This window comes from Superficieibacter sp., assembly GCF_032071645.1.
Lineage (GTDB): Bacteria > Pseudomonadota > Gammaproteobacteria > Enterobacterales > Enterobacteriaceae > Superficieibacter.
On the sequence record NZ_DAMAPU010000004.1, the window covers coordinates 173,015 to 230,207 of the forward strand.

General features: G+C 57.1%; 55 protein-coding genes and 1 tRNA gene (2 of these 56 cut by a window edge). 26 read left to right on the forward strand and 30 right to left on the reverse strand.

Annotated features, from left to right (window positions below; translation table 11 throughout):
- Nucleotides 1-475, reverse strand: partial view of an aspartate aminotransferase family protein gene (locus RT197_RS09910; RefSeq protein WP_312949845.1) — the 5' portion only. It extends 863 nt beyond the left edge of the window; 475 of the gene's 1,338 nt are visible here — the first part of the coding sequence; it begins with the start codon at nt 473-475; its stop codon lies beyond the left edge, outside the window.
- 183 nt (nt 476-658) lie between these two features.
- Here RT197_RS09910 and RT197_RS09915 point away from each other — a divergent pair, with 183 nt between their 5' ends.
- Nucleotides 659-1,423, forward strand: a complete 765-nt coding sequence (locus RT197_RS09915) for an SDR family NAD(P)-dependent oxidoreductase (RefSeq protein WP_312949848.1) — start codon at nt 659-661, stop codon at nt 1,421-1,423.
- Nucleotides 1,424-2,191: 768 nt separating this feature from the next.
- Here the strand turns inward: RT197_RS09915 and RT197_RS09920 are convergent.
- The 4 genes from RT197_RS09920 to RT197_RS09935 are packed head-to-tail and all read right to left on the reverse strand — an operon-like array spanning nt 2,192 to nt 5,160.
- Nucleotides 2,192-2,953 carry an amino acid ABC transporter ATP-binding protein gene (locus RT197_RS09920; RefSeq protein WP_312949851.1) on the reverse strand — a complete coding sequence of 254 codons (762 nt, stop codon included), beginning with the start codon at nt 2,951-2,953 and terminating at the stop codon, nt 2,192-2,194.
- Nucleotides 2,946-3,611, reverse strand: coding sequence for an ABC transporter permease subunit (locus RT197_RS09925; RefSeq protein ID WP_312949853.1), 666 nt, complete (start codon nt 3,609-3,611; stop codon nt 2,946-2,948). Before RT197_RS09925 ends, RT197_RS09920 begins: the two co-directional genes overlap by 8 nt.
- Before the next feature lie 14 nt (nt 3,612-3,625).
- Entirely contained in the window at nt 3,626-4,267 is a 642-nt protein-coding gene (locus tag RT197_RS09930; RefSeq protein ID WP_312949856.1) for an amino acid ABC transporter permease, read from the reverse strand.
- Between the two features lie 41 nt (nt 4,268-4,308).
- The gene (locus RT197_RS09935; RefSeq protein WP_312949858.1) at nt 4,309-5,160 is read right to left on the reverse strand and encodes a transporter substrate-binding domain-containing protein; all 852 of its coding nucleotides are present in this window, start codon (nt 5,158-5,160) and stop codon (nt 4,309-4,311) included.
- Between the two features lie 243 nt (nt 5,161-5,403).
- Between RT197_RS09935 and RT197_RS09940 the strand changes: the two genes are divergently transcribed.
- The gene (locus RT197_RS09940) at nt 5,404-6,867 is read left to right on the forward strand and encodes a PLP-dependent aminotransferase family protein (RefSeq protein WP_312949861.1); all 1,464 of its coding nucleotides are present in this window, start codon (nt 5,404-5,406) and stop codon (nt 6,865-6,867) included.
- A 67-nt stretch (nt 6,868-6,934) separates the two neighbouring features.
- On the opposite strand, the gene RT197_RS09945 is transcribed toward RT197_RS09940, so the two are convergent.
- From RT197_RS09945 to RT197_RS09975, 7 genes are read right to left on the reverse strand one after another with little or no spacing between them, the layout of a single operon-like run.
- Entirely contained in the window at nt 6,935-8,200 is a 1,266-nt protein-coding gene (locus RT197_RS09945) for a Zn-dependent hydrolase (RefSeq protein ID WP_312949862.1), read from the reverse strand.
- Entirely contained in the window at nt 8,197-9,363 is a 1,167-nt protein-coding gene (locus RT197_RS09950; protein ID WP_312949864.1) for an amidase, read from the reverse strand. Before RT197_RS09950 ends, RT197_RS09945 begins: the two co-directional genes overlap by 4 nt.
- 17 nt (nt 9,364-9,380) lie before the next feature.
- A complete protein-coding gene (locus tag RT197_RS09955) occupies nt 9,381-10,391 on the reverse strand; it encodes an ABC transporter ATP-binding protein (protein ID WP_312949867.1) in 1,011 nt (336 codons plus the stop codon).
- The gene (locus RT197_RS09960) at nt 10,381-11,424 is read right to left on the reverse strand and encodes an oligopeptide/dipeptide ABC transporter ATP-binding protein (RefSeq protein WP_312949870.1); all 1,044 of its coding nucleotides are present in this window, start codon (nt 11,422-11,424) and stop codon (nt 10,381-10,383) included. The genes RT197_RS09955 and RT197_RS09960 overlap by 11 nt, the downstream gene beginning before the upstream one ends.
- 3 nt (nt 11,425-11,427) lie before the next feature.
- Nucleotides 11,428-12,321 carry an ABC transporter permease gene (locus tag RT197_RS09965; RefSeq protein ID WP_312949873.1) on the reverse strand — a complete coding sequence of 298 codons (894 nt, stop codon included), beginning with the start codon at nt 12,319-12,321 and terminating at the stop codon, nt 11,428-11,430.
- A gap of 2 nt (nt 12,322-12,323) precedes the next feature.
- On the reverse strand, nt 12,324-13,277 hold the full coding sequence (locus RT197_RS09970) for an ABC transporter permease (RefSeq protein ID WP_312949874.1): 954 nt from the start codon (nt 13,275-13,277) through the stop codon (nt 12,324-12,326).
- A gap of 18 nt (nt 13,278-13,295) precedes the next feature.
- A complete protein-coding gene (locus RT197_RS09975) occupies nt 13,296-14,945 on the reverse strand; it encodes an ABC transporter substrate-binding protein (RefSeq protein WP_312950457.1) in 1,650 nt (549 codons plus the stop codon).
- A gap of 82 nt (nt 14,946-15,027) precedes the next feature.
- Here RT197_RS09975 and RT197_RS09980 point away from each other — a divergent pair, with 82 nt between their 5' ends.
- From RT197_RS09980 to RT197_RS09990, 3 genes are all read left to right on the forward strand, one after another.
- Nucleotides 15,028-15,261 (forward strand): hypothetical protein, encoded by a 234-nt coding sequence (locus tag RT197_RS09980; RefSeq protein WP_312949876.1) that lies wholly within the window; start codon nt 15,028-15,030, stop codon nt 15,259-15,261.
- 260 nt (nt 15,262-15,521) lie between these two features.
- A complete protein-coding gene (locus RT197_RS09985) occupies nt 15,522-16,637 on the forward strand; it encodes a YbdK family carboxylate-amine ligase (RefSeq protein WP_312949879.1) in 1,116 nt (371 codons plus the stop codon).
- Nucleotides 16,638-16,701: 64 nt separating this feature from the next.
- Nucleotides 16,702-16,950 (forward strand): DUF1158 domain-containing protein, encoded by a 249-nt coding sequence (locus RT197_RS09990; protein WP_312949882.1) that lies wholly within the window; start codon nt 16,702-16,704, stop codon nt 16,948-16,950.
- Here the strand turns inward: RT197_RS09990 and RT197_RS09995 are convergent.
- A complete protein-coding gene (locus RT197_RS09995) occupies nt 16,849-18,504 on the reverse strand; it encodes an alpha/beta hydrolase-fold protein (protein ID WP_312949885.1) in 1,656 nt (551 codons plus the stop codon). The two genes, RT197_RS09990 and RT197_RS09995, sit on opposite strands and share 102 nt — an antisense overlap.
- 156 nt (nt 18,505-18,660) lie before the next feature.
- Between RT197_RS09995 and RT197_RS10000 the strand changes: the two genes are divergently transcribed.
- On the forward strand, nt 18,661-20,808 hold the full coding sequence (locus RT197_RS10000; RefSeq protein WP_312949887.1) for a TonB-dependent siderophore receptor: 2,148 nt from the start codon (nt 18,661-18,663) through the stop codon (nt 20,806-20,808).
- An 18-nt stretch (nt 20,809-20,826) separates the two neighbouring features.
- Here the strand turns inward: RT197_RS10000 and RT197_RS10005 are convergent, their stop codons facing one another.
- Together RT197_RS10005 and RT197_RS10010 are read right to left on the reverse strand one after the other, a co-directional pair.
- A complete protein-coding gene (locus RT197_RS10005) occupies nt 20,827-21,168 on the reverse strand; it encodes a RamA family antibiotic efflux transcriptional regulator (protein ID WP_312949889.1) in 342 nt (113 codons plus the stop codon).
- 32 nt (nt 21,169-21,200) lie between these two features.
- A complete protein-coding gene (locus tag RT197_RS10010) occupies nt 21,201-22,301 on the reverse strand; it encodes an MBL fold metallo-hydrolase (protein WP_312949892.1) in 1,101 nt (366 codons plus the stop codon).
- A 186-nt stretch (nt 22,302-22,487) separates the two neighbouring features.
- On the opposite strand from RT197_RS10010, the gene RT197_RS10015 reads away from it, so the two are divergent.
- Both RT197_RS10015 and nfsB read left to right on the forward strand, forming a co-directional pair.
- Nucleotides 22,488-23,069 (forward strand): TetR/AcrR family transcriptional regulator, encoded by a 582-nt coding sequence (locus RT197_RS10015; RefSeq protein ID WP_312949894.1) that lies wholly within the window; start codon nt 22,488-22,490, stop codon nt 23,067-23,069.
- Nucleotides 23,070-23,198: 129 nt separating this feature from the next.
- The gene (nfsB, locus tag RT197_RS10020) at nt 23,199-23,852 is read left to right on the forward strand and encodes an oxygen-insensitive NAD(P)H nitroreductase (protein ID WP_312949897.1); all 654 of its coding nucleotides are present in this window, start codon (nt 23,199-23,201) and stop codon (nt 23,850-23,852) included.
- Here the strand turns inward: nfsB and RT197_RS10025 are convergent, their stop codons facing one another.
- Nucleotides 23,853-24,725 carry a helix-turn-helix transcriptional regulator gene (locus tag RT197_RS10025; protein ID WP_312949900.1) on the reverse strand — a complete coding sequence of 291 codons (873 nt, stop codon included), beginning with the start codon at nt 24,723-24,725 and terminating at the stop codon, nt 23,853-23,855.
- A gap of 119 nt (nt 24,726-24,844) precedes the next feature.
- On the opposite strand from RT197_RS10025, the gene RT197_RS10030 reads away from it, so the two are divergent.
- The 5 genes from RT197_RS10030 (at nt 24,845) to RT197_RS10050 (ending at nt 29,620) form a co-directional block, all read left to right on the forward strand.
- Nucleotides 24,845-26,272, forward strand: a complete 1,428-nt coding sequence (locus tag RT197_RS10030; RefSeq protein ID WP_312949903.1) for an MFS transporter — start codon at nt 24,845-24,847, stop codon at nt 26,270-26,272.
- Between the two features lie 100 nt (nt 26,273-26,372).
- Nucleotides 26,373-26,705 carry a type II toxin-antitoxin system MqsR family toxin gene (locus RT197_RS10035; protein ID WP_312949904.1) on the forward strand — a complete coding sequence of 111 codons (333 nt, stop codon included), beginning with the start codon at nt 26,373-26,375 and terminating at the stop codon, nt 26,703-26,705.
- The gene (locus RT197_RS10040; protein ID WP_312949906.1) at nt 26,705-27,133 is read left to right on the forward strand and encodes a type II TA system antitoxin MqsA family protein; all 429 of its coding nucleotides are present in this window, start codon (nt 26,705-26,707) and stop codon (nt 27,131-27,133) included. Before RT197_RS10035 ends, RT197_RS10040 begins: the two co-directional genes overlap by 1 nt.
- Nucleotides 27,134-27,421: 288 nt before the next feature.
- Complete coding sequence (locus tag RT197_RS10045; RefSeq protein ID WP_312949907.1) at nt 27,422-28,156, forward strand: Slam-dependent surface lipoprotein; 735 nt, start codon at nt 27,422-27,424, stop codon at nt 28,154-28,156.
- A 36-nt stretch (nt 28,157-28,192) separates the two neighbouring features.
- Nucleotides 28,193-29,620, forward strand: coding sequence for a porin family protein (locus RT197_RS10050; RefSeq protein WP_312949908.1), 1,428 nt, complete (start codon nt 28,193-28,195; stop codon nt 29,618-29,620).
- On the opposite strand, the gene RT197_RS10055 is transcribed toward RT197_RS10050, so the two are convergent.
- The 9 genes from RT197_RS10055 to RT197_RS10095 all read right to left on the reverse strand — a co-directional run bounded on the left by RT197_RS10055 (nt 29,617) and on the right by RT197_RS10095 (nt 40,176).
- On the reverse strand, nt 29,617-30,597 hold the full coding sequence (locus RT197_RS10055) for a LacI family DNA-binding transcriptional regulator (RefSeq protein WP_312949911.1): 981 nt from the start codon (nt 30,595-30,597) through the stop codon (nt 29,617-29,619). The two genes, RT197_RS10050 and RT197_RS10055, sit on opposite strands and share 4 nt — an antisense overlap.
- Nucleotides 30,598-30,675: 78 nt before the next feature.
- Complete coding sequence (locus tag RT197_RS10060) at nt 30,676-31,776, reverse strand: Gfo/Idh/MocA family oxidoreductase (RefSeq protein ID WP_312949914.1); 1,101 nt, start codon at nt 31,774-31,776, stop codon at nt 30,676-30,678.
- Entirely contained in the window at nt 31,773-32,801 is a 1,029-nt protein-coding gene (locus RT197_RS10065; RefSeq protein ID WP_312949916.1) for a sugar phosphate isomerase/epimerase, read from the reverse strand. Before RT197_RS10065 ends, RT197_RS10060 begins: the two co-directional genes overlap by 4 nt.
- The gene (locus RT197_RS10070) at nt 32,798-34,045 is read right to left on the reverse strand and encodes an MFS transporter (protein ID WP_312949917.1); all 1,248 of its coding nucleotides are present in this window, start codon (nt 34,043-34,045) and stop codon (nt 32,798-32,800) included. The genes RT197_RS10065 and RT197_RS10070 overlap by 4 nt, the downstream gene beginning before the upstream one ends.
- 162 nt (nt 34,046-34,207) lie before the next feature.
- Nucleotides 34,208-35,599: a phenylalanine transporter gene (gene pheP / locus RT197_RS10075; RefSeq protein WP_312949920.1), complete on the reverse strand. Its 1,392-nt coding sequence runs from the start codon at nt 35,597-35,599 to the stop codon at nt 34,208-34,210.
- A 105-nt stretch (nt 35,600-35,704) separates the two neighbouring features.
- Nucleotides 35,705-37,906 carry a TonB-dependent siderophore receptor gene (locus RT197_RS10080; protein ID WP_312949922.1) on the reverse strand — a complete coding sequence of 734 codons (2,202 nt, stop codon included), beginning with the start codon at nt 37,904-37,906 and terminating at the stop codon, nt 35,705-35,707.
- Between the two features lie 52 nt (nt 37,907-37,958).
- Complete coding sequence (locus tag RT197_RS10085) at nt 37,959-39,047, reverse strand: YncE family protein (RefSeq protein WP_312949925.1); 1,089 nt, start codon at nt 39,045-39,047, stop codon at nt 37,959-37,961.
- Between the two features lie 312 nt (nt 39,048-39,359).
- Nucleotides 39,360-39,839, reverse strand: a complete 480-nt coding sequence (locus tag RT197_RS10090) for a ferritin-like domain-containing protein (protein WP_312949927.1) — start codon at nt 39,837-39,839, stop codon at nt 39,360-39,362.
- A 157-nt stretch (nt 39,840-39,996) separates the two neighbouring features.
- Entirely contained in the window at nt 39,997-40,176 is a 180-nt protein-coding gene (locus RT197_RS10095; protein WP_312949930.1) for a general stress protein, read from the reverse strand.
- Nucleotides 40,177-40,563: 387 nt separating this feature from the next.
- On the opposite strand from RT197_RS10095, the gene RT197_RS10100 reads away from it, so the two are divergent.
- Nucleotides 40,564-41,682 carry an AI-2E family transporter gene (locus RT197_RS10100; RefSeq protein WP_312949933.1) on the forward strand — a complete coding sequence of 373 codons (1,119 nt, stop codon included), beginning with the start codon at nt 40,564-40,566 and terminating at the stop codon, nt 41,680-41,682.
- A 53-nt stretch (nt 41,683-41,735) separates the two neighbouring features.
- Here the strand turns inward: RT197_RS10100 and RT197_RS10105 are convergent, their stop codons facing one another.
- The 4 genes from RT197_RS10105 to RT197_RS10120 form a co-directional block, all read right to left on the reverse strand.
- Entirely contained in the window at nt 41,736-42,161 is a 426-nt protein-coding gene (locus RT197_RS10105) for an ASCH domain-containing protein (protein ID WP_312949935.1), read from the reverse strand.
- 420 nt (nt 42,162-42,581) lie between these two features.
- The gene (locus RT197_RS10110) at nt 42,582-43,835 is read right to left on the reverse strand and encodes a pyridoxal phosphate-dependent aminotransferase (RefSeq protein ID WP_312949937.1); all 1,254 of its coding nucleotides are present in this window, start codon (nt 43,833-43,835) and stop codon (nt 42,582-42,584) included.
- 62 nt (nt 43,836-43,897) lie between these two features.
- Complete coding sequence (locus RT197_RS10115) at nt 43,898-44,821, reverse strand: dihydrodipicolinate synthase family protein (protein WP_312949939.1); 924 nt, start codon at nt 44,819-44,821, stop codon at nt 43,898-43,900.
- 133 nt (nt 44,822-44,954) lie between these two features.
- On the reverse strand, nt 44,955-45,731 hold the full coding sequence (locus tag RT197_RS10120) for a 5-oxoprolinase subunit PxpA (protein WP_312949942.1): 777 nt from the start codon (nt 45,729-45,731) through the stop codon (nt 44,955-44,957).
- A gap of 125 nt (nt 45,732-45,856) precedes the next feature.
- Here RT197_RS10120 and RT197_RS10125 point away from each other — a divergent pair, with 125 nt between their 5' ends.
- The 9 genes from RT197_RS10125 (at nt 45,857) to RT197_RS10165 (ending at nt 55,228) form a co-directional block, all read left to right on the forward strand.
- Nucleotides 45,857-46,906 carry an ABC transporter substrate-binding protein gene (locus RT197_RS10125; RefSeq protein ID WP_312949944.1) on the forward strand — a complete coding sequence of 350 codons (1,050 nt, stop codon included), beginning with the start codon at nt 45,857-45,859 and terminating at the stop codon, nt 46,904-46,906.
- An 85-nt stretch (nt 46,907-46,991) separates the two neighbouring features.
- A complete protein-coding gene (locus tag RT197_RS10130) occupies nt 46,992-48,701 on the forward strand; it encodes an ABC transporter permease subunit (protein WP_312949946.1) in 1,710 nt (569 codons plus the stop codon).
- Nucleotides 48,682-49,683 (forward strand): ABC transporter ATP-binding protein, encoded by a 1,002-nt coding sequence (locus tag RT197_RS10135; RefSeq protein ID WP_312949949.1) that lies wholly within the window; start codon nt 48,682-48,684, stop codon nt 49,681-49,683. Before RT197_RS10130 ends, RT197_RS10135 begins: the two co-directional genes overlap by 20 nt.
- The gene (gene pxpB / locus RT197_RS10140) at nt 49,680-50,396 is read left to right on the forward strand and encodes a 5-oxoprolinase subunit PxpB (RefSeq protein WP_312949952.1); all 717 of its coding nucleotides are present in this window, start codon (nt 49,680-49,682) and stop codon (nt 50,394-50,396) included. The genes RT197_RS10135 and pxpB overlap by 4 nt, the downstream gene beginning before the upstream one ends.
- On the forward strand, nt 50,396-51,355 hold the full coding sequence (locus RT197_RS10145) for a biotin-dependent carboxyltransferase family protein (RefSeq protein WP_312950460.1): 960 nt from the start codon (nt 50,396-50,398) through the stop codon (nt 51,353-51,355). Before pxpB ends, RT197_RS10145 begins: the two co-directional genes overlap by 1 nt.
- Entirely contained in the window at nt 51,352-52,029 is a 678-nt protein-coding gene (locus RT197_RS10150; protein WP_312949954.1) for a GntR family transcriptional regulator, read from the forward strand. The genes RT197_RS10145 and RT197_RS10150 overlap by 4 nt, the downstream gene beginning before the upstream one ends.
- 16 nt (nt 52,030-52,045) lie before the next feature.
- Nucleotides 52,046-52,984, forward strand: a complete 939-nt coding sequence (locus tag RT197_RS10155) for a dihydrodipicolinate synthase family protein (RefSeq protein ID WP_312949955.1) — start codon at nt 52,046-52,048, stop codon at nt 52,982-52,984.
- Nucleotides 52,984-53,769 (forward strand): SDR family oxidoreductase, encoded by a 786-nt coding sequence (locus RT197_RS10160; protein WP_312949957.1) that lies wholly within the window; start codon nt 52,984-52,986, stop codon nt 53,767-53,769. Before RT197_RS10155 ends, RT197_RS10160 begins: the two co-directional genes overlap by 1 nt.
- 13 nt (nt 53,770-53,782) lie before the next feature.
- Complete coding sequence (locus tag RT197_RS10165; RefSeq protein WP_312949959.1) at nt 53,783-55,228, forward strand: D-aminoacylase; 1,446 nt, start codon at nt 53,783-53,785, stop codon at nt 55,226-55,228.
- Between the two features lie 166 nt (nt 55,229-55,394).
- On the opposite strand, the gene RT197_RS10170 is transcribed toward RT197_RS10165, so the two are convergent.
- Nucleotides 55,395-55,471 (reverse strand) — tRNA-Arg (locus RT197_RS10170).
- A 209-nt stretch (nt 55,472-55,680) separates the two neighbouring features.
- Between RT197_RS10170 and folD the strand changes: the two genes are divergently transcribed.
- The 3 genes from folD to RT197_RS10185 form a co-directional block, all read left to right on the forward strand.
- Nucleotides 55,681-56,547 carry a bifunctional methylenetetrahydrofolate dehydrogenase/methenyltetrahydrofolate cyclohydrolase FolD gene (folD, locus tag RT197_RS10175; protein WP_312949961.1) on the forward strand — a complete coding sequence of 289 codons (867 nt, stop codon included), beginning with the start codon at nt 55,681-55,683 and terminating at the stop codon, nt 56,545-56,547.
- A 1-nt stretch (nt 56,548) separates the two neighbouring features.
- On the forward strand, nt 56,549-56,761 hold the full coding sequence (ybcJ, locus tag RT197_RS10180; RefSeq protein ID WP_312949963.1) for a ribosome-associated protein YbcJ: 213 nt from the start codon (nt 56,549-56,551) through the stop codon (nt 56,759-56,761).
- A gap of 201 nt (nt 56,762-56,962) precedes the next feature.
- On the forward strand, nt 56,963-57,193 hold the beginning of the coding sequence (locus RT197_RS10185) for a PTS transporter subunit EIIC (protein ID WP_312949966.1). 1,269 nt of this gene lie beyond the right edge of the window; the window shows 231 of its 1,500 coding nt (coding positions 1-231); it begins with the start codon at nt 56,963-56,965; its stop codon lies beyond the right edge, outside the window.

Here is a 57,193-nt window from a genome sequence, read left to right on the forward strand (position 1 = left end):
TGGCGGCAATCGCGCTGCCGGTGTTGCCATGATAAGAGCGGTAAGCGGAAAGAATTTTATCGCGCCCGGTATACATCCGCGCCATGCGGATGGCGTTCTCGTTGGCATCGGCCCCGGCGTTGGTGAAAAACACTTTGCTGAACCCTTCCGGGGCCAGTTCCACAATCCGCTTCGCCGCTTCGCCGCGCGCCAGGTTAGCGGTGGCGGGTGCAATCGTCACCAGTTCATCAAGCTGCGCCTTCATCGCCGCCAGTACGCGCGGATGCTGATAGCCAATGTTAACGTTGACCAGCTGGCTGCTGAAATCCAGCCAGCTATTGCCTTCATAATCCCACAGTTCGCAGCCCTGCGCCCCGGCGATGACCAGCGGGTTAAGGTTGCCCTGCATGGACCATGAATGAAAAACATAAGCGCGATCCAACTGACGGACATCGTCGTTGGTGATACCCGTTTCGTCCTGAAGTGCCAGTTTCATGCTCTGCCCCTCTGTCTGGTGTGATTGATGTTTTCATCATCACTGCTCGCTCTGGCACGAGGTAGAGCCAGTCCGGTTAAAAAGTTGTGACACAAGTGTCACAACATAATCTGACGACTGGCTCTGTTGTCGGTCCGGCGGGGTTTTTATAGTGGCGGTTATCCCTCGGCACTGGAGAAGAGCATGGCTGTAAATAAGGTTGTTTTTATTACTGGCGCAACGTCCGGTTTTGGCGAGGCGGCGGCGCAGACGTTTGCCGCAGCGGGCTGGTCGTTGATTCTGAGCGGTCGTCGCCTGGCGCGGCTGGAAGCGCTCAAGGAGCGGCTGGCGCAGCAGGTTCCGGTCCATATTATTGAACTGGACGTGCGCGACAGCGCGGCGGTGCAGGCGGCGGTAGCGTCTCTGCCCGCCGCGTTTGCCGATATCACCACGCTGATTAACAACGCGGGTCTGGCGCTGGCTCCCCAACCCGCCCAGCGGGTGGCGCTGGAGGACTGGCAAACGATGATCGACACCAATATCACCGGGCTGGTCAACGTCGCGCACGCCGTCCTGCCCGCGCTTATCCGCCACGGTACGGGTGCCACGATGATCAACGTTGGCTCCATCGCCGGGCAATGGCCCTACCCTGGCAGTCATGTCTACGGTGCCAGTAAAGCTTTTGTGAAGCAGTTCAGCTATAACCTGCGCTGCGATTTATTAGGCACCGGCGTGCGGGTAACGGATCTCGCGCCGGGGATCGCGGAAACGGAATTCACGCTGGTACGCACCAAAGGCGACCAGGCCGCTTCGGATAAACTGTATCAGGGAACCACGCCGCTAAGCGCCGCCGACATTGCCGATCAAATGTTTTATATCGCGACGCTGCCGGATCATATGAATATCAACCGCGTGGAAGTGATGCCCGTGCGCCAGGCGTGGCAGCCATTTGCCATCGATCGCGACTGAAAACCAGCATCTTTTCTGACGAAATCCCCCCGCTATCGCACCATAAAAAAGCCTGAAAAAAATTTCAGGCTATATACGCGGTGCGCGGGTTTTATCCGATTGGAAGTCGCAAAAACATTGCTGGCTATCGCCCCATTTTCAACTAATCCCCCACCTCCAGCGCCAGACACATCCCAAAAAAACACATCCACTCCCAGCGCAGACTTTTCCGGCTGAAAGTCACAAAGCCATTGCTGGCTATGACCCCACTTCCAGCGCCAGACACATCCCAAAAAAACACACCCACTCCCAGCGCAGACTTTTCCGGCTGAAAGTCGCAAAGACATTGCTGGCTATGGCCCCATTTTCAACTAATCCCTCACTTCCAGCGCCAGACACATCCAAAAAAAACACACTCACTCCCAGCGCGGACATGTCCGGCTGTCAATCGCCGAGTCGTTTCCTGGAGGCCGGGGCGACGCGCATGGACGCGCGTCGAGGGCGTGTGCTTTACAGGATGTAAAGCTCGCGCCCGACCCGAAGCCGGAGGGAATAAGACGAGGGAACCGCGCAGCGGCGATTTACGTGCCGGGAGCCGGGGTCGCCAGGGCGGCGGCGACTGAGCCGCCCTGGCACGTTCACCGACGCGGCAACCCCGTCGATCCCAGGAAAGCAAAGTGAACGGAATTACCGCCCACGCCACATGTATCCCCCCACCCGTTAAGGTGAACGGAATTACCGCCCTCCCCACCTGTATCCCCCCCCCGTCAAGGCAAACGACATCCCCCTTCACCGACAATTCTGCAAAAACCGCCTCACCCGCTCTGAATCCGGCTGACTAAAAAACTTCTCCGGCGGCGCTTTCTCAATCAGCAGCCCCTTCTCCAGAAAAACCACCTCGTCCGACACCTGGCGGGCAAACTCCATCTCGTGCGTCACCACCACCATCGTATACCCCTCGGCGGCAAGCCCTTTCATCACCCCCAGCACCTCATTCACCAGTTCAGGATCGAGCGCTGACGTCGGCTCATCAAACAGGATCACTTCCGGCGACATCGCCAGCGAGCGGGCAATTGCCACCCGCTGTTTTTGCCCGCCGGAAAGGGTAATTGGCCAGGCGTCGGCCTTATGCGCCATGCCGACTTTTTCCAGCTGGCGCAGGGCGATTTCATTCGCCTCGGCGCGCTTCATGCCTTTCACATGCAGCAGCGCTTCGCTGACGTTTTGCTGCACCGTCAGATGCGGCCAGAGATTAAAGCTCTGAAACACCATCCCTACCCGTGCGCGGATGTGCGACAGTTCACGATGCGACATACTTTTCCCCGATGCCTCGTCCACGCCGATACGCTGCCCGCTAATGCGGATCTCGCCGCGATCCGGCTGCTCCAGCCAGTTCATACAGCGCAGCAGCGTTGACTTCCCGGAACCGGATGAGCCGAGGATGCTGACCACCGTTCCCTTCTCCACCGTCAGATTGATATCGCGCAGTACCTCAATATTATCGAACTGCTTGGAGACGTTTTTTACGCTTACCGCCGTGGTTTCAGGCATGGGTGACTCCTCTTTTCGCGCCATATAAACTCAGCCGCTTGATCAGCAGCTCCAGCAGAATGCTAATGCCCCAGTACAGCGCAATGGCGACAATAAAAGCATTAAACGGAATAAACCAGGTGGCCTGCACGCTATTTGCCGCCGCGGTGATCTCCTGCACCGTGATAATGCACAAGAAGGCAGTGTCTTTCAGGCAGATAATCAGTTGATTACCCAACAGCGGCAGCGCGGAAGAAAAAATATTGGGCAGAATAATCCGCCGGAAAACGTTGTAGCGGGAAAATCCCTGGGCTACAGCCGCTTCAACATACCCCGCAGAAAATATCCGCCGCTGGCTGCGTAAAATCTCAAAGAAATACGCCCCGTGATAAATAATCAGCGCCAGCATTCCCGCCGTCCAGGCTTCCATGCTGATGCCAACCTGCGGCAATCCGTAATAAAGGAGATAGGCAAGAATTAAAAATGGCACCGCGCGCATCAGGCTGACAAAAGCAATAATCAGACGGTTAACGACCTTGTATTGGTATTCCTGGATATAGGTCAACAGTACGCCAATCAGCAACCCTGCCAGCGCCGCGACAATAAAAAGCTCCAGCGTTGCCAGCAGGCCGTTGATAAAACTCTCGCGTGCTGACCAGATAATCGCCCATTGATTCATAATTCCTCCCGAAATTATCGCGCCAGACGTTTGGCTTTACGCTCTGCCATTCCCTGAAGCTTCAGCAGCAGGCCAATAATGATGATATACAGCAGCGCCGCCGCCAGGATCGGTGACAGCGGCTCATAGGTAACGGAGGAAATACGATTGGTGACGCGGGTTAAATCCACCACGCCAATCACCGCAATCGCCGGGCTGCCTTTAATCAAAAACGACATCTCGTTTACCAGCGCGGGCAGGCTTTCGATCCACATTTGCGGCAGCATAATGTAGCGGAATCTGGCCCACGGGCGCATCCCGACCGACTCCGCCGCCTCGCGCTGCCCACGCGGAAAATTACGAAATGCGTTGCGCCAGATTTCAGCATTAAAGGCCGAGGTATTGAGGGTTAGCGCCACGATTGCCGCCACGGTTTTATCCAGATTGATGCCAACCGTTGGCAGCGAAAGAAACAGAAAAAGCACCAGCGTAACCAGCGGCGTGGCGCGCGCCAGGCTGATATACACTACCAGCAACTGATCGATAACCGGCAGCTTCATCATGCGGATAAAGGCAATGACCAGGCCAATAACCACGCCAGACGCGATAGCCACACAGGAGATCCAGAGGGTCGTCCATGCGCCTTCAATTAATAACTGCCATGCCATTGAATCCATGTTGCCCTCCTTTTTATTGCGTTTTTATTGCGTTGCGGGTATTACAGACCGGCGAATTTGTGGAACTGTTCCGCATTGGTGATCGGCTCTGTCGGCAGATCGTCATAGGTTTCGCCAAACCATTTTTTCTGTAGCTCCGCCAGCTTGCCGGTTTCACGCAGGTGATTAATAAATTTCGTCATATACGCCAGCAGCTCCGGCGAATTTTTGGGGATCGGCCAGGCCATATATCCGGCCCCGGAAACCGGCAGACCTTTGGCGAAGACTTTTGGTTTCGCTTTCACCAGGTCGTTTACCGAAATCACCACGTTAATCACGTAATCGACGCGTTTATTCGCCAGGTCCGCATACGCTTCGGGATACGACGGATATTCCACTACCGGCCCCAGCTTGCCACCGGTTTTCTCCAGCATCGCCTTCAGTTCCGGCAGACGCGCCAGCAGCGCGCTACCCGCCTGAACGCCAACTTTTTTCCCGCTAAGTGCGGCAATGGTATTTAACGAGTCATCGCCAGCGCGCTTCACAAAATAATGCTGGGCGGAAGCCCACGGCGGGGTGAAATTAAATACGTTAAGGCGTTCATCAGTAATGACTGCGCCGGTCAGCGCCATATCATATTGCCCGGTAGAAACCGAGGCTAATAATCCGGTCCACGGCAGAATGCTCTGATCGACATTAAATTTGGCGTATTTGCGTAACTCCTCCAGCATATCCTTGTTAAAGCCGTCGGTTTTGCCGTTAGTCATAAAATTGAACGGCGCGTAATCATCCTCGGTCGCCACTTTCAGGGTGCCGGATTTTTCAATCGCCGGTAAATCTGCTGCCATCGCGTGACAGGAAAACGCCATCGTCACCGCGGCTGCCAGATAATATGCGCCAACTAATTTTCTCATTTTGCCACCCTCACGTGTTGTACCTGGATTATTCATTCCGGGAACGCTGAAGCCACCGCAAAATATCTCTGCAAGATATATGCCGACTTAAAGCGTCATCCGTAAACGTTGAAGTCGTTTTTACTGTAGGGAGCGTTTTGCGCATTTGAATAGAGCCAGTTTGCCCGCCTCGCTGTGTCAGTCTGTGCGGGGATGGTATGAATATTGCTGCATGACTACAGGCAGATTTCAGAGGAGAGCAGCATGATCCGACACCTGATGCATGTGGATTTCGACCCACAGCGCGGTCTGCAGGAGCAGGTCCGGGAATCGCTGATTAGCGCGATATTAAGCGGCCTGTTTCCTGCCAATACCCCGCTTCCCTCCTGCCGCCAGCTGGCAGGCCAGCTTCACGTCTCACGTAATACCACGGCCCTGGTGTTTGAAAGCCTGGTCAGTGAAGGGTATCTGGTCAGCCGTCCGCGCAGCGGCTATTACCTCAACCCGGATTACCATCCCTCCTGTCAGACGGTGGTGCCAGGCGCACCGCAGAGTGATGAGAATGCACCATGCTGGAGCACGCGGATGAAAATTGCGCCCAGCCAGCAGGAGTCGATCCTCAAACCCGCTGGCTGGATGCACTACCGCTACCCGTTTATTTACGGTCAGCCCGATACGCGCCAGTTTCCGCTGGCGACCTGGCGCTCCGCCTCCCGCTGGCTGTATGGCGGCGTGCGCGAGCCGGACTGGGTGGTGGATCATATCGATCAGGATGTGCCGATGCTGATTGAGCAGATCCGCACGCGGGTGTTGCCGAAGCGGGGGATTGCCGCCGCGCCGGATGAAATTCTCATCACCCTTGGTTCGCAGAATGCGCTTTACCTGCTGACCCGCCTGCTGATGAATCGCGAGACCCGCGTGGCGGTGGAAGATCCGGGTTTCCGCGAGGCGATTAATACCTTTCTGCTGAGCGAAACGGCGGTGATACCGCATCCGGTTGACGGCGAAGGCATCGTGCTCGACGACAGCGTTTGTGATTATTACTACGTGACGCCCGGCCACCAGGTGCCGACCGGGGTCACGATGAGCCGCGCGCGCCGTCAGCAGTTACTGACCCACGCTGCGCGCCATGATGCGGTGATTATCGAAGATGATTACGATTCCGAAAGCAATTTTATGCTTAATCCGCAGCCTGCGCTGAAGGCCAGCGATCGCAGCGGGCGGGTGGTTTATATCAGCAGCCTGTCAAAAGCGCTGTCGCCAGGGCTGCGGCTGGGTTTTATGGTCGCCGATCCCGATCTGATTGATGAAGCCCGCGCGCTGCGCCGTCTGATGTATCGTCATCCGCCAACGAATATTCAGTATCAGATGGCGCATTTTCTCGCCCAGGGACATTACGAAACCCATTTACGCCGCTATCACGACGATTCGGCCCGCCGCTGGGATCGTCTGCACGACGCCCTGCGCAGCGCGTTACCGGAATGCCATATGATGCCAGGGAGCGAGCACGCCAACGCCTTCTGGCTGCGCACGCCGGAGCATATCAGCACCCGGCAACTGACGTGGCGCGCGGCACATGCGGGGGTGCTGATTGAGCCGGGAGCGCGTCACTTTCTCGGCGACACGCCGCCGGATCACTTCTTCAGGATGGGGTTTCACGCGATTGACCCACAGGCGATTGCGCCCGGCGTCGAGGTGCTGAAAGGGCAGTTGATGCGAATGGGGTAGCGGGTTTTCCTGGGTGGGGGAATGTCTGTCCCACGCCCCCACCGACGTTCACCGGACGCGCCTCCCGCTACACTACCCGCGCATACTCCAGAATCACCTGCAACAGCACGTTTGCGCCTGCGGTAACGTGTTCCGGCGAAGCGTATTCGATCTCGTTATGACTAATCCCATCTTTACAGGGAATAAAAATCATCCCGGTCGGGGCGAGGTAGCTGACGTATACCGCATCGTGCCCGGCCCCGGAAACAATCGGGCGCGAGGGGTAGCCAAGCTGCGCCGCCGCCCGGCTGATTGCCGCCTGGCAGTCGGGATGAAACGGCGCGGCGGGATAATGACTGACCTCTTCCAGCGCAATGGACATTCCCGTTTTCCGGCTGACGCTGTCAATATACGCCCGCAGCGCAACGTCCATCTCCGTGACCGCTTCATCGCTGATGTTGCGCATATCCACCGAGAATTTGACCTCGCCAGGCACCACGTTGCGGCTGTTAGGATGCACCTGAACCATCCCCACCGTGCCGCGCCCCTGCTCGCTGCGCTGCGCAATGGCCACCACTTCCTGCATAATCCGCGCGGCGACCTGCATGGCATCCTGGCGCAGATGCATCGGCGTTGGCCCGGCGTGCGACTCCTGCCCGGTGACGATACAGTCATACCAGCGGATGCCCAGCACGCCCTGCACCACGCCGATGATTTTGTCCTCATCTTCCAGAATCGGCCCCTGTTCAATATGCGCCTCAAAATACGCGCCAATGGGATGATCGCCCGGCGTCTGGCTGCCGATATAGCCGATCTTCTCCAGCTCCTCATGCACCGTTTTGCCGTCGGCATCGGTGGCGGCGTAGATAGTTTCCAGCGGAAAGACGCCCGCAAAGACGCCGGACCCCATCATCACCGGGACAAAGCGCGATCCTTCTTCATTGGTCCAGAACACCACTTCGACCGGCGCTTCGGTTTCAATGTTGAGATCGTTAAGGGTGCGGATCACTTCCAGACCCGCCAGCACGCCGTAGTTGCCGTCGAATTTTCCGCCGGTGGGCTGGGTATCAATATGACTGCCGGTGACGATCGGCGGCAGTGACGGGTTACGTCCTTCGCGGCGCATAAAGACGTTGCCGATTTTATCGACGGTGACGGACAGCCCTTCGTCTTTCGCCCAGCCGATCACCCGATCCCGTCCCTGACGATCTAAATCGGTCAGCGTCAGCCGACAGCAGCCGCCTTTCGGCGTCGCGCCAATGGTCGCCAGTTCCATCAGCGATCCCCATAAACGGTCGCCATTGATGCGTGAAGCGTGAATGTCGGCGGCCAGGGCGCTTAAAATGTCACTCATAAAGATCCTCCTGCATAAAGTTGCGTCGCCAGCGAGACCAGCAGGCGGTCGCTGCCGCGCGGGCCAAGTAATGAGATACCCAGCGGAACACCGTCGATCGTGGCGACAGGCAGCGTGACCTGCGGGCGCTTTGTCAGTACCGACAGCAGCAGCAGATCGTGGGAAACGCGCCGCGTGGTTTCGATTTCTTCCGGCGTTGCGCTGAGTCGCGGCGCAACGTCGGTGACGGTGGGCATCACCAGAATGGCGTCGCCCAACTGCTCGTCCCACCAGCGGGTAAATTGCTCGCGTACCTGGCAGGCATAGTCAAACTGCTCTGCGCTGACCGCCTTGCCCCATAAAAAGCGCTCGCCGACATCCGGCCCCAGTTGCAGGCCGTAGCGTTCGATGGTTGCGCCCTGAGATTGCCAGGCCTCGTAGCCCTGAATCTGGCGGAACGCGAGGTAGATGGTGTCGATATCCGGCAGGGTCGCCGTCAGTTCGCGCATCTCGCCAAAGCCTGCGATGACTGCCGCCAGCGCCTGCTGGCTGTGGGCGGGCAGTCGTTCGAACAGTCCAGGGTGCCAGGCCAGCCGCACGGTGGCGGGCGCAGGGCGATCTTCTCCCAGCAGGCAATCGGCGACGGCGTTGAACACATCCGGCGTGCGGGCAAAAAATCCACAGGTATCCATGGTCGCGCACAGCGGCTGACAGCCTGCCAGCGAAATGCGGCCGTGCGTCGGACGCAGGCCAAACAGTCCGCAATAGCTGGCGGGGGTGCGCACCGAGCCGCCTGTGTCGGTGCCGAGGGCAAAATCGCACAGCCCGTTAGACACCGCCGACGCCGAGCCGGAGGACGAGCCGCCCGGAATACGGTCGTGGGCCGCGCCGTTACGCGGCGTGCCGTAGTGGATATTGTGCCCGCTCATTGAGTAGGCCAGTTCGCTGGTGTGCGTTTTGCCGATAAAGCGCGCGCCGCTATCCAACAGGGTTTGTACCACTGGCGCATGGCGGGTTTTGATACCGGAAAGCGCCAGCATATGTGGATTGCCGCCGCCGGTGGGGTAGCCCGCAACGTCAAAGAGATCCTTCACGGCAAAGCTCAGACCGGAAAGCGGCCCGCTGGCGGCGTGTTGCACCGGCGCGGCGGGGTAAGGCATAAAAGCGCGAACGTCATCCTGCATGGGTTTTCTCCTCGGGATCAGGCGGTGGCAAAGTGTTGGGTGGCGGTCGCCGACAGTTCGCGCCAGCGGTGGCAGCTCACGTTATGCCGCTCGCCCGCCTGCTCGATAATCGGCTGCTGCTGCGTGCAGACGGGCTGCGCATGCGGACAACGATCGGCAAAGGCGCAGCCCGGCGGCAGGCGGGAAAGATCTGGCGGCGAACCGGGGATGCAGCGCAGGGCATCGCCCTTCTTCAGACCCTCTTTCGGGCGGCTGCCCAGCAATACGCGGGTGTAAGGGTGACGCGGATGCCGGAGGATCTCTTCAATGGGTGCTTCCTCAACGATGCGTCCGGCGTACATCACCGCGACCCGGTCGGCGATTTCCACCGCCGCGCCGATGTCGTGGGTGACAAAAATAATCGACAGGCCGCGCTGTTTTTGCTGCTCGCGCAGCAGGATTAAAATCTGGATCTGGACCGTCGCGTCCAGCGCGGTGGTCGGCTCGTCTGCCAGCAGCAGTTGGGGATTACAGGAGAGCGCCAGCGCAATCATCGCCCGCTGGCGCATCCCGCCGGACATCTCATGCGGAAAAGCATCCAGCCGCCGTTCCGGGCTGGGAATGCGTACCTGACGCAACGCTTCCAGCGCCCTCTCCCGCGCGGCCTGGCGTGATAATCCTTCGTGACGGCGCAGCCCTTCACAAATTTGTTGCCCGACGGTGTACACCGGGTCGAACGCCAGCAGCGGCTCCTGAAAAATCATCGCGCAGCGCGCGCCGCGATAGCGCCGTAGCTGTGCGGCGTTCATGTCCAGCACGGATTCCTCACCCACCTGCACCGTCCCGGAAAGCACGGCGCTTTTCGGCGGATGCAGGCGCATCAGCGCGCGCAGCGTGACGCTTTTACCGGAGCCGGACTCGCCGATCAGCGCCATCACCTCGCCTTTTTTTACGTCGAACGAGACGCCGTTGACGGCATTGACCGTCTGCCCGTCGCGGCGAAATTCCACCTGGAGATCGCGAATATGTACATAAGGTTCAGGCAACATGGCTCACCTCCTGGACGCTAATGTCGCGGTGCCAGGCGGAGCCGGGCTGGGCCATCAGGCAGGCGCTCTGGTGTCCCTGGCCGACCGTTTCCAGCCGGGGATGTACCTGTGAGCAGACCGCTTTTGCATGAGGGCAACGGGTATGAAACCGACAGCCGGAAGGCGGCGAAATCGGGCTGGGCGGATCGCCGGAGAGCGGCGACACCAGCGTGCGGCTGGACGGGTCCATCGACGGCATGGAGCTTAGCAACGCGCGAGTATAAGGATGCGCCGAGGCGGTAAAAAGCTGCTCCGCCGGTCCCACTTCCACCACCTCACCGAGATACATCACCAGAATGCGGTCCGACAGCCAGCGCACCACATGCAGGTCGTGGCTGATAAATACGTAGGTCAGATCCAGCGTGCGTTTGAGATCCTGCAACAGTTGCAGCACCTGCGCTTCAACCGATTTATCCAGCGCCGAAACCGCTTCGTCGAGGATCACCAGCCGTGGCTTCATCGCCAGCGCGCGGGCGATGTTGACCCGCTGGCGCTGCCCGCCGGAAAGCGCATGCGGATAGCGATGGGCGAAGCGTCCCGGCTCCAGGCCGACATGCGCCAGCAGATAGCGCGCGTACTCGCTGGCCTCTTTCTGGCTGACGCCGTGAACCCGCTGACCGAAGGCGATGCTCTCTTCCATCGTCATGCGTGGATTCAGCGAAGCGTAGCTGTCCTGAAAGACCATCTGCACCTGACGGCGAAAAGACTTCATCGGCAGGCGCGACGAGCCAACTTCCAGCCCGTCAAAAATCAGCTCGCCGCTGTCCTGATTAAGCAGTTGCATCAGCAGGCGCGCGGTGGTGGATTTGCCGCAGCCGGACTCGCCGACCACGCCCAGCGTTTCGCCTTTAATCACCTCAAAGCTGACGTCATCTACCGCCCGCACCACGTCGCGTCCCTTACGCGTGCCTGAATGAAAGTGTTTCACCAGATGATCCACCTTCAGCAGCGGCTGCGCCGGTCCGCCGATATCGACATTCACAAAAGGTTGCATCGCTTACTCCTTAATCGCCATTGCGGCGCGCAGGCGGTCCGCCAGAATATTGAAGGAAATAGAGGTGATAAAAATCATCACCCCCGGCAGCGCGGCGACCCACGGCTGGGTATAAATCGCCGTGCGCAGCGTGTTAAGCATCAGCCCCCATTCCGGCTCCGGCGGACGCACGCCAAGCCCGAGAAATGACAGGCCAGAGGCGAGGATCATGCACACCGAAATCAGGCCGGTAGAGAAGACAAAAATCGGCCCCAGCACGTTGCCCAGCACCTGCACGCGGATAATGGTCAGCGGGCTGGCACCGGTGGCGCGCGCGGCCTCAATGTAGTCCATATGCCGCACCTGGGCGGTGACGCTTTCGGCAATCCGCGCCACCTGCGGCACAAAAACCAGCGTCAGCGACAGCAGCGCATTGCCGATGCCCGCCCCCATCGCGCCGGAAAGCGCAATCGCCAGCAGCACCGACGGAAAGGCGTAAAACACATCGATGGTCCGCATGATGAGGGTATTGGTTTTTCCCCCGGCATAACCGGCGATGACGCCAATCGCCCCGCCGATAAAAAACGCCAGCACCACCGGCACGATGCCCATAAACAGCGACAGGCGCGTGCCGAGAATGAGCCGCGAGAGCATATCGCGCCCCAGTTCGTCTGAGCCGAGCGGAAAGCCTTCGCTGCCAGGCGCTTTCAGGCGCATAAACATGGAGGTCTGGTACGGATCTTTGGTGATGAGCCACGGGCCAAACAGTGCCAGCATCAGCAGCAGAAAAATAATGCCGCCGACCACCACGCCCGTCGGGTCGCGCAGCAGGCGCATCAGCACGCCATACCAGTAGCCGTGTGTCGCCGCGAACGGTGCGGCAGCCGGGGCCAGTTTCGGCGTTACGGTGTCCACCATAATCAGCTCCTTTTAATACGCGGATCGAGTGAGGTCTGGAGGATATCCACCAGCAGATTGAGCAGGACAAAAAACAGCGCCAGCACCCAGATCGTGCCCTGGAGCAGCGGTAAATCGCGCTGGAAGATAGCGGTGTTGAGCAGCATCCCGGTGCCGGGCCACGAGAAGACCGTTTCCACCAGAATCGAGCCGCCCATCAGGTAACCGACCTGTAGCCCCATCACCGCCAGCGCGGTAGGCGCAGCATTTTTAACGACGTGCAGGAAGATGCGCGATTCGTTCAGGCCGCGCGCGCGCAGGCCCACAATAAATTCCTGGCTTAAAATATCCGCCACCTGCGAGCGCACCGTGCGGGCGATAATCCCGGTCGGGATCACCGATAGCGTGATGGCGGGCAGCAGCATAAATTGCAGGTGCTCCCAGTCCCACTGCCAGCCGCTCTCGCCAATCGGCCCGCCGCCGGTCGCGGGCAGGAGGGCCAGCTTGACGCAGAACACGATCACCAGCAGCATCCCCAGCCAGTAATGCGGAACGCTGACGCCAAAGACCGACAGCACCGACGCCAGGCGGTCAATCACGCTGTTACGAAAATAGCCCGCTACAAAGCCAAACAAACTGCCAAGCACAAAGCCCGTCAGCGTTGCCAGTAGCGCCAGGCGCAGCGAGTAGCTGACCGCGTTCATCACCTCATCAATGACCGGTCTGCCGGTAGCGACAGAGAGTCCGAGATCGCCATGCAGCGCCCGCCACAGCCAGTGGGCAAACTGCATCGGCAGCGGTTTATCAAAACCGTAGGCCTGCATCAGCGTCTGGCGCAGCGCTTCGGACGCATCCGGCGGCATGACCGATACCAGCGGATCGCCCGGCGCTATCTGCACCAGCAAAAAGCAGATAATGGCAACCCCCAGCATGGTCGGAACGGCAAGTAAAACGCGATAAAAGAGCGTGCTGATCATGGGATCTCCTCGTAACGGTTACTCTTTTTTACTGACCAGGCTTAAGTCAATAAACCAGCTTTGCGGCTGAACCACGCCGGTGACGGCGGGAGAGATGGCGCGCGGGCCGACGTCATGCGCCACGTACAGGAACGGCACCTGGTCCACCATGGCGGCGTGCAGTTCGCTGGCGGCTTTATCCAGCTCGGCGGGCGTGAAGGCATGTTTAACCGCCGTCGCCAGCTTTTCGGTTTCCGGCGTCGAGAAATAGCCCCAGTTGGTCGCCACCGGTGGGAAGGCTTTTTCCGTCGCAAAGCGCAGCATCCCGAAGTAAGGATCGTTAACCGCCGCGCTGACGTTGATTGCATCCACGCCCTTCGCCGCCGGATCTTTCGCCCCCAGACGCCAGTTGGTGAACAGGGTGTTCCACTCGGTCACTTTGATATCGACATTAAAGAAGCAGCTTTTCAGGCTCTGCTGGATGTATTCGTTCATCGGCAGCGGCTGCATCTGCCCGGAGCCGGACGCGGAGGTGGCGACCGTTACGTGCAAAGGCTTACTGTTGCTGAAGCCCGCCTCGGTCATGAGTTTGCGGGCGGTATCGGGATCGTATTTGATCTGGAAGGTCGGCTTGCCGTGCCAGGGGTTATCCGCCTCGTAAATCCCCGTCGCTTCGGTCATATAGCCGCCAAGATAGCTTTTCAGTTCGGCGCGGTTGAGGCACAGGTTAGCCGCTTTGCGCACGCGGATATCTTTCCATGGCGATCCTTCGAGGAAGGAGAACTGCCACGGCCAGATGTGCGGCTGGGTATTCGCGTAGATTTTATAGCCCTGGGCTTTGATCTGATCGACCGCATCCGGCGCGGGCGCTTCGATCCAGTCCACCTGTTTCGATAACAGCGCGGCGGTGCGGGCATTGGCCTCCGGCAGCGGGATCAGCACGACCTTATCCACGCGCGGGATGCGATCTTTATTCCAGTAGTCCGGGTTTTTGGCAAGAATGAGCTGCTGGCGCGGCACCAGCTTTTCAACTTTAAACGGTCCGCTGCCCACCGCATGGGCGGCAAATTCCGTCCACGCCTGCTTGCTGCGGGCGGCGGTATCGCCGGTTGAGGCCGGAACCGCGTCGTAGATTTTCTGCCACGCGCCAGGCGAGACAATAAACAGGTTAGTGACGTTATAAGGAAGAAGCGCGTCCGGCTCTGAGGTGGTGAGCACGACGGTATGGTCGTCGATTTTCTCCGCGCCAGTGAGGGTCGGCATTCGCGAGAGGGTGTTGCCAATTTGCCCCGGTGCATACTGCGGGGCATTTTTATCCAGCACTTTGCCGACGTTCCAGACAATCGCATCGGCGTTAACTTCAGTGCCGTCATGGAATTTCACCCCAGGACGCAGGGTAAAGATCCAGCGGGTCTGATTCTGCGGATCGACGTGCCATTCCGTCGCCAGGCCCGGCACCAGCCCGCTGGGCTTTTCGCCCTGCGACAGGTCCCATTGAACCAGGGAGTCATAAATGGGAATACCGGTAAAGCGGTTGCCCTCATACCCCTGGTCAGGCTGACCGAAAGTCAGGGGAATATCGGCGGCGGTCATGGCGATACGCAGCGTTGACGCCTGCACAGCACCTGAAAGCGTTATCGCCCCGATTACCGCAGCAAGATAACGTTTACGCATGGAGAAACGGTTCATCAGCATCACATTTTCCCTGTTAAATAAGTGGCGTAATTAACAGGCAAGATGCGTACCAGTTCGTCTATTGGCGAAATTAACTGTGAACCAGCCGATAAAATCAGAATTAATTATCGTAGCGGAGAAATACCAGTCCGATATATTGTATATGCTTATCGAAGGAAATTTTCCTGCACCGGGGATGGGAATTATGTTGCGGGAATGCACCATTGATAACGTCAGGGTTATTGTTGCGGCAAGGGATTATTTAAATATGAAGAGTGTTATTAATATCTTTAATGATGACGGCAGAGATATAAGGCGAAAGTTTTTTTAGCCAGTAGCCAATGTTAATACGCCTGTTCAGCATATTGACTGTTAATTTCTGCACGGGGATATTCACTACATAATTAATTATCACTTTAACCCTGCGGCAATCTTTCCCAACGCGACGCTCGCTACGCCGTTATCCCGTTGAAAAATCCGCCTGTCCGAAAATGCATTTTCTGCGAGCTTTCTCGCGAAAAACGCCCCTGCTTTGTTGCCCTCTCTCGCGTCCTTCTATACTTAACGAAACACATTAATATGAGGCGATTTATGCCCTTACCTGATTTTCATACCTCCGATCCTTTTACCCTCGGCATTGAACTGGAGCTACAGGTGGTGAATCCGCCGGGCTACGATCTCAGCCAGGATTCTTCCACGCTGATCGATGCCGTGAAGGCCGGGGTGACCTCCGGCGAAGTCAAACACGACATTACCGAAAGTATGCTGGAGATTGCGACGGGCGTGTGTCGTGATATCCACCAGGCGGCGTCGCAGTTCTCAGCGATGCAGCAAATTATTCTGCGCGCGGCGGAAAAGCACCACCTGCAAATCTGCGGCGGTGGCACGCATCCGTTTCAGACCTGGCAGCGTCAGGAAGTGTGTAAAAGCGAGCGCTACAAACAGACGCTGGAATATTACGGCTATCTGGTCCAGCAGGCGACGGTGTTTGGGCAGCATGTGCATGTGGGTTGCCAGAACGGTGACGATGCGATTTATCTCCTGCACGGCCTGTCGCGCTTTGTGCCGCACTTTATCGCCCTGAATGCCGCCTCGCCTTATCTTCAGGGGGCAGACAGCCGCTTTGCCTGCTCGCGGCTGAATATTTTTTCTGCCTTTCCCGACAACGGCCCGATGCCGTGGGTGAGCAACTGGCAGGCGTTTGAAGGGCTGTTTCGCCGTCTGAGCCATACCAGCATGATCGAGAGCATCAAAGATTTGCACTGGGACGTGCGCCCCAGTCCGCATTTTGGCACGGTGGAAGTGCGGGTAATGGATACGCCGCTGACGCTCGCCCATGCGGTTAATACCGCCGGATTTATTCAGGCGATTGCCCACTGGCTGCTGGCGGAGCGTCCATTTAAGCACCAGGAGCGGGACTACCTGCTGTATAAATTTAACCGTTTTCAGGCGTGCCGCTACGGGCTGGAAGGCGTGCTGACGGATGTGCATACCGGCGAGCAGCGCAGTATTGCCGAAGATATCACCAGCCTGCTGGACACACTGATGCCCTATGCGGACAAACTGGGTGGCGGGAGTGCGCTGGAAGACATTGCCCTGACGCTGAAATCGGGCAAGAGCGAGGCGCAGCAAATGCGCGATTTTATCGCCGACGGCGGTTCGCTGATTGGACTGGTGCAAAAGCATACTGAAATCTGGGCGGCATAGTAGCCGCCTCACGCGTCAGGCTTTACAATGCGCCATCCGCTTTTTAACAGAAGATTAACGCTGCATGAAACATCCGCTCGAATCCCTGATGAGCGCCGGCGGCATTTTGCTGCTGGCGTTTCTCTCCTGCCTGCTGCTTCCCGCGCCATCGCTCGGGCTGGTACTGGCGAAAAAACTGATGACCACTTTTCATCTGACGGATCTGAATCAGCTATATACCCTGCTGTTTTGCCTGTGGTTTCTGGCGCTTGGCGTTATTGAGTATCTGATTATCCGCTTCGTCTGGCGTCGCTGGTTTGCGCACACGGTTTAGGCCAGTGAAGTCGCGCATTCCGGCCACCAGCGCTTCGCACCAGGCCGCATAGTCGTGACCGCTGGACCACGGATGGAAGCTCGCCCGGTAGCCTTTGTCATGCAGTACCCGCGCAAAATCCTCGGTGTTGCGGAAAATCCCGCCGTCCGGTCCCTGGCTTTCAAAACGTCCGGCCTGAAGCCAGAAGCGAATCGGATAGCGCGGCGACTGCTGATACTGGCGGGTCAGCCAGCCTGCGTCCTTTCCTTTCGGCGACCACCAGTACGAACCGGAAAGACTCAGCACATTGCCAAACAGACGCGGATAACGCAGCGCCACCCACGACGACGCAAGGCCGCCATAGCTGGAGCCTGCCAGCACCGTTTTCTGGCGCTGAACCGGGATGCCCTTCTGCTGTAGCCACGGCACCAGCTCATGCGCCATAAAATCGGCAAATGCCGGATTCGGCGGCAGCTCCTGACCACGACGAGCGTGATCGAGACTGTCGATAAAAACAATATTCACCGGCGGCACGATGTGGCGGGCGATTAAATCGTCCATCACGCTGGCAAAGCGGTATTCATCCTGATAAACCTGACCATCAAACAGCAGCAGCGTCCAGCGGGCGGGCTGCGCCACGCGCGGACGGTAGAGAATAATGTCGCGACGGTTATTGAGGATCTGGCTGTAAAGCGTTTCTCTGCTGAGCACCCCGTGGCGCACCGGCCGGGCCATGCGCTGCGGCGTACAGTAGCGGGCTGGCCCCAGCGCCAGCAAAGAGTAGCGATTAAAGCGATCGGCCTGACGGGTGTTCATGGTCGCGGGATTCAGCGGATCGGCCTGGGCGCTGACCAGAATCGCCCGCCGCTGGTCGCGCGGCGTGCCCTGTACCTGCGGCACGTCAGGAGCCAGCTTGTACTGCATCAGCGTATCGGCGGGCACCACATAACTGCGAAACCAGACGTCTGACCGACCGAGGCGAAACAGCGGGTCGTGATCGCCTGCGGGCGAACCCAGAATAAAGACGTTGTTACGCGCCCCGCGCCACAGGAACGTGACCCGCTTGTGTGTGGCATCCACCGGCTCCACCAGCGGCGTTCCCTGCTGCTGCCGGTCGTGCCAGAAGGCGTCGGTGGTGCCACCGCGCGCCAGTTCCCGCGCCAGCTTTTGCAGCAGCGGGCTGACCGGCGCAAGCATCTGGGTACGCGGCAGCGACGACGTTTCTTTAATGCGCCAGCGAAAATGCCAGCGCGCGCCCTCTTCGCCGTGCAGCACCAGCGAGGAAGGCTGATTCACGGGAAGCGAAAACAGTAGCGTCTGTTCGCCATCCACTGGCCCGGCCTCCAGCAGCGAGCGCAGGCGGCGGTTTTGCCGATCGAGCAGCCGCGCATCCGTCACCCCGCTGAGGGTGGCGGAAACATAATTCTCGCCCAGCGCCGGTAGCTCAAAACAGACTTCGCCGCTGGCATCAAATTTACCCTGCTGTTCACCCTGTACGGACATCGCCTCACAGCCTGCCGCCAGCGCAGGCGTTGCACTCAGACCAATCAGCAAACCACTCCATGCCATTTTCATTCGTAAAACTTTCCCGCTGAAATTTGTCACAACGCTAATGCAAATGATAATAATTTGCAATATTATCTACGCCGTTTATGGTTACGCATCCGGCTATACATTTTTTGTATACGGGGTGTTTTTTAAAAACATCATTCACGGGGTTTTACTAAAAAAATGTTCAAAAATAATAAGATAATGCATCTCTGGTTAATGAGTATAGCGACCACGGCCATCAGCCATCAGGCGCTGGCTGCGGAAGAGACGATGGTAGTCACCCAGGGCAACAGTGAAGATCCCACTGCACCGCTGAAAGGCATGGTCGCCACCAAAACGCTGTCAGCGACCAAAACCTCGGCGGAGCTGGTGAAGACGCCGCAGTCGATTTCCGTCGTCACCCGCGATCAAATGAACGCCCTCGACGTGACCTCGGTTTCCGAAGCGTTGCGTTACAGCGCCGGGGCGTTTACCGAATATCGCGGTTCTTCCAACCGTAACGATGAAGTTTTCGTGCGCGGCTTCAGCTACGTGCCGAAATTTCTCGACGGCCTGAGCTACGGGGCGACCGCCTCGTCGCAAACCGGCACCGTCGATCCCTGGCTGCTGGAGCGCGTCGAACTGGTGCGCGGCCCGGCATCGGTGCTGTTTGGTCAGGTCAACCCTGGCGGTCTTATCAGCATGACCAGCAAACGCCCCACCAGTGAGGCGATCCATGAAGTGCAGTTCCGCACCGGTAATCACGATCTGGCGGAAGGCGCGTTTGATTTTGGCGGCCCGCTGAGCGATGACGGACGCGTGCTGTATCGCCTGAACGGGATTGCCCGCACCCAGCATAATCAGGTCGATGACTATAAAGAAACGCGGATGGCGATTGCCCCGGCGATCACCTGGTTCCCCAACGATCAGACGCGCTTCACCCTGCTGACCAGCTACCAGAAAGATCCCGATGCGGGTTATCGTAACTTCCTGCCGTATTACGGCACGGTAGTGGATGTTGGCGGGCGGTATATTCCGCATGATTTTAACGTCAGCGATCCGAACTACGATCAGTCATGGCGCGAACAAACGATGATCGGCTACGAGTTCGAACATCAGTTTAACGATGCTCTCACCTTCCGCCAGAACGCCCGCTACGCCACCATCAAGCAGAAATACCGCTATCTGGTGTACGCCACCAGCCCGGCAAACAGCTCCCTGCTGACCCGTCGCGCCCAGCGTGAGGATCGCAAGACCGACGAGTTCGGCCTGGATAACCAGCTTGAAGCGCACGCCACCACCGGCGCGCTCGATCACACCCTGCTTGGCGGATTTGATTACAAGTCCAGCCGCGATAATCAGTTCCTCGCGCGCGGGGCAGGTGCACAGTACAACCTCGACTGGCGAAATCCGGTTTACGGGGTAAATGTTGATGAAAGCACCTTCAGCACGATGACCGACGAGCAGCAAAATCTCGATCAGATGGGCGTTTATTTGCAGGATCAGATGAGCTGGAACAACTGGGAGCTGCTGCTTTCCGGGCGCTATGACTGGTCCGAAGTGCGCACCACCGATTTTACGGCGGCGGAGAAAATCCAGCAGAACGACAATAAGTTCACCTGGCGCAGCGGGCTGCTTTACGCTTTCGACTTTGGCCTGTCACCGTACGTGAGCTACAGCACGTCGTTTGAGCCAAATCTGCAAACTAACCGTGCGCCGGGCACCGCGCCGTTTGCGCCGACCACCGGCAAGCAGGTGGAAGCGGGTCTGAAATATCAACCGGTACAAAATACGCTGATGAGCGTGGCGCTGTACGACCTGCGCCAGAACAATGTGCCGACCTATAACAGCGCGCTGGGCTGGTTTGAAAATGCGGGCGAAGTGCGTTCGAAAGGCGTTGAGACGGAGATCCACTCCACCCTGTGGCAGGATACGGTCAACCTGATCGGCTCGTACACCTATACCGATGCGGAAGTTGCCAGCACCACGGTTGTCGGAACCCAGGGGAAAACCCCGGCCCGCATCCCGACGCATATGGCCTCGGCGTTTGCCAGCTACACCTTCCCTGGCGGCCCGCTGAAAAGCTTAACCGCAGGCGTGGGGATGCGCTATATCGGCACCAGCTATGGCGATGCGAAAAACACCTTCAAAGTACCGTCGGTGGATTTGTATGACGCGATGGTGAGCTACGAACTGGGTGAACTGAACAGCAGCCTGAAAGGTGCGACCGTCAAGTTCAACGTCAATAACGTGGCGGACACCAAATACGTAGCCTCATGCGCCAGCGATAGCGCGTGCTTCTATGGTATTGGCCGCACGATGACCGCTACGCTGGGCTATTCCTGGTAACAAAAAGGGCCGCGCGCCTTAGTGCGCGCGGCTGTGATTTTCTTTACGGTAGGCTCCCGGCGGCTGGTTGAAGGTCCGGGTGAAAACGCGGGTAAAGGTCTGCTGCGACTCGTAACCGTATTTCAGGCAGATGTCATACACCCGCTGGTCGGTATCGCGCAGATCGCGCGCTGCCAGCAGGAGCTTCCTTTCCCGGATATAGCGCCCCAGACTCTCCCCTTTGTACTGTAAAAACAGGCGCTGCAAATGCCATTTGGAATAACCCGCGTGACGGGCGATTTCTTCAATGCGCAGCGGCTGATGCAGATTGTCATCTATCCACTCGACGATGGTGTCGATAACCTGAGCGGAAATAGTCATATGGCTCCCCCCTCTGTTGCGAAAATGGTGGCTTATTCCCACCAGGCACTAAATTGATGCGAATGGTCGCTAATATTCACCGTCTCCCCTAACTGAGGCGTCAACAGGCGATAGTTTTTATCCCGACTGGCCTGTGCCAGCCGTTTGTACGGGTCGTCCCAGGTATGTTTTGCCAGCACAAAGCGCCCGGAATGACCGGGCAGAATGGCGCGGGCGTTGAGATCTTCTGCAGCCTTCGCGGTCTGTTCCGGCATCATGTGAATGTATTTCCAGTCCTCGTCGTACTGACCATTTTCCATAATCGCTAAATCGACCGCGCCGAACTGCTCGCCAATGGCTTTGAAATGCGGGCCATAACCGGAGTCGCCGCTGTAGTAAATTTTCTGCGCTGGCGTGACGAACATAAAGCTGCCCCACAGCGTCTGGTTACGCTTCAGGCCGCGCCCGGAAAAATGCCTGGCGGGCAGAACGTGAACGGTAAGCTGCTCATCAATCGTCAGCGCGCGGTTCCAGTCCGCTTCAGTAATAATGTCCGGGTTCATGCCCCAGTAGCGCAGATGCGATCCCACGCCCAGCGGCGTAATAACGCGATGAATTTTGGGCATCAGCCCTTTGATGGTGGCGTAATCCAGATGGTCGTAGTGATCGTGAGAAATAATCAGCAGGTCGATCTCCGGCATGGCCTCGGCCGTCCACGGATAATCGCCGTCAAACGCTTTATTCAGAAACGAAAAAGGGGCGGCGTAGGGGCTGAAAACCGGGTCGATCAGAATGCGTTTTCCGCCCAGTTGCAGATACCAGGACGAGTGGCCCAGCCAGACGGTGACATCCCGATCTCGCGGGATGGCCGCCAGATCGGTTTTCACCAGCGGCAGCGGCTGTGCCGGTCTGGCGTTTTCCCGCCGGGTCACCAGAAACTCCCACCACGCGGCCAGCATATTTTTCTTGCCGGTAAACCCCGGCGTCGGGAGCTGATTGTGAAACTGTCCGTCGCGATAGTGCGGCGATTTTTCGACTTCCGTCAGCCCTCTCCCCTGGGGAGCCTGACCAAATCCGGCATTCAACACAAACGGTAAACTTGCTGCGCAGGCGATCAACATAACGGCAACCACACTTATTATTAGAGGCTTCATATCCTGACCAGAAACACGCCCTTTCCGTAGAGGCAGTGCGATGAGACTTGATTATGAGTGAGTAAGCACTCATTATAGAAAGAGACCGAATGCCGTCAAGACGTTTTTCGTTTTTTGACATTCGCCGTTGAAGTGCCGCTAAGGGCATGTTTCAATCAGGGTTTTCCAGACATAAGGTAAAGTGCAGTGGCTCGTCCGAAGAGTGAAGATAAGAAAAAAGCGTTACTGGAGGCGGCAACGCTGGCGTTTGCTCAGTCCGGTATCACGGCGTCAACCGCAACGATTGCCCGCAGTGCGGGGGTTGCCGAAGGAACGCTGTTCCGCTATTTCGCCACTAAAGACGACCTGCTTAACGCGCTGTATCTGCACCTCAAACAGCAGCTTTGTCGCGCGATGCTGGCCAATCGCGATCCGGCGGTGGTCGACCCGAAAAAAATCACCTTCCACATCTGGACTAACTACATCGACTGGGGCGTGCGTAATCCGCTCGGCAACTGTACCGTGCGCCAGCTGGCGGTAAGTGAAAAAATCACCAACGAAACCAAACAGCAGGTGAAAGATATGTTCCCGGAGATGCAGACGCTGTGCCGTAACTCCGTGCTGCCGATCTTCAAAACGGAAGCGTTTAACGCCTTCGGCGACGCCTGTTTTCTGGCGCTGGCGGAGACGACGATGGCGTTCGCCGCCCGCGAACCCGCGCGAGCCAGCGAGTTTAATGCCGTTGGTTTTGAAACCATGTGGCGCGCGCTGAACACCGATAAACCCTGATCCGTTTGTCGCTCAAAACGATAATACTTATCTGTTTTTGCCGCTTTATTTATTTCTGCCGGTAGCGCTACTCTGTTGCCCGGCAAACGCACCCGCGCGGTGCGCGTTAAAAAAACATCAGGAGTCGTTATGGATATTGTTTCAGTTGCCTTAAAGCGTTATTCCACCAAAGCCTTTGATTCAGGCAAAAAGCTGACCGCTGAACAGGCAGAAAATCTGAAGACGCTGCTGCGCTATAGCCCGTCGAGCACCAACTCCCAGCCGTGGCATTTTATTGTTGCCAGCACGGAAGAAGGTAAAGCCCGCGTCGCGAAATCTGCCGCAGGCACCTACAGCTTTAACGAGCGTAAAATTCTCGACGCTTCGCACGTCGTGGTTTTCTGCGCTAAAACCGCGATGGATGATGCCTGGCTGGAGCGGGTGATCGATCAGGAAGAAACCGATGGCCGCTTCGCCACGCCGGAAGCCAAAGCCGCTAACCACAAAGGCCGTACCTACTTCGCCGATCTGCATCGTGTTGATTTAAAAGACGATCATCACTGGATGGCGAAACAGGTTTACCTGAACGTCGGCAACTTCCTGCTCGGCATTGCCGCCATGGGCCTTGATGCCGTGCCGATCGAAGGTTTCGACGCGGCGATCCTCGACGCCGAGTTTGGCCTGACTGAACAAGGCTATACCAGCCTGGTCATTGTGCCGGTAGGCCAGCACAGCGCGGAAGATTTCAACGCCGCCCTGCCGAAATCACGCCTGCCGTTCAGCACCACGCTGACCGAGTGCTGATCAGTCTGCGCGCGGCTGCTCTGCCAGCCGCGCCAGCGCATGTTCTCCTGCCTCATCAACCGGCAAATAGACCAGCATCCGCCAGCCGTTGCGCGGTGCGGAGTACCAGTACATCTGTTGCAGACTGAACTCGCCGACCAGCGGATGGCGGAAGCTTTTAAGCTGGTTTTCCACGCCGCGCACGTCGTTGCGCTGGTGCCACAGTGCTTCAAACTCTGAAGAGGCAGCGATAAAGCGCGCCAGTTTATCTTCCCATACCGCATCGCCGCGATGTTCTGCCATCGCTGCGCGAAAATAAGAGACAAACGTCGGCAACGCGTTCGGGTTATTCAGGCGGCTGCGCCAGGTGGGATTGGTCAGATACTGGTAGATGCAGTTGCGATCCGCGTCCGGCAGAGTGGCAAAATCAATTCCCATCAGGCGGCAGAAGCTGTCATTCCACGCCACGATGTCAAAATTAGGTTTTTGAATACTGGCGGGCTGCGGCATCAGGCTATCGAGCATCCGGCGGGTGCCCGCGCTGACGCCCTCACACTGCGGTAGCTGGAGATTTTCCTGCGGCACGAGTCCGGCGAGTACAAACAGATGGCGGGTTTCCAGCGGCGAGCATTGCAGCGCGGCGGCAACCGCATTCAGCACCGACGCGGAAGGATTCACCTCTCTGCCCTGCTCCAGCCAGGTGTACCAGGTGACGCCGACATCCGCCAGCATCGCCACTTCTTCACGCCGTAGTCCCGGCGTGCGCCGTCTTCCGCTGCGCGGCAGGCCAAGTCTGTTCGGATCCAGGCTTTCTCGCCGCGCCCGCAGAAACGCGCCAAGCTGCTTGCGCGTGTCAGTGCGCGCCTGCACCGGCGCTTCGCTTATCAGGCTCATTTTTACTCCTGCTTTTATCCAGCATGGTAGTGCCAGTACCCGTATAACCAGGAACTGGTACCCGTTTAACGCATGACTCATGCTACGTCCATCCCATGAATGACGCAACGGAGTAACGCATGAAGTCGTCTGCTGTTTCACCCGGCCGGATGGCCCTGATTTTATTACTCACCGGCCAGATGCTGCCGCTGATTGACACCTCAATCACCAACGTAGCGCTGGACTCCATCACCCGGTCTCTGCACGCCAGCGCGACCCAGCTTGAACTGATCGTCGCCCTGTATGGCGTGGCGTTTGCCGTCTGTCTGGCGATGGGCAGCAAACTGGGCGACAACTACGGTCGCCGCCGTCTGTTTATGTGGGGCATCGTCGCTTTTGGCGCAGCCTCGCTGCTTTGCGGCATCGCAGGCTCCATTGATATGCTGCTCGGTGCCCGCATTTTGCAGGGCGCGGGCGCAGCGCTGATTGTGCCGCAGATCCTTGCCACGCTGCACGTCACGCTTACAGGCCGCGCTCACGCCAGAGCCATCAGTCTGTACGGCGGGATCGGCGGCATTGCTTTTATCGTCGGGCAGATGGGCGGCGGCTGGCTGGTGTCGGCGGATATCGCCGGGCTGGGCTGGCGCAACGCGTTTTTTATTAACGTCCCGATCTGCCTGCTGGTGCTGGCCTTAGCCCCGCGCTACGTCCCGGAAACGCGGCGTGAGAAGCCATCGGCTATCGACTGGCAGGGCACCTTTATCCTCGCGGCGATCCTCTGCTGCCTGCTTTTCCCGATGGCGCTGGGGCCGGAACTGCACTGGCCGTGGTTTCTTAAGCTGGCGCTGCTGGCGACGATCCCGCTGGGACTGTGGATGCGCGTCAGCGCGCAGCGTCAGGCGAATCCGCTTTTACCGCCGCGCCTGCTGCGCCTGCCCAGCATCCGTTTCGGGATGGTGATTGCGCTGCTGTTCTTCAGCGCGTGGTCTGGCTTTATGTTCTGCATGGCGCTGACGATGCAAAAAGGGCTGGGAATGGCACCGTGGCAATCCGGCAACAGTTTTATTGCGCTGGGGCTGGCCTATTTTGTTTCCGCGCTGTATGCCCCGCGCCTGATTGCCCGCTACAGCATGGGACGCATTTTGCTGACCGGTCTGACGATACAAATCATCGGCCTGCTGGCGCTGATGTTCACCTTCTGGCGATATGCCCATGAGACGACGACGCTGATGCTGGTTCCCGCCACCGCGATCGTGGGTTATGGTCAGGCGCTGATTGTGAACAGCTTTTATCGCATTGGTATGCAGGATATCAGCGCCTGCGATGCCGGAGCCGGAAGCGCCATTCTCAGCACCTTGCAACAGGCCTCGCTGGGTCTCGGCCCCGCTATGCCAGGAGCCGTTTTTCTGACGCTAACGCGCCATGCGCACGGTCATCACACCCAGGCAATGGTCGGTTTTCTCGGTGTGGAAGTGGTGATGATGCTGTTGCTAAGCCTCACGGCGCTGTTTTATCGCCAGCGGCTGTTCAGCATGCCGCCATGCGGCTGCGTGGCGGTGAAAGGGTGATGCCTGATGAAATTGGGGAGGCTGACTTTCCGCCTCCTGACCTCAGCATGGTGGGCCATTTTTTAATAGTTGCATGGCGATAATATCGGGATTAACCTATTTGCAAAGTTTGGCATATTGGTTAATGGTCATGGTAGACAAATGGACGCCACACACTGATTTAGCAGTGGTTCAGGAAATGGTACGGCAAGGGAAACGTCGGGTAACCACTACCGCGTATAACGGTGCGGCCGCATTGGGGTTTAGTAGTCGTAATGAAATGTTTGAGGTGATTTTAGCCTTAACACCTTCAGATTTTTACAAGAGCATGGAAGCTGAAAAAGACCCTGGATATTGGCAAGAAGTCTACAAACCAGTCTATCTGTGTCAGGATATCTATCTGAAATTTATAGTAAAAGATGACGTTGTAATCGTCTCGTTTAAGGAGAGGTAATGATGAAATGTCCTGGTTGTGGCGGCGCAGTATTGCAGCACGATACGCGCGATATCGAATACGAATACAAAGGCCGTAAAACCATCATTGAAGCGATTACCGGCGATTATTGCGGCGTATGTGGTGAAGCCGTGTTAGATGATGAAGCCGGTGATAAATACATGGCGGCCATTACGGCTTTTAACCGTGAAGTTAACGCACAAGAAACCGATCCGGCCTTCATCGCATCGACGCGTAAACGTTTAAAAATGAGCCAGCAGGAAGCTGCGGTGGCTTTTGGGGGTGGGGCGAATGCTTTTAGCCGTTATGAAACGGGCCGCATCGCACCGCCGCGCGCCTTAGTGGCGCTCTTTGAACTTTTCAACGCATATCCTGACACCGTTGAGAAATTTAAAGAATTGCAGCACAGAAAGCGGCATCCCGCTTAACAGAACTGCCGGGCGTTGAGCAGCAAGCTCCCGCAGACAAGAAAACATCTTAAGTCATCGGCACTCGCCGCCTACCAATTATAAGGATGCGAAAGTAACGCTTTCGTATCCTTTCTTTTTTTACCTGCTATAAATCAATAAATTATAAGGATTTAACTTAAGCTCACCCACCACGTGCTCATTCCCAACCAGGAGCATTCTTATCTCACATGTAAAAAAATATGTCTTAATATGTCGCTACGCTGGAGCTTCTCCATTATTTAATTCCTCTGAAACAGGATGTTTTCTATGGTTCATCTTAAACCTGCGATTTTACTCTCTGCCTTGTTCCTGGCTGCCTGCGGTGGCGGCGGTGGCGGTGGTCATCACGACAATGATAATGCGACCACCACTCCGAGTCAGCCGGACACCGGTACCACCACGCCCGCGCCGGAGCAGCCGCAATCGCCGCCGGAAAGCAAGGCCACGCTGGGCAGCATTTCCGGTGTGACCTACACCACGCCGGATGGCATCGAATATCAGATGCGCCGCAGCGGGATCACCTTTGGCGGGACCTGGACCGAAAGCCTGGTCAAAGCCGACGGCACGCCCGTCTCCAGCACCTCCTGGTGCTGCGGTCCGATGAGCTACACCCAGTTCGGAAGCTGGACTTCCACCGAAAAAGGCGAGCACGGCGTGTTTTACAGCGGCGAAGCCACCGCTGCCGCCAACGTGCCGACGCAGGGGACCGCGACCTATGCAGGTTCCGGGATGCGTGACGGAGTACGCACCGACGCCAGCTTTAACGTCGATTTCGCCGCCAAAACCATTGATGGCAATATCACCGGCAACAATGAGTTTGGCCCGGCAGTCGCCATGCAGGGCAAACTGGTTGACGGCGGTTTTAACGGCAACGCGCAGTCAGCTGGGGAAAACGGCACTTTTGTTGGACATTTCAACGGCCCGGCCGCAGAAGAGTTGGGCGGCGTCGCTGAATTTGCCGACACCAGCAAAAGCGCGGCGTTTGGCGCGACAAAACAGTAATATTTTACCGGTCAGCCTCGCTGGCCGGTTTTCCTGATGATGGTAATTTCCGCTATGTTTGCCCCGCGCCTTTGCTTCCTGCTGTTGCTGCCTGCCGTCGCGACTGCGGCTCCTGACGATAATACGCTGATCCCGGCCGCGCCCAATTTCGACCGCCTGACGCCCGCATCCCGCGCCATTGATGGTTCCGCCAGGATGATGCGCGTTAATAATGCGCAGCTTGCAAACCAGCCGGAACTGACCAAAGCGCTGCTGGATCAGGCGGTGCGCGACGAAGCCTGGCCTGCGGTTAAAACGTTACTGCCGGTGTATACGCGCGCGCCCGCAGCGGATGCAGTGCTGATCCATTACGCCAAAGCCGGGCTGGCGCGTAGCGAAGGACATTATGGCGATGCCATTGGTCATTATCGCGCCATTTTAAGCGAGCATCCTGATTACGCCGCCGTGCGGCTCGATCTGGCCCGCGCGCTGTATGAAGACCGCCAGTTCGACGCGGCGGAATATCATTTTCAGCGCGTTCAGGGAATGGCCCCGCCGCCCGCCGTGGCGGAAAGTGTTCAGCGATATCTTCAGCGTATTCAGTCACAGGATCGCCTGAGCGGGAATATCAGCGTCAGCTATCTTAATGACAGCAACGTGAATAATGCCTCAAACGATAAATATATTCGCGTTGGCGATAAACTGTTTATTCGCAATAAAGACGCTTACCCGCAGCGCGGGGAAGGTGTCTGGTTTAACGGCGCGCTGCAACAGGATGTGCCACTTCAGGATCGGCATTCGCTGCGCTTTCTCGGTACGGTAACGGGGAAAAGCTACTGGAATAATCACCGCTTTGACGATATTACCAGCCGCCTGTATGCCGGATATCGCTGGCAGGATTTCCGTCAGCAGTTTTCGCTGCTGCCCTTTTATGAAAAGCGTTGGTACGGAACAGAGGCATATTCCGCCGGACCGGGCGTGCGCATGGAGTATAGCTATTTACTTTCTCCGTCATGGCAAATCAGCCAGGTCGTGGAATATCAAAAAATGCATTACGACAATGCGCTGTATGATTATTTAGCGGGCGATAACCGCTATATTTCCACCACCCTTTCGCACGTGGTGAATGCCCGGCTCTCCGTATTTATGGGTGGCGATATCGCCTGGCAAAATACCACGACCACCAGCGAAACCAACCGCCGCTACAGCCTGCGCAGCGGGCTGGAAACCGATCTGCCGTATGGTCTTTCAGCGGGCGTGATGGGCGCGCTCGCCAAACGGCATTACGACGACGATAACGATATCTTCGGCGTGCGCCGCCAGGACGATGAGCGTATGGGGATGCTGTCGCTGTGGCATCGCGATCTGCATTTTATGTCGGTGATGCCGAAAATTAACCTCGTCTATAAGAAGGTCAACAGCAATATCGATTTTTACGACTATACCCAGCGTAATGTCTGGCTGACCTTTGATAAACGTTTTTAAGCGCTGGCGCGGGAAATAAAATGCCACGCCATCATAATGCGTTCCGGGCGCGAGTCCGGGTTGTCGATTTTATTCAGCAGCAGCCCAACCGCCTTGCGACCAATCTCCCGCGACGGCTGCTCGATAGTGGTGAGCTGCGGGGAGATCATTTCCGCCAGATCGGTTCCGTCAAAGCCCACCACCGCAATATCTTCCGGCACGTTTAGCCCGGCCTGTTCAATAGCGCGAATGGCCCCTGCCGCGAGGGTGTCGGAGACGGCAAAAATCGCATCCGGGCGCGGCTGCGCCGCCAGCAGTTTTTCCATCGCCGCTTTCCCCGCCGCCGCACTTAGCTCGCTGGCATACTCCACCGCCTGATACGCCAGACCACGGGTATGCACCACGCTTTTATATCCGCGCTCGCGCAGGCGGGCGTATTTATAACTCAGATCGTGGTTGATCAGCGCCACCCGCTGTCGCCCGCTGTCGGCGAGATACGACACCACATGCTGGGCCGCGTCCACATCGTTGATCCCAACGCAGGAAACCGCCCCGCTGTCGGCATATTCGGCGCACTGCACCCACGGCGCGTCGCCAATCAGCGTGCCGAGTTCCGGCAGTCTGGAGAAGGCATCCATGGTGATAATGCCATCGACGATTTTACCGGACAGCAGCTTCAGGCCGGAGCGCGAGCGCTCGATGTCCGAGCCGGAATTGCACAGCAGAATACGGTAGCCGTTTTTCTCTGCTTCTTCTTCAATGCCCTTCACCACGGCGGCGCAAAACGGGTTGGCAATGTTGGAGACCATCACCAGGATCATTGAGCTGCGCGCAGTACGAAGCTGACGCGCCAGCAGATTCGGCTGGTAGTTACTTTCCGCAATCGCCGCCAGCACGCGCTCGCGGTTTTGCGGTTTGACGGTATCACTGTTATTGAGCACGCGTGATACCGTCGCCACCGAGACCCCGGCAAGCTGGGCAATTTTTTGAATGGACATCGTGACGACAAATCCTGCGGTTGGCGTTAAGAGTTGCAGGCTATCACAAAACGGATGCCCGGCGAACCGGGCAATCGCTTACGACTCAACGCGCACCCAGCGCTGCTCAAGGTGGCTTTTCATAATGGCATCAATAATATGCATTACGTTTGCGCCATCGTGGAATGACGCGAATGACGGATTTTCCGGCATGTGACCGTCCTGCACCGCCTGATAAAACTGCGCCATCATGTTTTTAAAGGCGTCGGGCCAGCCTTCGATATGCCCGCCGGGAAAATGGGCGCTGGCAGCGACATCGTCGTTCATCAGGCGGGGATCGTCGCTTAACAGCTGATTAGGGCGCAGGCGCTCGCCGATCCATAACTGCTGGGGCGTTTCCTGATCCCATGCCAGCGAGCGTTCGCTGCCGTTGATTTCAAAGCTCAGCCGGTTTTTCCGCCCGGCGCTGACCTGCGAAACGAGGAAACTGCCTTTGCTGCCGTCGGCAAAGCGGATCAGTACCGAACCGAGATCTTCGGTGGAAACCGGGCGCGCCACATTGCCCGCCTTACGCGTTGGCCAGACGATCGACAGATCCGCCATCACCTCGCTAATCCGCTGGCCGGTCACGAACTGGACGGTGTCGCACCAGTGCGAGCCGATATCCGCTACCGTCCGCGAGCGTCCGCCCAGCGCGGCATCCACCCGCCAGTTGTCGTCGGTTTCCAGCAGCATCCAGTCCTGCAAATAGCTGCCGTGCGCGGCAAACAGCCGTCCGACGCTGCCCGCGCGCAGCATACTCGCCGCCTGCTGAACCATCGCAAACTGGCGATAAACAAAGCTGACGCCGTGAACTACCCCCGTCTGCTCCGCCAGTTGCACCAGCTCGCGTGCCTCTTCGCCGGTCATGCACAGCGGTTTTTCCGAGAACACATGCTTGCCCGCCAGAAGGATTTGCCGGTTAACGTCGGCATGCAGGTGATTCGGCGTGCAGTTATGCACCACCTGCAACCCCGGATGCGCCAGCAGATCCTCAACGCAGCCGTAAGCGTGCGGCACGTGCAACGCCCGCGCTTTTTGCTGCGCCCCCTCCAGCGAGCTGTCGGCGAGTGCCACCACCTGCACATTCCCCAGCCGCCGCAGGGCTTCAAGGTGTGCCGGACCGATAAACCCGCTGCCGATGATGCCGACCTGGATCATTGCCGTACCCCGCTACCCGCGGCGAAATCATCAAACGCCCGCGCCGAGACCGGGATGATATGGCGGCGGATAAATTCGCTGCCTTCGCGCGCCCCGGTTTCGCCCTCTTTCAGGCAGCATTCCCATTCCAGCACCGCCCAGCCCGGATAGTCATACTGGGCCAGCTTACTGAAAATGGTGTTGAAATCGACCTGACCGTCACCCGGCGAACGGAAGCGTCCGGCGCGGTCGATCCACGGCTGGTAGCCACCGTAAACGCCGCTGCGCCCGTTGCTGCGAAACTCCGCGTCCTTGACGTGAAACGCTTTAATGCGCGAATGATAGATGTCGAGCCAGGCCAGATAATCAATGTGCTGCAACAGCAGATGGCTGGGATCGTAGAGCATATTGCAGCGCGGATGGTTATCCACCTTGTGCAGAAAGCGCTCGAAAGTCGCGCCGTCGTGCAGGTCCTCGCCCGGATGGATTTCATAGCACAGATCCACACCGTGTTGATCGAAGGTGTCGAGGAGGGGACGCCAGCGCCGCGCCAGTTCGTCAAAGGCATCTTCCAGCAGCGCCGCATTGTGCGGTGGCCAGGGGTAAAAATAGGGCCACGCCAGCGCGCCGGAAAAGGTGGCGTGGGCGGTGAGTCCCAGCCGGGAAGAGGCCGCCGCCGCCTGGCGGAGAGTTTGCGCTGCCCACGCCTGACGCGCGCCTGCGTTGCCGCGCAGGTGAGCGGGCGCGAAACCGTCAAACGCGGCATCATACGCCGGGTGTACGGCAATCAGTTGCCCTTCCAGATGCGTCGACAGCTCGCTAATCACCAGCCCGTGCTCTGCCAGCATGCCGCGAATTTCATCGCAGTAGGTCTGACTTTCCGCCGCGCGCGGCAGATCGAAAATCGCTTTGTTGTGACAGGGGATCTGTAACGCCTGATAGCCCAGTCCCGCCGCCCATGCCGCCAGCCCCTCGAGACAGTTAAACGGCGGCTGGTCGCTGATGAACTGCGATAAAAACAGCCCCGGCCCTTTGATGGTTCTCATACGCCCTCCTCTTTTTCATCGCGATAGTGGAAAGAGAAAAGGAAAATCAGGGCAATAACGGCGGCGGCAATCGCCGGGATCCACCAGAACGTGACCCACGCCTGCGGCACGGTTTGCCCGGCCACCAGACGGTTGTACAACGCCCCGGAAATCTGCGAGCCGAGCAGCATCCCGATCCCGTAAGTGAACATCACAATCATGCTCTGGGCCTGGCCTTTGACCTTCTCCCCCGCCACCCGATCGGTATAAATAAAGCCGACAACGAAGAAGAAATCGTAACAAACGCCGTGCAGCAAAATCCCGAGATACAGCAGGATGCGCCCCTCTTCGCTGACGCCCAGCGCAAACATCGCATAGCGCACGAACCAGGCGAACATGCCGATCAGCAGCATGTATTTCACCCCCAGCCGCCGGAACAGCAGCGGGATCACCAGCATGAAAAAGATTTCCGACATCTGACCGAAGGACATCGCGGTGCTGACATCGCCCACGCCCGCGTCCGCCAGATACGACGCGGTATAGGCATAATAGGTGCCGAGCGGCACGGAAATCAGCGTGGCGCATAAAGAGAAGATAAAGAAGTGGCGCGTTTTCAGCAGGGCAAAGGCATCGGCGCAGAACAGATCGCGCACTTTTACCGGCAGCCCTTTCGCCGGGGCTGGCGTATGCGGCAGGGTCAGACTGTAGAGCGCGAGGATCACCGAGCAAATCGCCGCCAGAGTAAAGATGCCGGTGGTGTCTGAAATGCCGGTCACGCCGATGAAGATCCCGGCAATAATCCAGCCGATGGTGCCGAACACGCGCACGACCGGGAAGGTTTTGTCGATGTTCGCCAGGCTATGGAAGGCAATATTATTGGTCAGCGCCAGGGTTGGCATGTAGCACAGCGTATAGCCGAAAAGCAGACCAATCAGCAGCGCGCCGTTTTGCGCCACCAGCGCCTGCGGCACAAACCAGAGGATCGCCGCACCGAGCAGGTGCATGACCGCCATTACCTTTTGCGAGGCGAAGAAGCGGTCCACCAGCATTCCCAGCACGAACGGCGAGAGAATAGAGGCAATCGGTCCCGCCGAGAACGCATCGCCAATCAGTAGCGACATGTTGTGCTGGGTCATTACCAGCCCCAGCGTAACCGACCAGCTTCCCCAGATGAAAAACTGTAAAAACATCATTAATGACAGACGGGGCACAAGAAGCCGATGCTGCACGCCTCCCCTGCCGTGGGTTTCAGTTGTCGTAACCATTTTCGCCTCACCTTTAAAAAGTAATCGATTACAAATCATCTCAATTGAAAAGTAATCGATTACAAAATAAAGATCCTGCGTCAGACGACAGATCCGCGAGTTGGCTCACAATAAAACGCAGGGGAGATATTGTCCCGCTGTCAGCCAGCGGGACAGGGAAGATCAGGCCGCTTTACGACGCAGACATTTAAAGGCGATGAACAGGAAAACGATCCAGACGGGAAGCAAAATGGCCGACAGGCGCATTTCGTCCATCGTACACATCAGCCCCAGCACCATCATCAGAAAGGCAATGCACAGGTAATTACTGCCCGGCGACAGCAGCGCCTTAAACTTCGGCAGCCGCCCTTTGCGCCGCATTGCCGCGCGAAACTTCAGGTGCGCCAGGCAAATCATGATCCAGTTCAGCAGCAGCGTTGCCACCACCAGCGCCATCAGCAGGCCGAAGGCTTTTTGCGGCAGCAGGTAGTTGATCAGCACCACCAGCGAGGTGATCGCGCCCGACAGCAGCAGCGAGTTCACCGGCACCCCGCGATGGCTGATGCGGGTGAGAAACTTCGGCGCGTTGCCCTGCACCGACAGGCCAAACAGCATCCGGCTGTTCGAGTAAACGCCGCTGTTATACACCGACAGCGAGGCCACCAGAATGACAAAGTTCAGCGCCGAGGCCACCAGGTCGCTGTTCAGCTCGTGGAAAATCATCACAAACGGGCTGCTGTTGGATTTAATTTCCATCCACGGATAGAGCGCCAGTAACACCACCAGCGAGCCGATGTAAAACAGCAGGATGCGGTAGACCACCTGATTGACTGCTTTCGGGATCGACTTTTCCGGGTCGCGCGCTTCGGCAGCGGTAATGCCAATCAGCTCCAGCCCGCCGAAGGAGAACATAATGACCGCCAGCGACAGGATCAGCCCGTGCCAGCCGGTTGCCAGGAAGCCGCCGTGGGCCCACAGATTGTCAATCGTTGCTCGCTCGCCGCCGTGACCGGAAACCAGCATCCAGATACCGAAGCCGATCATCCCGATAATGGCGAGCACTTTGATCAACGCAAACCAGAACTCGGTTTCACCGTACAGACGCACATTCACCAGATTGACCGCGTTGATGATAATGAAGAACACGGCGGCCCAGATCCACGTCGGCACGTCCGGTAGCCAGTACTGCATATAGATGCCTGCCGCCGTCAGTTCCGCCATGCCGACCAGCACGAACATCACCCAGTAGTTCCAGCCGGAAAGAAATCCGGCGAACGGTCCCCAGTATTTGTAGGCGAAATGGGCAAACGAACCGGAAACCGGTTCTTCAACCACCATTTCACCGAGCTGGCGCATGATCAGGAAAGCGATGATCCCGGCAATCGCGTAGCCCAGCACCACCGCCGGGCCTGCCATCTGGATCGCCGGACCAATACCGAGGAATAAGCCGGTACCAATGGCCCCGCCGAGCGCGATTAACTGGATATGTCGGTTTTGTAAACCCCGGTGTAATGTCGGACTGCTGTCCGCAGAGACATCCGCAGAATGACTGGATGCCAGCGACGCGTTTTTCACGTCTAACCCCTGTGTTGTTTTAGTAAGGGGCACCTTTTAACACTTATGCACGCCAGACATCAAGTCGCGTGGAAGGTGCGGGCGTCCCTGCCCGCCTTACGAGGATCAGAAGTCGTAGCTCATGGAGACTTTCAGCGTACGCGGCTGGCCCTGGAAGACGTAAGTACCGTTGTCTTCCACGCTCGCCCAGTATTTCTCATTGGTGACGTTATCGACGCCGACGCGGACCACCATATCATTCTGCTGCTGATTCAGGTGCATACGGTAGCGGACGCCCAGATCCAGCGTGGTGTAGTCGTCGAGTTTTTTGGTGTTTGCCGCATTCGCGTACTGCGAACCAGAATGGTTCACTTTGGCGGTGGCGGTCAGACCGTCAACCGGTTTGATGTCATATTCCGCGCCGAGCACCATGTAGAAGCGCGCCACGCCGATAGCATCTTTACCCTGATTGGTCCCGTCTTTGGTTTTGGTCATTTCCGGGTCCAGCCAGACGCTGCTGCCGTTCAGACGCAGGCCCAGCATCGGCTCACCGAAGACGTTCAGTTCAACGCCACGGTTACGCTGTTCGCCATCCAGCGCGTAGATCCCGGTCACGCTGTCCTGGATTGCCGACGGTTTTTTAATTTCAAACAGCGCCAGCGAGCCGCCCACGCGGTCGTAATCCACTTTTACGCCCACTTCATTTTGTTTCGAGTGCGCGATCCCGGTGCTTTTACCGTAGTTGGTGGCCGTTCTTGGCGCAACGCTGCCCGGCTGTAATGCTTCGGTGTGGTTGGCATACAGGGAAACTTCTTCCAGCAGTTTGTAAACCACGCCGTAAGTCGGCATCCAGCGACTTTCGGTATAGCGGCTGGAGGTGTCTTCCGCACCGTCTGCGTTGCTGTAGTTACGCACCACCACTTTCTGATGACGCGCGCCAGCGGTGAACAGCAACTGGTCATCCAGCACGCCGAGGGTATCGCTTAACAGCCAGCCCTGCTCGCGGGTGCGGGTGGTGGTCAGCGGATCGGAATAGTTGCCGCCAAAGAAGGCGTTAGCGGGGATCGGTACATCCTGCGGATTATAAATATTGGTGGTCGGGTTTACCGACGACATCCGCCATGCGGTTTTATCCTGTTCGATTTGTGCGGAATAGCCGACGTTGACTTTGTGCGACACAAAACCGGTATCAAAGTCGCCGCGAATGCCACCCATGCCGCTGTAAGCGTCGCTGATGCGGTTGGTATCCAGACGACCGACCGAGACATCACCGTTCTTATTGAGCACTTTTGGCGCGCTGTAGACCCCGGTTTCGTGCGCGTGCTGCATTCCGAGCGCGGCGTAAGCGGTCCAGTTATCGGTCAGATCGTATTCACTTTTCGCCATCCCGAATTCGTTTTCGATATCGCTGAAGGCCCACTTCTGGCTGAAGCTTTTGGTGGTGTCCGGCACGGACGGGATAAAATCGACGCCGCTGATGTTCAGGCCGGTTTCACCGCCGTGGAAGGTCTTTTTCTGATAGCCGAAATCCAGTGAGGAACGCAGACGGTCGCCACGGTAGTCCAGCCCGATAGCGGCAAGCGTGGTGCGGTGCTTATCATCTTCAACGGCGGTTTCGCCTTCACGATGCACCAGGTTCACGCGCGCGCCAAACTGATTGTTATCGCCAAAACGACGACCTAGATCCAGCGTGCCGCCGACCTGAGAAGCGGAAGTGTAATCAACGCCCACGGTGGCGTTCGGGGTATCTTCCGCACGTTTCGGCTCAAGGTTGATCATCCCGCCGACGCCGCTGGACGCCGCGCCGTTAACCAGCGAGTTCGCGCCTTTAAAGACTTCAACGCGCTCCAGCATTTGGGTATCCATCACCTGACGCGGCACCACGCCCGGCAGGCCGCCGAAGGTCATGTCATCGCCGTAAAGGTTGAAGCCGCGAATGCGGTACGTTTCCGCAAAGTTGCCGTAACCCTGCACTGCCTGCACGCCCGCGTCATTGCGGGTCACGTCGGAGATGGTTTTCGCCTGCTGATCCTGTACCAGTTTCGAGGTGAAGCCGATGACGTTAAACGGAACGTCCATCGCTTTCTGCTCGCCCAGCATCCCCAGGCGGCCACCGTGGGCAATCTGCCCGTCCAGATAAGCAGGCACCAGATCGTTGCCACCAGCTTTGAAGTCGTCTTTCGGCGCAGCCTGCACCACAAGCGTCTCTTCTTTATTGTTTTTCGTTGTGTCCGTCGCTGCCGCGAAGACGGTATGGGTTGCAGCACCCACGGCCAGCGCAAGCAGGGTCTTGCGCAGCGGGAATGAGGAGTGTTTGGTGTTGTGCATAATCAATCCGGAGATTAAAAGTGAAAAAAAGGCCCGTTTCCGGGCCGGATCGTTATTTATTCAAATCAATACGGACAACGCTATCAGGTCCGCTGGTTGAATGGTCTTTGTTGAACTTCTGCTTCACCGTTACGTACAGCGTCTGTCCGTCAGCAGAGAGCGCGAGGCTGTTTGGATTCGGCGGCAGATCCCAGGCTTGTTTCACGGCGTAGGTGGTGCCATTGAGGCTCAGCACCTTGCCGGTATCGCGTTGGGAGATATAGATTTCGTTGCGTCTGGCGTTGTATTTCACCGACAGGGAATCACCAACATCCAGCTGTTTAATCACGTTGCCGCTGTGGATATCCAGCACCAGAGTCGTTTTCGCTTTTGAGTTGTCGGTGACGAACAGGCGTCCGGTTTCACTGTCTTCAGCGATATTGAGCAGCAGCGCCGGTTTATCGCCCAGCGGTTTCCAGCGCTGTTCGATGCGGTTGTTGCGCGGGTTGATCACCAGGATCTCGCCACCGCCGTTGGCGGCGTACAGCCGGTCGGTTTTTTCCGAGTAGTGCAGGCCAGTCATCCATTTGCCGGTATTTTTGATGCGCGTTTTCAGCTTCAGCGTTTTCGCATCCAGCACCCAGATGATGGCCGGATCGGCCACTGCACCAATGTAAAGGGTGTTATTGTGCAGCAGGATTTGGCGTGCGCCGTAAGGGAAACCTTCAGGATTACGTTCCGGGAACAGCACGCGATTTTTCACTTTGCCATCCGCGACGTTAATGGCGCTGACACCGCCGTCGAGCGAGTTGGTGACGTACAGCGTTTGTCCATCATCGGACATCGCCAGGGCGAAGTTTTTCAGATCGGTATGGCTGGCACCGATCGTTTTCAGGGTGCGCGGATCGAGCTTATAGATCACCCCGCCCTGCACATCTTTGAAGCCTTCGGAGCTGGCGACGTACAGCGCGTCACCTTTCGGGCTTAACGCCACTTCATACAGGCCATCCGCCAGATCGCGTTTTTGTACGTTTTCAGGCTGCGCAGCGGCAGTCGTTTTCGGGCTTTCAGCGGCGGGTTTGATAGCAGAGGTATGTTGGGCCGTACAGCCGCCCAGCGCTACCGTCATCAGCAGCGCCAGCGCAGAGATTTTCATTTTCATCAGGAGAAATCCTTCACCTTCAAAATAAGCAGAAAAGTGGAGGCTACCCCGGATTATGGTTGTGAATTCCGGTATGTCGTGACGCGCGCTCCACCATGTGCCTCAGTGTTTCCCTGTGAAACGAGTTCACTGCGTAGCAGGAAGATCCTTGTCGCGCCTGCGAATAACAAAGAGAATGAGAACTATACTCATTCCCTATGCATTTTCAACTGAATTGTTTCCGGGTTTAACGGGGTGTAATGAAATGCATGAGATAGTGTGAATGGGAGAAACGCAGGCCCGGCGAGGGGAATTCGCCGGGCGGGGAAGAGCTTACTTGCCGCCTTCGGCAATTACCGTCAGCTTGCTGTCAGTCGCCTTCTCTTCCTGGAGAGTTTCATCCAGCAATTTCGCGGCTTCTTTATAGCCCAGCTTGAGAGCCAGCGTTTTCAGCGTCCCGTAGGAGGCAATTTCATAGTGTTCCACTTTTTGTGCCGCACCGATCAGCCCGGCATCGCGTACCTCACCCGCTTCCACGGATTCAATAATTTCCTGCGCTTCTTCAGCCAGACCTTCCAGCGCGTGACACTTCATACGTTTGATGCGCACGCCTTCAGTCACTTCCACCAGTTGATCGATACGCTCAATCTGTCCACGGGTTTCTTCGAGGTGCGCTTCAAACGCGGCGACGAGTTTCGGCGAGGTGGCGGCTCTGGCCATTTTGGGCAGGGCGCGGGTAATTTGCTTCTCGGCGCTGTAAATATCTGATAATTCATGAATGAATAGATCGTTAAGATTTTTGACCGCTGGCATTATTATTACCTCGTCGTTGAATTTTATGATAAAGCGGCGCAGAAGAGATATTCAGGAAAGCGCCGCTTAATAACAAATTACAGTGAATAAATCATTTCAGCATTACCGTTAGCAGACTTCCTGACGTCCTGAATTGATTAATGCGCTGAAGAAAATATCAGGAGGAAGAACGTCCGCCGCTATGGCTATTTTTCCCGCCTTTTTTACCAGCTTCAGAGGCACGCTGGGGATCGTTTTTGAAGTTACCGCCGCTGGCCTGACCGCCTTTGCGCCCCGCTTCCGCTGCACGGTTTTTGTCTGCTGCGAAATTACCGGAACCGCCACGATGCTGAGTCATATCAATCACCTCATTACCTGTTCTGGGTTTAAACATTTGGGCAGCGCCCTTGTAAGCAGATTTAATATTAGTTGCTGCGGTCAGCTTCGCAAGTCCAATAAAACCAAACGAGTCGGAGCAATCTTATATTTTTACCCAGTTTGTAATCTATAGAAATAACGAAGCGGCACAAGGCTAAATATTGCAAAATATATTTTCAGCACTAAGGCGTGCATGATGAATTTACTCAAGAAACCCGCGTTGCCGCTTCGCTACAGGCGGCCTGTCCCGCGACGCTTTTCCGCTGCTGCGCCGGAGGTGCCTGTTGCGAAAAGATCCGCCAAAAAGTAGTAATATTTCAAATGCCTGGTATATTTTGGGTAACTACAGCAAGTTCAGGAAGTTCTTATGAGATTCAAGGGTCTGACCAAAGGTTTTTTTATACTGATACTGATTATTGTCACCTGGGCGTTTTTCGACGTGCTCGCCCCCTACTACTCGGCGATTTTATGGGCGGCGATACTGGCGATCATTTTTCATCCACTTAAAAATATTTTACGCACTAAACTCGGCGACCGAAATATTCTGTCGTCATTCCTTACGCTGGTGATTATATGCCTGATCGTCTTTACACCGCTGACCATTATTCTCTCGTCATTAGCCTTTGAAATAAATCTGGTTTATGGCAAGTTGCAGCAGCATAACACCCAGTTCCCGGTGGTCATTGCCAGTCTGTTTGAACACCTTCCGTCGTGGGCGCGGCATTTTCTTGCCGAGCACGATCTCGATAACGCCACTCAGATCCAGCAAAAACTTTCCGGCGTGGCGCTTAAGGGCGGGCAATATTTAGCGGGCAGCGCGTTCTTAATTGGCAAAGGTACGTTCGGCTTCACCATCAGCTTCGGCATTATGCTGTATCTGCTTTTCTTCCTGCTGAAAGACGGCCCTTACCTGGTTCGCCTGACGCTGGAAGCGCTGCCGCTGTCGAAATATATGAAGCATCACCTGTTCGCTAAATTTGCTGCCGTGTCGCGGGCGACGGTGAAAGGCACGGTGGTAGTGGCGATTGTGCAGGGCGTGCTCGGTGGGCTGGCATTCTATATTGCGGGCATCGACGGCAGCATTCTGTGGGGCGCGCTGATGGCGTTTCTGTCACTGGTTCCGGCGGTCGGTGCGGCAATTATCTGGGTTCCGGCGACCCTCTATTTGTTCGCCACCGGTCAGCTCTGGCAGGGTTTCTTTATGATTGGCTTCTTCGTGGTGATTGTCGGTCTGGCAGACAACATCCTGCGCCCGATTCTGGTCGGTAAAGATACCAAAATGCCGGATTACCTGATCCTTATCACCACGCTTGGCGGGCTGGAAGTTTACGGCATCAACGGCTTTGTGATCGGCCCGTTGATTGCCGCGCTGTTTATCGCCTGCTGGAATCTGCTTTCCGGGCGCGATCATCCGGGTAACGCCGATGAAATCGACGAAATCGTGATTGAAGAAGGGTTAAATCACCCGGACGGGGAAGAAAAATAGTCAGCTAATCAGCCCGGTGCGCCGGGCTTTTTTATGCGCTGACGTTGGCTAAATCAGCCCTTCGCGTGGCGAGGCTCCACCAGCATGAATTCCTCAAAAACCAGTTCCATCTCTTCGCTAAAACAGCCAGCGCGTTCAAAAAATTCCTGATGCGCCTGCCGCCAGTAGCCCAGGCTTTTATCGCCCTCGCCTTCGCGCGCGGCCTGTTCCGGCGACACCTCGTTAAAGCGGATCAGCGTCAGGCGGGTGGTTCTGATCACGCAGGCAGGCTCCCCCCGACCATCCAGCACAATATGAAAATCACCGACCCCAGCCATTCCGTCGGGTAACTGATAAGCCTCATAAGAGGAACAGGACGCGGTTTTATGACCGGCAATGACCAGTTGCGCCAGTTCATCCGCCATTTCAGCGGAATCACCAAACGCCCAAACGTGCGCCTGCGGATAACGTTGTTGGAGTTCTGTCAGAGTGGAGATCACCAGGTAAGTCCTTTTGACGAATTCAGAAGCAAATGACATTAGCACAAATGTGGGGCAGGAATAACGGCTACGTCAGCCTTAAAAAGATAATTAAAACCTTAGATAACAGGTTTGACGTCAGAAAACCGGCGCAGACTGCATCGCTGATGAAACTGACTCAATGCTTCTATATAAGTGAAAAGTGCTGCTTCAGTTGCCTTGATGTTCACAGGACACAGGCAACTGTTTTTTTGAGGAATGATTATAAAAAACCGAACCAGCACCATCCGGTTTTAAATCAACATTTAGCAGATTGAACCAATATTCTACAGATTGCGGTCTCATTGAAACGCAAAACCCCTAATCGTTGGATGTCCAACTTTCAGGGTTCACTTCATGAAGGCAGTTTGTATGAATTGGCTGAAGTAAGATGATTAGGTATTACCTCAGAACAGCCTTTCCAACGCTTTCATGTTCTGTCAACGTCGGGCAAAGTTCCCCGCAGGCGTTTGCGATTTTCTGACAGGCTGATTCCAGCAGGGCATCATCCAGCGCATAAGCCAGACGCAGATACCCCGGTGTACCAAACGCCGTTCCGGGTAGAGTGGCAACATGAGCTTCGGTTAACAGGTAATCGGCAACCGCAATGTCGTCCCTGAGCTGAACACCCGTGGGGGTTGATTTACCGATAAGGCCGGAACAATTTGCGAAGATATAAAACGCGGCCTGCGGTGCCGTAGCGCTTAACCCATCGACCTGGTCTATCATCGCCATCACCCGATCGCGGCGCCTGACGAGGGTAGCCAGCCACTGCGGCAGAAAATCGGCGGGTTGGGTCAGCGCGGCAACACCCGCCGCCTGCGCGAGTGAGCAAGGGTTGGAGGTGCTTTGTGACTGAAGCGTGGTCATTGCGGAAATTAACCATTCAGGCCCGGCGGCATAGCCTAAACGCCAGCCGGTCATGGAAAAACCTTTTGAGAACCCGTTCACCGTCAGGATACGCTCCCGCAGCGCTGGGGCAGCCTGAGCCAGGGTACAGAAAAGTGCGCCGTCGTATCGCAGCGTCTCATAAATATCGTCCGCCAGAATCAGTACCTGTGGTGCGGCCAGTAGTATTTCTGCCAGCGCCTGCAGCTCCTCGCGACTGTACAGCGCACCCGTTGGGTTGGATGGCGAGTTGAGAATAAGCCAGCGGGTACGCGGAGTAATGGCTGCGGCCAGGGATTGCGGTGTGAGTTTCCAGCCTGCTTGTTCCTGAGTTGCCACGATGACGGATTCACCATCCGCCAGTGCCACCATATCGGGATAAGAAACCCAGTAAGGTGCGGGAATAATGGCTTCCAGGCCGCTGCTCAGCGTGGCCTGTAGTGCATTAAAGATCAGTTGCTTAGCTCCCGTGCCGGCAATAACCTCCTGGGCGGTGAAATGCAGGTCGTTGTCGTGGCTGAATTTATTAATAATGGCGGCTTTTAGGGCGACGGTGCCGCCGACCGCAGTGTACTTTGTTTCATCCTGACGGATAGCATCAATACCCGCCTGGCCAATCGCCGCAGGCGTAGCAAAGTCCAGCTCACCGAGGCCAAGACTGATAATGTCGATTCCCTGCTGCTGCAGGGCGCGGACCCGGTCGGCGATAGCGGCCGTCGGCGACGGGCGAACTCGCCGCATACGCGGCGCGAGAAATTGTGCTGACATAGTGCTCTCTTTGGTTAGACGCCGCATGCAATCGAGCGGCGTATTCGTTTGTCTCAGGGGATTCATGCCGGTAGCGTGACGCCGCTGCGCGCATCGGCGGCAAGTCGCAGAAGCTCCGCCTGAGTTTCGGCAATCACCTCGGGGGTGATATCGATCAGCGGTGAACGTACATGTCCGCCGTTAAAGCCGCGCAGATTCATCGCTGCCTTCACCAGTTGCGGCTGGCCATGGCGACGCGCGAGGGCACGGAAGCCGTACCACAGGCGGTGCAACTCTCTGGCGGCGATGGCATCGCCTCGCTCCAGCGCCCGGAAACTGGCCAGTACCAGTTCAGGCAGCGCACCGCTGTTGGTGGTGCTGATCCCATCAAAACCGCACATCATTGGGCCTAAAAACGCCAGATCTGAGGCGCAGAACAGACGCAGACGGCCGGACAACCGATTGGCAATTTGGTCAATAACGGTTGGATTCAGGTCGCCCTGCTTGATGCCCACGACCTCCGGGATATCCGCCAGCTGCTCCAGAAGCACAGGGGGAAGAGTAATGCCAATACCCGGCGCGTTGTAGACCAGAATCCCGGTCTTAGATAACGGTGCCATTTCCCGGAAGAAGCTCACGATTTGCGCGTCGGTGACTTCCGAAACAAAAGGCGGCGTGACCATCGGCAGGCCACCGAGGTCGCCTGCCAGCGCGGTCAGTTCGCGAACTACCCGCGCATCTGAACCTGCGCTACACAGCATCACCGGAACGCGATCGCCGACCACCTGCATCACATGGCGGAAAATTGACGCTCGCTCTTCAGGGTTCAGCGCAGGGAATTCGCCATAGGTTCCGCCAATCAGGATGCCGTCATAGCCGAGGCCAATGACGCGCTCAATATTGGCGGTCAGTCCGGCGTAATCAATCTCACCCTGTGCGGTAAAAGGGGTCACGGTGATATTGAAAATTCCGCGCAGTCTTTCACGGCATTCAATCCTGTCTTTCATCTCTTTCTCTCCTTTACAGGTCACACCACGGCGGCATGACGATGGTTTTGTTTTTCATGACCGACGGCTGCCTGTCGATGGTGCAAATGTGCACAATGAGTGAGCATTATTTGTTCATTCATGTGGCAACGGCTCACAGATGAGCCAACTGGCTAAGCGGGCGAATGACGACACCAGCGGCGGTCAGACGTTCGCGCAGCGCGCGCGCGATGGCCACGCCCTGCGGGTTATCGCCGTGAACGCAAATGGTGTGAACGGGCATCGGGATTTTGACGCCGCTAATGGTACGAATTGCTTGTTCTTCAATCATTTGCAGCGCACGGCTGGCAGCACGTTCGGGGTCGTGAATGATGGCATCCGGGAGATGGCGCGCCAGGGTGAGTCCGTTTTCACCGTAGCTGCGGTCGGCGAACACTTCGCAGGCGACGCGCAGCCCGGCTTTGCGCGCCGCGCGTTCTGTCGCATTACGCGGCGTGGTGACCAGCACGAGTTGGCGGTCCACGGCGAGAATGGCGCTGACGATGGCCTCAGATAAAGCATCGTCGGTGAAGGCCTGGGTAGCCATCGCGCCGTGTAGCTTGACGTGAGTCATTGCGTGGCCGCAGACCCGCGCCACGGTCTGCATGGCACCCAGTTGATACACCACCATTTTGCCGATGTCTGCCGGGCAGTCGCCGATAATGGAGCGCCTGCCGAAGCCCCACAGGTCAAGGAACCCTGGATGGGCACCGACGTCCAGCCCGCGCGCTCTGGCGTGGGCGATGGTGCGGTGCATCACCAGCGCATCCCCGGCGTGAAAACCGCAGGCGACGTTGGCTGAAGTCACCAGATCCAGCATGGCTTCATCGTCGCCAACGCTGAATTGACCAAAACTTTCACCCAGATCTGAATTCAGGTCCACTTCTTGCATGATTGCTCCTCGATACACTTGGTATACCAAATGCATGCAATGAGAATGCCAAAGGGTAAAAGCCATCATGACACCGCAGGCGAATGCGCCGATAAGCGAATGTTTAACCAGGAGAGAGTGAGCAGATGAAACCATCAATTAAAGCAGGCTGTCTGACATTGGGCCTGTTGACCATGAGCTATAGCCTGTCCGCCAGCGCGGATGAGCTCTATTTTGCCAGTTGGGGCGGAGCCTATCAGGACGCGATCCGCGAAGCCTGGCTGAAACCCTTTAATAAAGAAACCGGTATTGATGTCGTGGAAGATACCGATCCGCAGGTCAGCAAACTGAAAGCCATGCAGGATACTAATACCGTGTCATGGGACGTGGTGACGGAAAATAGCTCGCGCCTGGCCCGCGGCATTAAGCTGGGGGTATTTGAAAAGATCACCCCGGAAATGGTGAATCAACAGCATGTGATCCCCGGCGCGCGCAACGATTACGGCGTTCCCTCAGAGATTTTCTCCACCCTGATAGGCTTCTCTGGCAAGGCCTTCCCGGATGGCAAACCGCAGCCGAAAACCTTTGCTGATTTTTGGGATGTGAAGAAATTCCCCGGTAAACGCACCCTGCAGGACGAACCAGCCACAGTTATCGAAGCCGCGCTCATTGCCGACGGTGTCAAGCCGGAAGATGTCTATAAAACGCTCAGTACCCCGGAAGGGGTCGACCGGGCGATGGACCAGATTAAGAAAATCAAACCTTACGTAGCGAAATGGTGGAAGAGCGGCGCGGAACCGGTGCAGGCGCTCTCCAGCGGTGAAGTAGTGATGGCTTTGGGCTGGAACGGTCGCTTCCAGTCGGGCATTGACTCCGGCGTACCGATCAAAATGTCCTGGGATGACTCCGTCGCTCAGGTCGGTTATTTCGCGCTGGTCAAAGGGGCGCACAACCGGGACGCGGCGCTGAAGCTGCTCAACTATATTATTTCGCCGCAGCATCAGGCGGAGTTCAGTAAGTACATCGCCTATGGCCCGACCACCAGTGAGGCGATGCAGTATATCGATAAAGCGCGTCAGGAACGTTTGCCGTCCACCCCGGAACGGTTGCAGCACACCCTGTTTATGGATGCCGGATGGTGGGACAAAAATGGCCCGGCCATCATTGAGCGCTACAACCAGGTGCGGGCGCAATAAAGACGTGCGAAACATAAGTTTATTCAGTGAGTAACTGGATGGACGGGGTATCTCCGACGGTGCCTCGTCCAGAACGGAGTGTGTTATGGTGGCAACGATATTGACCGACAACCTTACCCCATCCCGGCGGATCCGATGGCCCGGGCTGTCCCTCGTGGCGACGCTACCGTTGCTGCTTTTTTTACTGCTGTTTTTTGTCTGGCCGATTGCCGGACTGCTTAAACAAGGTTTCCTGGTGCAGGGGAACTTTAGCCTCGAAAACTATCTCCACCTGTGGGATACCCCTATTTATCGCATTGTGCTGGAAAACACCTTTGTTATCGCGGTGGCGGTGACGGTCGGCTGCATTGTGATGAGCTACCCGCTGGCCTGGCTGATGGCCTCGGTGCGACCGGCGATGGCGAAGCTGCTTTTCTTCGCCGTTCTGCTACCGTTCTGGTCCAGCGCCCTGGTGCGCACCTCGGCGTGGATCGCGCTGCTGCAGCAAAACGGCCCACTTAATAATCTGTTGATGACCCTGCAAATCACTTCGCAGCCGGTGGCATTTCTCTATAACTTTACCGGCGTGCTTATTGGCATGGTTCATGTTCTGATGCCCTTCGTCGTGCTGCCGCTTTACGCCTCATTCCGTTCCCTGGACAGCTCATTGCTGCAGGCGGCGCAAAGTTTAGGCGCAGATTCGCTAAGCGTATTTACCCGCATCATCCTGCCGCTGACGCGTCCTGGCGTTGTTGCTGGCGCGGTCATCGTATTTATGAACGCAGTCGGTTACTACATCACGCCGTCGCTGATGGGCGGACCGGCACAGCGCATGGTTGCGGAGCTTATTTCGCACAATATTACCGACGAGCTGAACTGGGGCATCGCCGCCGCGCTGGCCTGCGTATTGCTGATCACCACGCTGGTCGCGCTATGGCTGTTTAATCGCCTGTTTGGCCTTGATAAGTTGATGGGAGGGTCCAGCGGTAAAGGCAGCCAGTCGGTTGTCGTGACGCAGCGCAGCGGCGGCGGTCGTATCAGCGCAGGTGCAGGCGTGCTGGTGGCGCTATTTCTTATCCTGCCGATTGTTGTCGTCATCCCGATGAGCTTCGGCACCGCCAGCTTCCCTACTTTCCCTCCTGCTGAATACGGCGTGCGCTGGTATGTTAACTTTTTTACCGACCGTAAATGGATGCTGGCGCTGGGCGAGAGCGTGCGGATTGGGCTGATCGTCACCATTCTGTCGATGGTGCTGGGAGCGACCGCCGCGATGGGGATCCATAAACTTCGTTCGCCGCGCAAAAGCTGGTTAGAGACGCTGTTTATCATTCCCATGTCGGTGCCCGCCATTATTACTGCGGTCTCGCTTTATTATCTGTGCGGACCTTTAGGATTAATCAACAATTCGGTGGCGCTGATCCTCGGCCATACCGTTCTGGCCACCCCTTATACCTTTATTACGTTACGTGCGGCGCTCAAAGGATTCGATCCCAGCCTTGAGCTGGCGGCCTATAGCCTCGGAGCCAGTCCCTGGCAGATGTTCCGCCGGGTTATGTTGCCGATTCTGCTCCCCGGCATGATCGGCGGAGCGGTGTTTGCTTTCGTAACCTCATTTGACGACGTTGTGATGTCGCTATTCCTTACCACTATCCGTAATCGAACCCTGCCAAAACTCATGTATGAAGGACTGGCATTCGATTTTGACCCGACGGTGATTTCGGCTTCCTGCGTACTGATCGCGGCGACGGCGGGGATCCTGATTTTGCAGAGCCTGATAAAACGTAATGGAGGCAAACATGCGTCAAATGCAGGGTAAAGATGTCAATCTTAACGCCATTCGCAAAACCTACGGTTCAACGGTAGCGCTGCCGCACATCGATCTTCAGGTGGCACGCGGCGAGTTCTGTACGCTGCTGGGCGCTTCCGGCTCTGGAAAAACGACGCTGCTGAAAGTGATTGCCGGGTTTGAGCGCCCTGATGGCGGCAGCGTACAGATTGCCGGTAAGGACGTGACTCGCGAACCCATTTCTGACCGCAATATCGGCATGGTATTCCAGAACTATGCCCTTTTCCCGCATATGTCGGTATTTGAGAACGTCGCCTTTCCATTGCGTATGCGCCGCCTGGCGAAGGTTGATATTGAACGGCGGGTCGGTGAGGCGCTGGCGCTGGTGAGTCTGGAAACGTTTCGCAAACGCCTGCCCGGAGAGCTCTCTGGCGGTCAGCAACAGCGCGCCGCATTGGCCAGGGCGCTGGTCTTCAATCCGGATATTTTGCTGATGGATGAACCGCTTGGCGCACTGGATAAAAATTTGCGCCAGTCGATTCAGATCCAGATTAAACAACTGCATCAGGAGCTGGGGCTGACGGTGGTGTTTGTCACCCACGATCAGGAAGAAGCGATGAATCTCTCCGATCGGATAATCATTATGGATAAGGGGGAGATTGTTGGTGATGGTTCTCCGCAGACCCTTTATCGTCAGCCAGATAGCCGTTTTGTCGCCGGTTTTCTCGGCGAGTGTAATTTCATCCCCGGCGAGCACGACGGAATGCTGGGCATTCGGCCCGAGCATATGCTGGTTGGCCGCGCCAGCGAGAAGGCGTCCAGGCGCTACAAGGGCAACATTATGATGGCGACCTTTTGCGGCCTGCACTGGAAGTTATTGATTGAGTATCAGGGGCAGATGGTAGTGGCTTACGCGCCGGTCGATCTACCGCCCGAAGAGCGTATTTCCGGTCAGATGATCAGCTTTGGCTTTCAGCCGGAACTGGCGATGTCTTTCAGGGAGTCTGCGTGAACGGCTATCCACGTTTAATCGCCGTGGGCGAACAGGCGCTATTAGTTGAATTCGGCGATAGCATCGACGACCAGTTGAATGCCCGGGTGCTGGCGCTTGCGGCTGCGCTGAACGGTACGACCGGTGTGAGCGAAATTATTCCCACCTATCGCTCTCTGACCGTTGTGTTTGACCCCTTAATGCTCACCTGTAGCGAGCTTTGCGGGCGGGTAACTCTCTTGATGAACCAGCCCCCAGCGATGCATTCAGTGCGCCGCCGCTGGCGTGTGCCGGTGTGCTATGGCGGCGATTATGGCGAAGATTTGTCTGCGCTGGCGCAGGGGCACGGCCTAAGCCAGGAGCAGGTGATTGATTTACACAGTACCGCGCGCTATCGGGTTTACATGGTGGGCTTTATGCCGGGATTCGCCTATCTCGGCGGCCTGCCAGAAATGTTGCATACCCCGCGTCGTGCGTCGCCGCGTGCGATGACGCCCGCTTCCAGTATCAATATCGGCGGCCAGCAGACGGCAATCAGCTCGGTGGCGGGTCCCAGCGGCTGGCACCTTATTGGCCGCACCCCCTGGCGTACATTTGATGCGCTGCGGCAAAGGCCATTTTTGTTTCAGGCCGGGGATGAAGTTTGCTTTATGCCCATCACTGCGCATGAGTTTTCTCGCCTCGACGACGAGTGCCGGGCAGCGGATTGGTACCCAGAGCCGGAGATGGCGTGATGCGCTGGCTGGAAGTGATTTCTCCAGGATTATTGACCACCGTGCAGGATAAGGGACGCTGTGGTTTTGCCCATATGGGCGTACCGGCATCCGGGCCCATGGACATGATTGCGTTTCGATTAGCGAATGCCGTCGTTGGCAACGGACCGGAGTGCGCGGCCCTGGAATTAACGGCGCTGGGTGGGCGATACCGGGTAATGGGGGGTGAATGCATCGTGTGTCTCGGCGGTGCGGTCGAAGCGCAGGCGGAGGGTCGGGTGCTGGAACCCTGGGTCGGTCACCGGCTGGCCCAGGGCAGTGAACTGGTTGTTGGACGCATACAGCGCGGGCTGCGCGCCTATCTCACTTTCGCTGGCGGTATCGCTACGCAACCTGTCCTAGGCAGCCGTGCCACGCTGAGCAGGGCATCGCTGGGCGGCCTGAATGGGCGGGCGCTGGCAAAAGGCGATCGCTTGCCGCTGGCGGAACAAACCGATATCGGACGCCGCCGCTGTTTGCACGCGCATCTGACAACGTTGTACACCAGCGGCCCGCTATCCGTGGTGATGGGGCCGCAGCAGGAGGCCTTCACCGAAGCTTCGCTACTCACGTTTTTACAGGGTCGCTATCGGGTTAGCGCCCATGCGGACCGAATGGGATACCGGATGGTGGGGCCTGCGCTGGCGCATGTGTACGGGGCCGATATGGTTTCCGATGCGGTGGTGCCCGGGAGCATTCAGATTCCCGGTAATGGTCAGCCGATTATTGCGCTGCACGATCGTCAGACCACCGGAGGGTATCCCAAAATCGCCACCTTAATTGGGGCGGATCTGCCGCGCGTTGGGCAACTGAGGCCGGGGCAGAGCGTGGCGTTTCGTGCGGTCACCGTACCGGAAGGCGTTGCACGCTGGCAGCGTTTGCAAAAGGGCATCGCTGCCTGTTTACAGCATATTCAATCAACGGAAGTGAGCTGGCTATGAGTGAAACACAGACTGATGTAGACAATATTTTCCTCAATCCGGGCAGCGAGGATCTCACAGAAGCGACCTATCGGCAGCTACTGGAAATGATCCAGCAGGGACGGATCCCCACCAACATGCCGTTGCAGGAGCGAGCGCTGGCGGCTGCGCTGGGGGTGTCGCGCACGCCGCTGCGTGAAGCCTTCAGCCGTCTGGTCGGCGGCGGCTTCGCCATCCGGGGCGGACGCGGGCAGCTCATCGTGAAAGAGCCCACGCTCCGCGAGTATCTGGAGATCCTGCAACTGCGCATTCTGCTTGAGGGGGAAGCGGCGTTCGCCGCCGCAACCCGTATGCCGACGGTACAGGCGCAATCGGTGATTAGCGCACTGACCGCCCATCGACAGGCGCGGGATTTTTCCGCCTCTGAGAACCATCGTATCGATAACCTGGTTCACCAGACCATTGCTGCCCACTGCGGTAACGCCATGCTTGAGAGCATGATTTTTGATTTACGCATTAAAGCGCGCACCTTTGACCAGAACAGCACCGTCGCTCGCTTCGAGCCCGGCTGCCAGGAGCATATCGCGCTGATGGAACGCATTCACGTCGGTGATGCGTCGGGGGCCAGAGAAGCGATGGTCTTTCATCTGACCCAGGCGCGGGCCGGTATCGTAGCCCGATTTACGGCAATCTGAGTAGGGAAGAAAGGTAATGAGCAAACTGAACGAACAAGCAAACGGCGTATACATTATTTCCGCCACGCCGTTTACTGACCACGGCGAGCTGGATTTAGCCAGCGCGGACAGCCTGATCGACTTCTATCTCGAAAAAGGCGTTAGCGGGATCACCATCCTCGGCATGATGGGCGAGGCGCATAAGCTTACCGAAGAGGAAGCGTTAAGCTTCATGCAACGGGTACTGGCGCGGGTAAACGGACAAGTACCGGTGGTGGTCGGCGTCAGTCATGCTTCCCATCGTCATGTAGAACGTCTGGCGAAAACGGCGATGGATAACGGCGCTGCGGGGGTCATGCTGGCACCGGGCCCGAATCTGGCAACCGACCCGCAGGTGGAAAACTACTATTTAAGCGTGGCGCAATTGCTTGGCAACGAGGTGCCCATTTGTTTACAGGACTTCCCGCAATCGACCAGGGTTCACACCTCCGTTCCGGTCATGCTGCGCTTAATTGAGGCGCTGCCGCAAATCGTGATGCTTAAGCACGAAGATTTGCCGGGAATGCGCAAACTTAGCCAGCTCCGCAGTCAGAGCGAGGCTCTCGGGCTGCGCCGTATCAGCGTGCTGGTGGGTAATGGCGGGCTCTTTTTGCCGCAGGAGCTGGCGCGCGGGGCTGACGGGGCGATGACCGGCTTTGCCTGGCCGGAAATGCTGGTACAGGTGTGCCAGGCCTATGCCGAGGGTAACCCGGGCCACGGCGAAGATATTTTCGATTGCTACCTGCCGTTGCTGCGCCATGAGTTTCAGTACGGCATTGGGCTGGGGCTGCGCAAAGAGGCGCTGCGTCGGCGCGGGGCGATAAAAAGCGCCGCCGTCCGCCAGCCGGGGCCGGTTCTCGACCGCATCGACCTACAGGAACTGAGCGGGCTGATGGCTCGCCTGGAACGTAAACTGGCAGATAAGGGGCTGAACTAATGGATTTTATGATTAGCGGAAAAACGGCGCTGGTGTGCGGTGCGGGAAGCGGCTTAGGTCGCGCTATAGCCCAGGTACTGGCCGCTGAAGGCGTGAAGGTCGCGGTAACCGGGCGCAATAAAGAAAAGCTGGCGGAAACGGTGGCGCTCATTACGCAGGCCGGAGGGGAAGCCCGGGCCTGGCAGCTGGATCTGGCAAATCCGCAGACCTTTGATGTGGTACTTGGCGAGATCCGTCAGCGCTTCGGTACGATCACTATTCTGGTGAATAACTCTGGCGGTCCCGCCCCTTCCACCGCCTCTGGCGTTAATGCGGAGATCTGGCAACAGCAGTTTAGCGCAATGGTCAGTTCGCTGATTCAGTTAACCGATAAGGTGCTTCCCGATATGCATGCGGAGGGATGGGGGCGCATTATTACCAGTACCTCTTCCGGCGTGGTCGCGCCAATTGCCCGGCTGGGGGTGTCCAATACGCTGCGTATGGCGCTGTTGGGCTGGTCGAAAACACTGGCCGCGGAAGTCGCCCCCAGCGGAATTACAGCGAACGTGCTGGTGCCGGGGCGCATTGCCACCGAGCGCGTTGGTCAGCTTGACGCCGCGCGCGCCGGGCGTGAAGGCGTCAGCGTTGAGACGGTACGTAGCAACAGCCAGCAGACGATCCCGGTCGGGCGCTATGGCCGCCCGGATGAGTATGGTGCTGCGGCAGCCTTCCTTGCCAGTCAGCAGGCGTCGTTCATCACCGGCAGCGTGTTGCGGGTTGACGGCGGCATGATCCCCTCTCTTTAACGTGGAGAAGTCGATGAATGAGGCTATACGCAGTAAGGCGCTGGTGATTCGTAACGTGCTGCTGTTTGATGGCGGTGGCGAGCCGCCGGTACCCGCGGATGTGGCGATTGCTGGCGAATATATTACGGCCACAGGCTCACCGGGCTCGCTGGCCGGGGAGCATATCATTGAGGGGCACGGTCTGGCGCTGGCGCCGGGGTTTATTGATGTTCATACCCATGACGACCGGGCGCTGTTAATGCCGGGGATGATGACCGCGAAGCTGTCCCAGGGCGTGACGACGGTGATTACCGGCAACTGCGGCCTGAGCCTGGCCCCTGCACGGATGGCGAACGTTCCCGCGCCACTGGATCTGATAGCGACGCCTGAATGGCTGCGCTTCCCCCATTTTTCCGACTATCTGGCGGAGCTGACCAGTAGCGGTATTGCCGTCAACGCCGCCTGTATGGTGGGGCATACGACGCTGCGGGCCAGCGTGATGGGGGATTCTCTGGACCGTAGCGCCAGTGAGGACGAGTGTTCCCGGATGCGGGATCTGCTTGAAGAGTCTCTTGCCGCCGGTGCGTTTGGTTTCTCGACCGGGACTTTTTATCCGCCCGCACGGGCTGCCACTATTGATGAGATTGTTGCGGTGGCTGAGCCCCTGGCGCGCTATGGGGCATTCTACGCGACCCATATGCGTAACGAGGCTGAAGCAGTGCTGGACTCACTTGATGAAACCTATGAGATTGGTCGTCGGTTGGGGGTGAGAGTATTGATCTCTCACCATAAATTAGCCGGCGTGAAAAACCATGGCCGTTCGTGGGAAACGCTCGCCAGTATTAAGGCCGCCCGCGCTCGCCAGCCGGTATCGCTGGATTGTTACCCCTATAACGCCTCATCCACAACCTTAAACCCGGCATTTATCGCAAGAGCGGCAAAGGTGCTGGTGAGCTGGTCGACGCCGTATCCACAGCTTGCCGGACGGCTGCTGGCGGAGATTGCGGCCGAATGGGACGTTAGCGATGAAGAGGCGGCACAGCGGCTAATGCCCGCCGGGGCTATCTATTTCATGATGGATGAGGACGATGTCCAGCGTATTCTGGCTTTCCCGCCGACGATGATCGGCTCTGACGGCATGCCGCACGATAACCATCCGCACCCGCGCTTATGGAGTACTTTCCCCCGCGTGCTGGGTCATTACAGTCGTGAACTGGCGCTGTTCCCGCTGCACACGGCGGTCAATAAGATGAGCGGCCTTCCCGCTACTGAGCTGGGTATCGACCGTCGCGGGCGGATTGCCGCCGGGTATTATGCCGACATGGTCCTGTTTAACCCGCAGACGGTACAGGACAGCGCCACTTTTGCGCAGCCGTGTACCCGGGCTGAAGGTATTGAGAAGGTATGGGTCAATGGCCACCTGGCCTGGGATGATGGTGAAATTCGCCATCAATCAGCCGGGCAGGTCATTCACCGGTAAACGGGAACAAATTTGGGGGCATCGACTTTATTGAACCCAGGAATGCCCCCAATGATGCCCCCATTATGGTGTGGATTTTAATCGACGTGAGTAGACCCTGAGAGAGTAAAATTTATGGCTACAGAGCGTGTTTACTGGGTTGGAGAGACTTTAGTGGAACTGAAAATGGTACGCCCTACAGGATTCGAACCTGTGACCCACGACTTAGAAGGTCGTTGCTCTATCCAACTGAGCTAAGGGCGCATTGAGGAAGGTGAAACGCGTGGAATTATACGGTCAACGCCTGCTGAGTCAATGGCTTTGCAACCGGATGGTCGGTAAATAAGCGCTTTCACCCCTGCGGTCCGGTGAAAAGTGACGAATATCAAAAACGATACCTGACAGCACGCCGCGCTTCTGACAAAATATAACCATCCCCCTTATGTTTTCTGACAGATGGAATCCTCTCTCTGATGGCAGCAAAGATTATTGATGGTAAAACGATTGCGCAGCAGGTGCGCTCTGAAGTTGCGGAAAAAGTGAAGGCGCGTCTGGCGGCTGGATTTCGCGCTCCGGGGCTTGCCGTGGTGCTGGTCGGCAGCAACCCTGCCTCGCAAATTTACGTTGGCAGCAAGCGCAAAGCGTGTGAAGAGGTCGGATTCATTTCCCGCTCTTATGATTTACCCGCCACCACCAGCGAAGCTGAACTGCTGGAACTGATTGATAAGCTCAATGACGACACCACTATCGACGGCATTCTGGTGCAGCTTCCCCTGCCTGCCGGAATCGATAACGTAAAAGTGCTTGAGCGCATCCGGCCGGATAAAGACGTTGACGGCTTCCATCCCTATAACGTTGGTCGTCTGTGCCAGCGCGCGCCGCGTCTGCGCCCCTGCACCCCGCGCGGGATCGTCACTTTGCTTGAACGTTACAATATTGATACCTACGGTCTGAACGCGGTTGTCATTGGCGCGTCCAATATTGTCGGCCGCCCGATGAGCATGGAACTGCTGCTTGCAGGCTGCACTACCACCGTAACGCACCGCTTTACTCGCAATCTGCGCCATCACGTTGAAAATGCCGATCTGCTGATTGTTGCCGTGGGTAAACCCGGTTTTATTCCCGGCGAATGGATCAAAGAAGGCGCGATTGTTATCGATGTCGGCATTAACCGGCTGGAAAATGGAAAAGTGGTGGGTGACGTGGTGTTTGAAGACGCTGCCGCCCGCGCCTCTTTCATCACCCCGGTTCCGGGCGGCGTGGGGCCAATGACGGTCGCCACGCTTATCGAAAACACGCTCCAGGCGTGCGAAGAATATCATGATATTGAGGGCGCTTAAGATGGCGACATTTTCTTTAGGTAAACATCCCCACGTTGAACTGTGCGATCTGCTGAAGCTGGAAGGCTGGAGCGAAAGCGGCGCGCAGGCGAAAATCTTTATCGCCGAAGGCCAGGTGACGGTGGATGGTCAGGTTGAAACCCGCAAGCGCTGCAAAATCGTGGCCGGTCAGACCGTGGCATTTGATGGACAAAAAATCACCGTTACCGCCTGATCCCCTCCCCCTTTAGCCCTTAGCAATAAGGGCTAATTTTCGATCAACTTCAAAGAATCAGAATTTTGTCTGACCGGCAGTGAAATTTCAGTTGCCAGCAATCCGGCGATCTCCCACGATAAGTAGAACGTTCTACTAAAACGTTATACTTAAAATAAAATAAGACGGCGCGTTACAGTGCCAACACCGGGGGAAGTCAGCATGAGTCTGATATCAGGGTTTGTAAAATCGCTTTCAAAGCTATCGATGATTGGCCGCGCGTTAATGCTGCCGATTTCACTCCTTCCGGCGGCAGGCTTACTGCTGGCGTTCGGGGATAAGTTCCACTTACCGCTAATGATGAACGCGGGCGGGGTTATTTTTGATAACCTGCCGATGCTGTTCGCCATTGGCTCTGCCGTCGGGCTGGCGTCGGAATCTGGTATTGCCGCG

Coding starts and splice junctions, on each gene's coding strand:
- RT197_RS10080 (WP_312949922.1), bottom strand. CDS start 37,906: ATGCACAACACCAAACACTCCTCATTCCCGCTGCGCAAGACCCTGCTT.
- RT197_RS09950 (WP_312949864.1), bottom strand. CDS start 9,363: ATGCAGGATGACGTTCGCGCTTTTATGCCTTACCCCGCCGCGCCGGTG.
- RT197_RS09935 (WP_312949858.1), bottom strand. CDS start 5,160: ATGAGAAAATTAGTTGGCGCATATTATCTGGCAGCCGCGGTGACGATG.
- RT197_RS10060 (WP_312949914.1), bottom strand. CDS start 31,776: ATGATCCAGGTCGGCATCATCGGCAGCGGGTTTATCGGTCCGGCACAC.
- RT197_RS10065 (WP_312949916.1), bottom strand. CDS start 32,801: ATGAGAACCATCAAAGGGCCGGGGCTGTTTTTATCGCAGTTCATCAGC.
- RT197_RS10165 (WP_312949959.1), top strand. CDS start 53,783: ATGAATGAGGCTATACGCAGTAAGGCGCTGGTGATTCGTAACGTGCTG.
- RT197_RS10145 (WP_312950460.1), top strand. CDS start 50,396: ATGCGCTGGCTGGAAGTGATTTCTCCAGGATTATTGACCACCGTGCAG.
- RT197_RS10055 (WP_312949911.1), bottom strand. CDS start 30,597: ATGTCCATTCAAAAAATTGCCCAGCTTGCCGGGGTCTCGGTGGCGACG.
- folD (WP_312949961.1), top strand. CDS start 55,681: ATGGCAGCAAAGATTATTGATGGTAAAACGATTGCGCAGCAGGTGCGC.
- RT197_RS09915 (WP_312949848.1), top strand. CDS start 659: ATGGCTGTAAATAAGGTTGTTTTTATTACTGGCGCAACGTCCGGTTTT.
- RT197_RS10085 (WP_312949925.1), bottom strand. CDS start 39,047: ATGAAAATGAAAATCTCTGCGCTGGCGCTGCTGATGACGGTAGCGCTG.
- RT197_RS10125 (WP_312949944.1), top strand. CDS start 45,857: ATGAAACCATCAATTAAAGCAGGCTGTCTGACATTGGGCCTGTTGACC.
- RT197_RS09955 (WP_312949867.1), bottom strand. CDS start 10,391: ATGTTGCCTGAACCTTATGTACATATTCGCGATCTCCAGGTGGAATTT.
- RT197_RS10115 (WP_312949939.1), bottom strand. CDS start 44,821: ATGAAAGACAGGATTGAATGCCGTGAAAGACTGCGCGGAATTTTCAAT.
- RT197_RS10100 (WP_312949933.1), top strand. CDS start 40,564: ATGAGATTCAAGGGTCTGACCAAAGGTTTTTTTATACTGATACTGATT.
- RT197_RS09975 (WP_312950457.1), bottom strand. CDS start 14,945: ATGAACCGTTTCTCCATGCGTAAACGTTATCTTGCTGCGGTAATCGGG.
- RT197_RS10090 (WP_312949927.1), bottom strand. CDS start 39,839: ATGCCAGCGGTCAAAAATCTTAACGATCTATTCATTCATGAATTATCA.
- RT197_RS10005 (WP_312949889.1), bottom strand. CDS start 21,168: ATGACTATTTCCGCTCAGGTTATCGACACCATCGTCGAGTGGATAGAT.
- RT197_RS09940 (WP_312949861.1), top strand. CDS start 5,404: ATGATCCGACACCTGATGCATGTGGATTTCGACCCACAGCGCGGTCTG.
- RT197_RS09990 (WP_312949882.1), top strand. CDS start 16,702: ATGAAACATCCGCTCGAATCCCTGATGAGCGCCGGCGGCATTTTGCTG.
- RT197_RS10135 (WP_312949949.1), top strand. CDS start 48,682: ATGCGTCAAATGCAGGGTAAAGATGTCAATCTTAACGCCATTCGCAAA.
- RT197_RS10050 (WP_312949908.1), top strand. CDS start 28,193: ATGATGGTAATTTCCGCTATGTTTGCCCCGCGCCTTTGCTTCCTGCTG.
- nfsB (WP_312949897.1), top strand. CDS start 23,199: ATGGATATTGTTTCAGTTGCCTTAAAGCGTTATTCCACCAAAGCCTTT.
- RT197_RS10025 (WP_312949900.1), bottom strand. CDS start 24,725: ATGAGCCTGATAAGCGAAGCGCCGGTGCAGGCGCGCACTGACACGCGC.
- RT197_RS10040 (WP_312949906.1), top strand. CDS start 26,705: ATGATGAAATGTCCTGGTTGTGGCGGCGCAGTATTGCAGCACGATACG.
- ybcJ (WP_312949963.1), top strand. CDS start 56,549: ATGGCGACATTTTCTTTAGGTAAACATCCCCACGTTGAACTGTGCGAT.
- RT197_RS10070 (WP_312949917.1), bottom strand. CDS start 34,045: ATGGTTACGACAACTGAAACCCACGGCAGGGGAGGCGTGCAGCATCGG.
- RT197_RS10130 (WP_312949946.1), top strand. CDS start 46,992: ATGGTGGCAACGATATTGACCGACAACCTTACCCCATCCCGGCGGATC.
- RT197_RS09970 (WP_312949874.1), bottom strand. CDS start 13,277: ATGATCAGCACGCTCTTTTATCGCGTTTTACTTGCCGTTCCGACCATG.
- RT197_RS09965 (WP_312949873.1), bottom strand. CDS start 12,321: ATGGTGGACACCGTAACGCCGAAACTGGCCCCGGCTGCCGCACCGTTC.
- RT197_RS09995 (WP_312949885.1), bottom strand. CDS start 18,504: ATGAAAATGGCATGGAGTGGTTTGCTGATTGGTCTGAGTGCAACGCCT.
- RT197_RS09985 (WP_312949879.1), top strand. CDS start 15,522: ATGCCCTTACCTGATTTTCATACCTCCGATCCTTTTACCCTCGGCATT.
- RT197_RS10030 (WP_312949903.1), top strand. CDS start 24,845: ATGAAGTCGTCTGCTGTTTCACCCGGCCGGATGGCCCTGATTTTATTA.
- RT197_RS10150 (WP_312949954.1), top strand. CDS start 51,352: ATGAGTGAAACACAGACTGATGTAGACAATATTTTCCTCAATCCGGGC.
- RT197_RS09960 (WP_312949870.1), bottom strand. CDS start 11,424: ATGCAACCTTTTGTGAATGTCGATATCGGCGGACCGGCGCAGCCGCTG.
- RT197_RS10155 (WP_312949955.1), top strand. CDS start 52,046: ATGAGCAAACTGAACGAACAAGCAAACGGCGTATACATTATTTCCGCC.
- RT197_RS09925 (WP_312949853.1), bottom strand. CDS start 3,611: ATGAATCAATGGGCGATTATCTGGTCAGCACGCGAGAGTTTTATCAAC.
- RT197_RS10120 (WP_312949942.1), bottom strand. CDS start 45,731: ATGCAAGAAGTGGACCTGAATTCAGATCTGGGTGAAAGTTTTGGTCAA.
- RT197_RS10095 (WP_312949930.1), bottom strand. CDS start 40,176: ATGACTCAGCATCGTGGCGGTTCCGGTAATTTCGCAGCAGACAAAAAC.
- RT197_RS10000 (WP_312949887.1), top strand. CDS start 18,661: ATGTTCAAAAATAATAAGATAATGCATCTCTGGTTAATGAGTATAGCG.
- RT197_RS09945 (WP_312949862.1), bottom strand. CDS start 8,200: ATGAGTGACATTTTAAGCGCCCTGGCCGCCGACATTCACGCTTCACGC.
- RT197_RS09920 (WP_312949851.1), bottom strand. CDS start 2,953: ATGCCTGAAACCACGGCGGTAAGCGTAAAAAACGTCTCCAAGCAGTTC.
- RT197_RS10110 (WP_312949937.1), bottom strand. CDS start 43,835: ATGTCAGCACAATTTCTCGCGCCGCGTATGCGGCGAGTTCGCCCGTCG.
- RT197_RS09930 (WP_312949856.1), bottom strand. CDS start 4,267: ATGGATTCAATGGCATGGCAGTTATTAATTGAAGGCGCATGGACGACC.
- RT197_RS10045 (WP_312949907.1), top strand. CDS start 27,422: ATGGTTCATCTTAAACCTGCGATTTTACTCTCTGCCTTGTTCCTGGCT.
- RT197_RS10010 (WP_312949892.1), bottom strand. CDS start 22,301: ATGAAGCCTCTAATAATAAGTGTGGTTGCCGTTATGTTGATCGCCTGC.
- RT197_RS10160 (WP_312949957.1), top strand. CDS start 52,984: ATGGATTTTATGATTAGCGGAAAAACGGCGCTGGTGTGCGGTGCGGGA.